At 42.7% G+C, this 57,671-nt stretch carries 55 protein-coding genes, 1 tRNA gene and 2 pseudogenes (1 of these 58 only partly in view); 46 read left to right on the top strand and 12 right to left on the bottom strand.

Features of this window, described 5'->3' with window-relative positions; genetic code table 11:
• Positions 1-111 precede the first annotated feature (111 nt).
• A pseudogene (locus M1F74_RS07760) lies at positions 112-565 on the bottom strand (transposase family protein); the annotation flags it as partial.
• Between the two features lie 218 nt (positions 566-783).
• On the opposite strand from M1F74_RS07760, the gene M1F74_RS07755 reads away from it, so the two are divergent.
• The 7 genes from M1F74_RS07755 (at position 784) to M1F74_RS07725 (ending at position 11,485) form a co-directional block, all read left to right on the top strand.
• Positions 784-5,175: a PolC-type DNA polymerase III gene (locus M1F74_RS07755; protein ID WP_247946747.1), complete on the top strand. Its 4,392-nt coding sequence runs from the start codon at positions 784-786 to the stop codon at positions 5,173-5,175.
• 23 nt (positions 5,176-5,198) lie between these two features.
• Positions 5,199-5,351 carry a hypothetical protein gene (locus M1F74_RS07750; protein WP_247946746.1) on the top strand — a complete coding sequence of 51 codons (153 nt, stop codon included), beginning with the start codon at positions 5,199-5,201 and terminating at the stop codon, positions 5,349-5,351.
• Between the two features lie 15 nt (positions 5,352-5,366).
• The gene (locus tag M1F74_RS07745; protein WP_247946745.1) at positions 5,367-6,608 is read left to right on the top strand and encodes an aminopeptidase; all 1,242 of its coding nucleotides are present in this window, start codon (positions 5,367-5,369) and stop codon (positions 6,606-6,608) included.
• 9 nt (positions 6,609-6,617) lie between these two features.
• The gene (locus tag M1F74_RS07740) at positions 6,618-6,848 is read left to right on the top strand and encodes a GlsB/YeaQ/YmgE family stress response membrane protein (protein ID WP_247946744.1); all 231 of its coding nucleotides are present in this window, start codon (positions 6,618-6,620) and stop codon (positions 6,846-6,848) included.
• A gap of 73 nt (positions 6,849-6,921) precedes the next feature.
• Positions 6,922-7,644, top strand: a complete 723-nt coding sequence (locus tag M1F74_RS07735) for a pseudouridine synthase (RefSeq protein WP_084940401.1) — start codon at positions 6,922-6,924, stop codon at positions 7,642-7,644.
• 109 nt (positions 7,645-7,753) lie between these two features.
• A complete protein-coding gene (gene pepC, locus M1F74_RS07730) occupies positions 7,754-9,088 on the top strand; it encodes a C1 family peptidase (protein ID WP_247946743.1) in 1,335 nt (444 codons plus the stop codon).
• Between the two features lie 168 nt (positions 9,089-9,256).
• Positions 9,257-11,485: an HAD-IC family P-type ATPase gene (locus M1F74_RS07725; RefSeq protein WP_247946742.1), complete on the top strand. Its 2,229-nt coding sequence runs from the start codon at positions 9,257-9,259 to the stop codon at positions 11,483-11,485.
• Between the two features lie 63 nt (positions 11,486-11,548).
• Here the strand turns inward: M1F74_RS07725 and M1F74_RS07720 are convergent, their stop codons facing one another.
• From M1F74_RS07720 to M1F74_RS07705, 4 genes are all read right to left on the bottom strand, one after another.
• Complete coding sequence (locus M1F74_RS07720) at positions 11,549-12,460, bottom strand: PTS system mannose/fructose/sorbose family transporter subunit IID (RefSeq protein WP_247946741.1); 912 nt, start codon at positions 12,458-12,460, stop codon at positions 11,549-11,551.
• 14 nt (positions 12,461-12,474) lie between these two features.
• Positions 12,475-13,287: a PTS mannose/fructose/sorbose transporter subunit IIC gene (locus M1F74_RS07715; protein WP_001280325.1), complete on the bottom strand. Its 813-nt coding sequence runs from the start codon at positions 13,285-13,287 to the stop codon at positions 12,475-12,477.
• A gap of 74 nt (positions 13,288-13,361) precedes the next feature.
• On the bottom strand, positions 13,362-14,351 hold the full coding sequence (locus M1F74_RS07710; protein ID WP_007522453.1) for a PTS sugar transporter subunit IIB: 990 nt from the start codon (positions 14,349-14,351) through the stop codon (positions 13,362-13,364).
• Between the two features lie 280 nt (positions 14,352-14,631).
• Positions 14,632-15,444 (bottom strand): Cof-type HAD-IIB family hydrolase, encoded by an 813-nt coding sequence (locus M1F74_RS07705; protein WP_007522452.1) that lies wholly within the window; start codon positions 15,442-15,444, stop codon positions 14,632-14,634.
• Positions 15,445-15,630: 186 nt separating this feature from the next.
• On the opposite strand from M1F74_RS07705, the gene M1F74_RS07700 reads away from it, so the two are divergent.
• The 7 genes from M1F74_RS07700 (at position 15,631) to M1F74_RS07670 (ending at position 22,861) form a co-directional block, all read left to right on the top strand.
• On the top strand, positions 15,631-17,049 hold the full coding sequence (locus tag M1F74_RS07700) for an NCS2 family permease (protein ID WP_007522449.1): 1,419 nt from the start codon (positions 15,631-15,633) through the stop codon (positions 17,047-17,049).
• Between the two features lie 54 nt (positions 17,050-17,103).
• Positions 17,104-17,811 (top strand): CPBP family intramembrane glutamic endopeptidase, encoded by a 708-nt coding sequence (locus M1F74_RS07695; protein ID WP_033585462.1) that lies wholly within the window; start codon positions 17,104-17,106, stop codon positions 17,809-17,811.
• Positions 17,812-17,886: 75 nt separating this feature from the next.
• Complete coding sequence (gene folP, locus M1F74_RS07690) at positions 17,887-18,861, top strand: dihydropteroate synthase (RefSeq protein WP_033585464.1); 975 nt, start codon at positions 17,887-17,889, stop codon at positions 18,859-18,861.
• A 1-nt stretch (position 18,862) separates the two neighbouring features.
• Positions 18,863-20,164 carry a bifunctional folylpolyglutamate synthase/dihydrofolate synthase gene (locus M1F74_RS07685; protein WP_096422820.1) on the top strand — a complete coding sequence of 434 codons (1,302 nt, stop codon included), beginning with the start codon at positions 18,863-18,865 and terminating at the stop codon, positions 20,162-20,164.
• A gap of 3 nt (positions 20,165-20,167) precedes the next feature.
• Positions 20,168-20,722 carry a GTP cyclohydrolase I FolE gene (gene folE / locus M1F74_RS07680; RefSeq protein WP_000380916.1) on the top strand — a complete coding sequence of 185 codons (555 nt, stop codon included), beginning with the start codon at positions 20,168-20,170 and terminating at the stop codon, positions 20,720-20,722.
• Between the two features lie 41 nt (positions 20,723-20,763).
• Positions 20,764-21,585, top strand: a complete 822-nt coding sequence (gene folK, locus M1F74_RS07675) for a 2-amino-4-hydroxy-6-hydroxymethyldihydropteridine diphosphokinase (protein ID WP_084872196.1) — start codon at positions 20,764-20,766, stop codon at positions 21,583-21,585.
• Positions 21,578-22,861 (top strand): DUF308 domain-containing protein, encoded by a 1,284-nt coding sequence (locus tag M1F74_RS07670; RefSeq protein ID WP_247946740.1) that lies wholly within the window; start codon positions 21,578-21,580, stop codon positions 22,859-22,861. Before folK ends, M1F74_RS07670 begins: the two co-directional genes overlap by 8 nt.
• Positions 22,862-22,911: 50 nt before the next feature.
• On the opposite strand, the gene M1F74_RS07665 is transcribed toward M1F74_RS07670, so the two are convergent.
• Positions 22,912-23,229 carry a DUF960 domain-containing protein gene (locus M1F74_RS07665; RefSeq protein ID WP_084938918.1) on the bottom strand — a complete coding sequence of 106 codons (318 nt, stop codon included), beginning with the start codon at positions 23,227-23,229 and terminating at the stop codon, positions 22,912-22,914.
• 204 nt (positions 23,230-23,433) lie between these two features.
• Here M1F74_RS07665 and ccpA point away from each other — a divergent pair, with 204 nt between their 5' ends.
• Entirely contained in the window at positions 23,434-24,444 is a 1,011-nt protein-coding gene (ccpA, locus tag M1F74_RS07660; protein ID WP_001090635.1) for a catabolite control protein A, read from the top strand.
• Between the two features lie 52 nt (positions 24,445-24,496).
• On the opposite strand, the gene M1F74_RS07655 is transcribed toward ccpA, so the two are convergent.
• Positions 24,497-25,459 (bottom strand): asparaginase, encoded by a 963-nt coding sequence (locus M1F74_RS07655; RefSeq protein ID WP_247946739.1) that lies wholly within the window; start codon positions 25,457-25,459, stop codon positions 24,497-24,499.
• Between the two features lie 65 nt (positions 25,460-25,524).
• On the opposite strand from M1F74_RS07655, the gene M1F74_RS07650 reads away from it, so the two are divergent.
• Positions 25,525-26,919, top strand: coding sequence for a Cof-type HAD-IIB family hydrolase (locus tag M1F74_RS07650; RefSeq protein ID WP_247946738.1), 1,395 nt, complete (start codon positions 25,525-25,527; stop codon positions 26,917-26,919).
• Positions 26,920-26,951: 32 nt separating this feature from the next.
• Here the strand turns inward: M1F74_RS07650 and M1F74_RS07645 are convergent, their stop codons facing one another.
• Positions 26,952-27,404 (bottom strand): universal stress protein, encoded by a 453-nt coding sequence (locus M1F74_RS07645; protein ID WP_000079164.1) that lies wholly within the window; start codon positions 27,402-27,404, stop codon positions 26,952-26,954.
• A 244-nt stretch (positions 27,405-27,648) separates the two neighbouring features.
• Between M1F74_RS07645 and M1F74_RS07640 the strand changes: the two genes are divergently transcribed.
• Positions 27,649-28,863, top strand: a complete 1,215-nt coding sequence (locus tag M1F74_RS07640; RefSeq protein ID WP_000657745.1) for a pyridoxal phosphate-dependent aminotransferase — start codon at positions 27,649-27,651, stop codon at positions 28,861-28,863.
• A 144-nt stretch (positions 28,864-29,007) separates the two neighbouring features.
• Positions 29,008-29,142 (top strand): 50S ribosomal protein L34, encoded by a 135-nt coding sequence (gene rpmH, locus M1F74_RS07635; RefSeq protein ID WP_000831902.1) that lies wholly within the window; start codon positions 29,008-29,010, stop codon positions 29,140-29,142.
• A gap of 199 nt (positions 29,143-29,341) precedes the next feature.
• On the opposite strand, the gene M1F74_RS07630 is transcribed toward rpmH, so the two are convergent.
• Complete coding sequence (locus tag M1F74_RS07630; protein ID WP_084853078.1) at positions 29,342-31,186, bottom strand: APC family permease; 1,845 nt, start codon at positions 31,184-31,186, stop codon at positions 29,342-29,344.
• 149 nt (positions 31,187-31,335) lie between these two features.
• On the opposite strand from M1F74_RS07630, the gene M1F74_RS07625 reads away from it, so the two are divergent.
• The 13 genes and pseudogenes from M1F74_RS07625 (at position 31,336) to pflA (ending at position 42,434) form a co-directional block, all read left to right on the top strand.
• Positions 31,336-32,109 (top strand): TatD family hydrolase, encoded by a 774-nt coding sequence (locus M1F74_RS07625; RefSeq protein WP_247946752.1) that lies wholly within the window; start codon positions 31,336-31,338, stop codon positions 32,107-32,109.
• A complete protein-coding gene (gene rnmV / locus M1F74_RS07620; protein ID WP_061587995.1) occupies positions 32,109-32,675 on the top strand; it encodes a ribonuclease M5 in 567 nt (188 codons plus the stop codon). The genes M1F74_RS07625 and rnmV overlap by 1 nt, the downstream gene beginning before the upstream one ends.
• Before the next feature lie 126 nt (positions 32,676-32,801).
• A pseudogene (locus M1F74_RS07615) lies at positions 32,802-33,105 on the top strand (hypothetical protein).
• A 191-nt stretch (positions 33,106-33,296) separates the two neighbouring features.
• Positions 33,297-34,010, top strand: coding sequence for a dimethyladenosine transferase (locus M1F74_RS07610; RefSeq protein ID WP_247946751.1), 714 nt, complete (start codon positions 33,297-33,299; stop codon positions 34,008-34,010).
• A gap of 19 nt (positions 34,011-34,029) precedes the next feature.
• A complete protein-coding gene (gene rsmA, locus M1F74_RS07605) occupies positions 34,030-34,902 on the top strand; it encodes a 16S rRNA (adenine(1518)-N(6)/adenine(1519)-N(6))-dimethyltransferase RsmA (protein ID WP_247946736.1) in 873 nt (290 codons plus the stop codon).
• Position 34,903: 1 nt separating this feature from the next.
• Positions 34,904-35,782, top strand: coding sequence for a ribosome small subunit-dependent GTPase A (gene rsgA / locus M1F74_RS07600; protein WP_001162006.1), 879 nt, complete (start codon positions 34,904-34,906; stop codon positions 35,780-35,782).
• Between the two features lie 10 nt (positions 35,783-35,792).
• The gene (rpe, locus tag M1F74_RS07595; protein ID WP_125844535.1) at positions 35,793-36,449 is read left to right on the top strand and encodes a ribulose-phosphate 3-epimerase; all 657 of its coding nucleotides are present in this window, start codon (positions 35,793-35,795) and stop codon (positions 36,447-36,449) included.
• Positions 36,412-37,074 (top strand): thiamine diphosphokinase, encoded by a 663-nt coding sequence (locus M1F74_RS07590; protein WP_247946735.1) that lies wholly within the window; start codon positions 36,412-36,414, stop codon positions 37,072-37,074. Before rpe ends, M1F74_RS07590 begins: the two co-directional genes overlap by 38 nt.
• Before the next feature lies 1 nt (position 37,075).
• Positions 37,076-38,332 (top strand): DNA recombination protein RmuC, encoded by a 1,257-nt coding sequence (rmuC, locus tag M1F74_RS07585; protein WP_247946734.1) that lies wholly within the window; start codon positions 37,076-37,078, stop codon positions 38,330-38,332.
• Positions 38,322-39,263 (top strand): 3'-5' exoribonuclease YhaM family protein, encoded by a 942-nt coding sequence (locus M1F74_RS07580; protein ID WP_000703210.1) that lies wholly within the window; start codon positions 38,322-38,324, stop codon positions 39,261-39,263. The genes rmuC and M1F74_RS07580 overlap by 11 nt, the downstream gene beginning before the upstream one ends.
• Before the next feature lie 104 nt (positions 39,264-39,367).
• Complete coding sequence (gene purR, locus M1F74_RS07575; RefSeq protein ID WP_002874197.1) at positions 39,368-40,195, top strand: pur operon repressor; 828 nt, start codon at positions 39,368-39,370, stop codon at positions 40,193-40,195.
• 66 nt (positions 40,196-40,261) lie between these two features.
• Positions 40,262-41,518, top strand: a complete 1,257-nt coding sequence (locus M1F74_RS07570; RefSeq protein WP_195217314.1) for a diaminopimelate decarboxylase — start codon at positions 40,262-40,264, stop codon at positions 41,516-41,518.
• A gap of 121 nt (positions 41,519-41,639) precedes the next feature.
• Positions 41,640-42,434 carry a pyruvate formate-lyase-activating protein gene (pflA, locus tag M1F74_RS07565; protein WP_001288279.1) on the top strand — a complete coding sequence of 265 codons (795 nt, stop codon included), beginning with the start codon at positions 41,640-41,642 and terminating at the stop codon, positions 42,432-42,434.
• Between the two features lie 72 nt (positions 42,435-42,506).
• Here pflA and yidC read toward each other — a convergent pair whose 3' ends face one another.
• Together yidC and M1F74_RS07555 are read right to left on the bottom strand one after the other, a co-directional pair.
• The gene (gene yidC / locus M1F74_RS07560; RefSeq protein WP_247946750.1) at positions 42,507-43,436 is read right to left on the bottom strand and encodes a membrane protein insertase YidC; all 930 of its coding nucleotides are present in this window, start codon (positions 43,434-43,436) and stop codon (positions 42,507-42,509) included.
• A 77-nt stretch (positions 43,437-43,513) separates the two neighbouring features.
• Complete coding sequence (locus M1F74_RS07555; protein WP_001174619.1) at positions 43,514-43,792, bottom strand: acylphosphatase; 279 nt, start codon at positions 43,790-43,792, stop codon at positions 43,514-43,516.
• Positions 43,793-43,825: 33 nt separating this feature from the next.
• On the opposite strand from M1F74_RS07555, the gene M1F74_RS07550 reads away from it, so the two are divergent.
• The 11 genes from M1F74_RS07550 (at position 43,826) to M1F74_RS07500 (ending at position 52,614) form a co-directional block, all read left to right on the top strand.
• Entirely contained in the window at positions 43,826-44,566 is a 741-nt protein-coding gene (locus M1F74_RS07550; protein ID WP_247941807.1) for a TrmH family RNA methyltransferase, read from the top strand.
• A gap of 54 nt (positions 44,567-44,620) precedes the next feature.
• Positions 44,621-45,304, top strand: a complete 684-nt coding sequence (locus M1F74_RS07545) for a Bax inhibitor-1/YccA family protein (protein WP_247946733.1) — start codon at positions 44,621-44,623, stop codon at positions 45,302-45,304.
• A gap of 109 nt (positions 45,305-45,413) precedes the next feature.
• Positions 45,414-46,406 (top strand): aspartate--ammonia ligase, encoded by a 993-nt coding sequence (gene asnA / locus M1F74_RS07540; protein WP_247946732.1) that lies wholly within the window; start codon positions 45,414-45,416, stop codon positions 46,404-46,406.
• Positions 46,407-46,470: 64 nt separating this feature from the next.
• Positions 46,471-47,010, top strand: a complete 540-nt coding sequence (gene rsmD / locus M1F74_RS07535; protein WP_247946731.1) for a 16S rRNA (guanine(966)-N(2))-methyltransferase RsmD — start codon at positions 46,471-46,473, stop codon at positions 47,008-47,010.
• The gene (gene coaD / locus M1F74_RS07530; protein ID WP_247946730.1) at positions 47,000-47,488 is read left to right on the top strand and encodes a pantetheine-phosphate adenylyltransferase; all 489 of its coding nucleotides are present in this window, start codon (positions 47,000-47,002) and stop codon (positions 47,486-47,488) included. Before rsmD ends, coaD begins: the two co-directional genes overlap by 11 nt.
• Positions 47,472-48,509 (top strand): SepM family pheromone-processing serine protease, encoded by a 1,038-nt coding sequence (locus M1F74_RS07525; RefSeq protein ID WP_247946729.1) that lies wholly within the window; start codon positions 47,472-47,474, stop codon positions 48,507-48,509. The genes coaD and M1F74_RS07525 overlap by 17 nt, the downstream gene beginning before the upstream one ends.
• A gap of 55 nt (positions 48,510-48,564) precedes the next feature.
• Positions 48,565-48,795 carry a DUF1146 family protein gene (locus M1F74_RS07520; protein ID WP_084939619.1) on the top strand — a complete coding sequence of 77 codons (231 nt, stop codon included), beginning with the start codon at positions 48,565-48,567 and terminating at the stop codon, positions 48,793-48,795.
• A 23-nt stretch (positions 48,796-48,818) separates the two neighbouring features.
• A complete protein-coding gene (gene murA / locus M1F74_RS07515) occupies positions 48,819-50,102 on the top strand; it encodes a UDP-N-acetylglucosamine 1-carboxyvinyltransferase (protein WP_247946728.1) in 1,284 nt (427 codons plus the stop codon).
• A complete protein-coding gene (locus tag M1F74_RS07510) occupies positions 50,089-50,283 on the top strand; it encodes a DNA-directed RNA polymerase subunit beta (protein ID WP_000739701.1) in 195 nt (64 codons plus the stop codon). Before murA ends, M1F74_RS07510 begins: the two co-directional genes overlap by 14 nt.
• Before the next feature lie 40 nt (positions 50,284-50,323).
• Entirely contained in the window at positions 50,324-51,157 is an 834-nt protein-coding gene (locus tag M1F74_RS07505; RefSeq protein WP_247946727.1) for a DNA/RNA non-specific endonuclease, read from the top strand.
• 125 nt (positions 51,158-51,282) lie between these two features.
• Positions 51,283-52,614, top strand: coding sequence for a hemolysin family protein (locus tag M1F74_RS07500; protein ID WP_247946726.1), 1,332 nt, complete (start codon positions 51,283-51,285; stop codon positions 52,612-52,614).
• Positions 52,615-52,747: 133 nt separating this feature from the next.
• Here the strand turns inward: M1F74_RS07500 and M1F74_RS07495 are convergent.
• Positions 52,748-52,818, bottom strand: a tRNA-Cys gene (locus M1F74_RS07495).
• Positions 52,819-53,122: 304 nt separating this feature from the next.
• Here M1F74_RS07495 and M1F74_RS07490 point away from each other — a divergent pair.
• The 4 genes from M1F74_RS07490 to M1F74_RS07475 form a co-directional block, all read left to right on the top strand.
• Complete coding sequence (locus M1F74_RS07490; RefSeq protein ID WP_247946725.1) at positions 53,123-55,099, top strand: peptide ABC transporter substrate-binding protein; 1,977 nt, start codon at positions 53,123-53,125, stop codon at positions 55,097-55,099.
• A gap of 66 nt (positions 55,100-55,165) precedes the next feature.
• Positions 55,166-56,662, top strand: a complete 1,497-nt coding sequence (locus M1F74_RS07485; protein WP_247946724.1) for an ABC transporter permease — start codon at positions 55,166-55,168, stop codon at positions 56,660-56,662.
• Positions 56,662-57,588, top strand: coding sequence for an oligopeptide ABC transporter permease OppC (gene oppC / locus M1F74_RS07480; protein ID WP_000103936.1), 927 nt, complete (start codon positions 56,662-56,664; stop codon positions 57,586-57,588). The genes M1F74_RS07485 and oppC overlap by 1 nt, the downstream gene beginning before the upstream one ends.
• 8 nt (positions 57,589-57,596) lie before the next feature.
• Positions 57,597-57,671, top strand: the 5' end (the start) of a protein-coding gene (locus tag M1F74_RS07475) for an ABC transporter ATP-binding protein (RefSeq protein WP_000159802.1). Its footprint extends 993 nt past the window's final position; 75 of the gene's 1,068 nt are visible here — the first part of the coding sequence; the start codon lies at positions 57,597-57,599; its stop codon lies beyond the right edge, outside the window.

Raw genomic sequence — 57,671 nt, 5'->3', positions numbered from 1 at the left:
GTCAACTGTAGTGGGTTGAAGTCAGCTAAGATCTAGAAAGGACGAATTTCGTCCTTTCTTTTTTGATGTTCGGAGTTATGAAAATCATTTCTTGAAGCTGTATTCATCTCAAGACATGTGGGTTGGAAGAAAAGATAAATCTGTCTTGAATTTGAATTCTTTCAATTTACGAATGACTGTCGAAGTAGAGACAGATAGACTTTCTGCAATAGCTGTCATAAGGACTTTCTCGATTAATTTTTGAGTGATTTTCTGGTTGACGATGGTCGCGATTTGGTGATTTTTCTTGACGAGAGAGGTTTCGGCGACCGCTATTTTCGAACACTGATAACACTTAAAACGTCGCTTTCTAAGGAGAATTCTAGTAGGCATACCAGTTGTTTCAAGGTAAGGAATTTTGGAAGTCATATTTCTTCATTTGATTTTCGCAATCAGGACAAGATGGGGCGTCGTAGTCCAGTTTAGTGATGATTTCCTTGTGTGTATCTCTATTAACAACATCCATAATTTGGATATTAGAGTCTTTGATATCGAGTAGTCTTGTGATAAAATGTAATGGTTCCATATGATTCTTTCTAATGATGGTTTGGTCGCTTTTCATTATAGATCATATGGGACTTTTTTCTACAACAAAATAGGCTCCATAATATCTATAGGGGATTTACCCACTACAAATATTATAGAGCCGAATTTAGGAAAACTAGCAGGGTTTAAGGAATGGTAGTGACTATATATTTTCTTTAATTATGGTAAAATAGTAAGAGAATAATGTGAGGAAATTGGATGTCAAGTAAGTTTGAAATTTTAATGAATCAAATAGGAGTCTCTGATCAATTGAGACAGGATCCTGCTCTTGTTAATGCAAGTATTGAGCGTGTTGTGGTTCATAAGATTAGTAAGATTTGGGAATTTCATTTTGTATTTTCTAATATTTTACCGATTGAAATCTTTTTAGAGTTAAAGAAAGGGCTTCGTGAAGAATTTTCTAAGACAGGGAATCAAGCTGTTTTCGAAATCAAAGCTCTCTCTCAAGAATTTTCAAATGAACTCTTGCAGGCCTACTATAAGGAGGCTTTTTCTGAAGGTCCATGTGCTAGCCAAGGGTTTAAGTCTCTTTATCAGAATTTACAAGTTCGTGCAGAGGGAAATCAGCTCTTTATTGAAGGTTCAGAGGTGATTGATAAGGAACACTTTAAGAAAAATCATCTTCCTAATTTAACAAAGCAACTTGAAAAGTTTGGTTTTCCAGCTTTTGTCTGCCAAATCGAAAAGAATGATGCTCTTACACAGGAGCAGGAGGAAGCCTTCCATACGGAGAATGAACAAATCGTTCAGGCTGCTAATGAAGAAGCTTTGCGTGCTATGGAACAACTGGAACAGATGACTCCTCCTCCAGTAGAAGAGAAGTCGGCCTTTGATTTCCAGGCTAAAAAGGCTGCTGCAAAACCAAAATTGGATAAGGCTGAAGTTACCCAGATGATTGATGTGACGACTGAGGAAAATCGTTTGGTCTTTGAAGGGGTCGTTTTTGATGTGGAGCATAAGGTGACCAGAACTGGTCGCGTTTTGATTAACTTTAAAATGACGGACTACACTTCAAGTTTTTCAATGCAAAAATGGGTTAAGAATGAAGAAGAGGCTCAGAAGTTTGACATCATTAAGAAAAATTCCTGGCTTCGTGTTCGTGGGAATGTGGAGATGAATAACTTCACACGCGATTTGACAATGAACGTGCAGGATGTGCAGGAAGTTGTTCACTATGAGCGGAAGGATTTGATGCCAGAAGGTGAGCGTCGGGTTGAGTTTCATGCTCATACTAATATGTCGACCATGGATGCTCTGCCAGAAGTAGAGGAAATCATTGCGACAGCTGCAAAGTGGGGACACAAGGCGGTTGCCATCACGGACCATGGAAACGTTCAGTCTTTCCCACATGGCTACAAGGCAGCTAAGAAAGCTGGAATTCAGCTGATCTATGGAATGGAAGCCAATATCGTTGAAGACCGTGTTCCTATCGTTTACAACGAAGTGGAGATGGATTTGTCAGAAGCAACCTACGTGGTTTTTGACGTGGAAACGACGGGACTTTCAGCCATCTATAATGACTTGATTCAGGTTGCGGCTTCTAAGATGTATAAGGGAAATGTTATTGCTGAATTTGATGAATTTATTAATCCTGGATATCCCTTGTCATCCTTTACTACCGAGTTGACTGGTATTACAGATGACCATGTCAAAAATGCCAAACCACTAGAACAAGTTTTGCAAGAATTCCAAGAATTCTGCAAGGATACGGTTCTAGTTGCCCACAATGCTACCTTTGACGTTGGCTTTATGAATGCTAACTATGAGCGTCATGGTTTGCCTAAGATTAGCCAGCCAGTTATTGATACGCTCGAGTTTGCTAGAAACCTTTATCCTGAGTATAAACGTCATGGTTTGGGGCCCTTGACCAAACGTTTTGGTGTGGCACTGGACCACCACCACATGGCCAACTACGATGCGGAAGCTACTGGTCGTTTGCTCTTTATCTTTATCAAGGATGTAGCAGAAAAACATGGTGTGACTGATCTGGCTAGACTAAATATAGATCTAATCAGTCCAGACTCTTATAAAAAAGCTCGGATCAAGCATGCGACTATCTATGTCAAGAATCAAGTAGGTCTAAAAAATATCTTTAAGCTGGTTTCTTTGTCCAATACCAAGTACTTTGAAGGGGTGCCACGGATTCCGAGAACGGTTCTAGATGCTCATCGGGAGGGATTGATTTTAGGAACAGCCTGCTCTGAAGGTGAAGTTTTTGATGCAGTCGTTTCCCAAGGTGTGGATGCGGCGGTTGAGGTGGCCAAGTATTATGACTTTATCGAGGTCATGCCGCCAGCTATCTATGCGCCATTGATTGCTAAAGAGCAGGTCAAGGATATAGAGGAACTCCAGACCATTATCAAGAGTTTGATAGAAGTGGGAGACCGTCTTGGCAAGCCCGTTTTGGCTACGGGTAATGTTCATTATATCGAACCAGAAGAAGAAATTTACCGTGAAATTATCGTTCGTAGTTTGGGACAGGGGGCTATGATTAACCGAACCATTGGTCACGGTGAACATGCCCAACCAGCTCCTTTGCCAAAGGCTCATTTTCGAACAACCAATGAGATGTTGGATGAATTTGCCTTCTTGGGAGAGGAACTAGCTCGTAAACTGGTTATTGAAAACACCAATGCCTTGGCAGAAACCTTTGAGCCTGTTGAGGTGGTTAAGAGTGACTTGTACACGCCTTTCATTGACAAGGCGGAAGAAACAGTCGCTGAGTTGACCTATAAGAAGGCCTTTGAGATTTATGGAAATCCGCTGCCAGATATTGTTGATTTGCGGATTGAAAAAGAATTAACATCCATACTGGGGAATGGATTTGCCGTGATTTACCTGGCTTCCCAAATGCTGGTACAACGTTCCAATGAACGGGGCTACTTGGTGGGTTCTCGTGGATCTGTCGGTTCCAGTTTCGTTGCGACTATGATCGGGATTACGGAGGTCAATCCTCTCTCCCCTCACTATGTCTGTGGTCAGTGTCAGTACAGTGAATTTATCACCGATGGTTCTTACGGTTCAGGTTTTGATATGCCTAATAAGGACTGTCCAAACTGCGGTCACAAACTCAGTAAGAATGGGCAGGATATTCCGTTCGAGACCTTCCTTGGTTTTGATGGAGACAAGGTTCCTGATATTGACTTGAACTTCTCAGGAGAAGATCAGCCTAGCGCCCACTTGGATGTGCGTGATATCTTTGGTGAGGAATATGCCTTCCGTGCAGGAACGGTTGGTACGGTGGCTGCCAAGACCGCTTATGGCTTTGTCAAGGGCTATGAGCGGGACTATGGCAAGTTTTATCGAGATGCGGAGGTGGAACGCCTCGCTCAGGGTGCGGCTGGTGTCAAGCGGACAACAGGACAACACCCGGGGGGAATCGTTGTTATTCCGAACTACATGGATGTCTACGATTTTACGCCTGTCCAGTATCCAGCGGATGATGTGACGGCTGAATGGCAGACCACTCATTTTAACTTCCACGATATCGATGAGAATGTCCTCAAACTTGATGTACTGGGACACGATGATCCGACCATGATTCGGAAATTGCAGGACTTGTCTGGTATTGACCCTAATGAAATTCCCATGGATGATGAAAGCGTTATGGCTCTCTTTTCTGGAACGGAAGTTTTAGGGGTGACGCCTGAGCAAATTGGAACTCCAACAGGGATGCTGGGAATTCCAGAGTTCGGAACCAACTTTGTACGTGGAATGGTAGATGAGACGCATCCGACGACTTTTGCGGAGTTGCTTCAGCTGTCTGGTCTATCCCACGGTACCGATGTGTGGCTGGGGAACGCCCAGGATCTGATCAAGCAAGGGATTGCGGACCTATCGACTGTTATCGGTTGTCGGGACGATATCATGGTTTATCTCATGCATGCTGGTCTTGAACCTAAGATGGCTTTTACTATCATGGAACGGGTACGTAAGGGCATGTGGCTAAAGATTTCCGAAGAGGAGCGAAATGGCTACATCGAGGCTATGAAGGCCAATAAGGTGCCAGAGTGGTATATCGAGTCCTGTGGGAAAATCAAGTACATGTTCCCTAAGGCCCATGCGGCCGCCTACGTTATGATGGCCTTGCGTGTGGCCTACTTCAAGGTTCACCATCCGATTTATTACTACTGTGCTTATTTCTCAATCCGAGCCAAGGCTTTTGATATCAAGACCATGGGGGCGGGTTTGGATGCCATCAAGCGCAAGATGCAAGAAATTGCTGAAAAACGGAAGAATAATGAAGCCTCTAATGTGGAAATTGACCTCTATACAACTCTTGAGATTGTCAATGAAATGTGGGAACGTGGTTTCAAGTTTGGCAAACTCGATCTCTACCGTAGTCAGGCAACAGAGTTCCTCATCGATGGGGATACCCTCATTCCGCCATTTGTAGCAATGGATGGTCTGGGAGAGAACGTTGCTAAGCAGTTGGTGCGTGCACGTGAAGAGGGTGAATTCCTCTCTAAGACAGAACTGCGCAAGCGTGGCGGACTGTCATCGACCTTGGTTGAAAAGATGGATGAAATGGGGATTCTTGGCAATATGCCAGAGGATAACCAGTTGAGTTTGTTTGATGATTTGTTTTAAGGATTAGAACGGAGAACATCTTTATGAAACTTAGAATCTTTGCGGAAGACAAACCAGCTGAAAAGGTTTTTAACTATCAGCGAGAGCTGGCAGATGAAACAATTATCCTATCTACAGTGCTTCTGTCGGGTGCCATTGCTTTAGCAGGATTGTTTTCTGCTTTAAAAGAAAAATAGAAAAGGAAAAACAAAATGGTTTTACCAAATTTTAAAGAAAATCTAGAAAAATATGCGAAATTGTTGGTTGCGAATGGAATCAACGTGCAACCTGGTCACACCTTGGCTCTCTCTATCGATGTGGAGCAACGTGAATTGGCGCATTTGATCGTTAAAGAAGCCTATGCCTTGGGTGCGCATGAGGTGATCGTTCAGTGGACAGATGATGTCATTAACCGTGAGAAATTCCTCCACGCTCCGATAGAGCGCCTGGACAATGTGTCAGAATATAAGATTGCTGAGATGAACTACCTCTTGGAGAACAAGGCTAGCCGTCTTGGGGTTCGTTCTTCTGATCCAGGTGCCTTGAACGGTGTGGACGCTGACAAACTTTCAGCTTCTGCCAAAGCTATGGGACTTGCCATGAAGCCAATGCGTATCGCAACGCAATCCAACAAGGTTAGCTGGACTGTAGCAGCAGCTGCTGGACTTGAGTGGGCTAAGAAAGTCTTCCCAAATGCTGCGAGCGATGAAGAAGCAGTCGATCTCCTTTGGGACCAAATTTTCAAAACCTGCCGTGTCTACGAAGAAGATCCTGTTAAGGCCTGGGAAGAACACGCTGCTATCCTCAAGAGCAAGGCAGATATGCTTAATAAAGAACAATTTTCAGCCCTTCACTACACAGCTCCAGGGACCGATTTGACGCTTGGATTGCCGAAGAACCATGTTTGGGAATCAGCTGGTGCTATCAATGCGCAGGGAGAAGGATTCTTACCAAATATGCCGACAGAGGAAGTATTCACAGCGCCTGACTTCCGTCGTGCAGATGGCTATGTAACCTCTACAAAACCACTTAGCTACAACGGAAATATCATCGAAGGCATTAAAGTAACCTTCAGGGATGGACAAATCGTGGATATCACTGCTGAGAAGGGTGATCAGGTCATGAAAGACCTTGTCTTTGAAAATGCGGGTGCGCGTGCCTTGGGTGAATGTGCCTTGGTACCAGATCCAAGTCCAATTTCACAGTCAGGGATTACCTTCTTTAACACTCTTTTCGATGAAAATGCTTCAAATCACTTGGCTATCGGAGCAGCCTATGCGACTAGCGTTGTTGGTGGAGCAGAGATGAGCGAAGAAGAACTTGAAGCTGCGGGCCTGAACCGTTCAGATGTTCACGTGGACTTTATGATTGGTTCGAATCAAATGGATATCGACGGTATCCGTGAGGATGGAACGCGCGTACCGCTCTTCCGTAATGGAGACTGGGCAAATTAAGGAGAAGCTATGATTGGAAGCATGTTTGTCGGCCTTTTAATTGGACTACTAGCAGGGGCTATCACCAATCGTGGAGAACGTATGGGATGCTTTGGGAAGATGTTTCTCGGTTGGATTGGTGCCTTTCTGGGGCATCTGCTCTTTGGAACTTGGGGCCCAATTTTAGCGGGAACAGCTGTTATTCCTGCTGTTTTGGGTGCTATGGTTGTCTTAGCTATTTTCTGGAGACGAGGAAGTTAGCTTTCCGACTCTGAAAAGGAAAGGAGGTTGGTCACTTGGGCTAGCCTCCTTTTGAGTATGATATAATAGTTTTATGAGATTAGATAAATTTTTAGTTGCCTGCGCTGTGGGGAGTCGAACAGAGGTCAAAAACTTGCTCAAGGCTGGGCGCGTGACGGTAAATGGTAAAAAAGAAAAGTCAGCTAAATTGCAGATTAATGAAGAAAGAGATGAGATTCGCTTTGATGGCCAAGTGCTGGAGTATGAAGAGTTTGTCTACTACATAATGAACAAGCCCAAAGGAGTCATTTCAGCGACTGAAGATTCCAAGCATAGAACGGTTCTAGACTTGCTGGATGACTTGGCGCGGACCAAGGAAGTTTTCCCAGTAGGGCGCTTGGATATCGATACACATGGTCTCCTACTCTTGACCAATGATGGTCAGCTGGCCCATGCTCTTCTTTCACCTAAGCGTCATGTGGATAAGACCTATCTGGCGCAAGTCAAGGGCATCATGAGCCAAGAAGACGTGGAAACATTTGCTAAGGGGATTCCGCTCAAGGACTTTACCTGCCAGCCGGCCAAACTGGAGATTTTGTCAGTGGATTCAGGTAAGGATGAGAGCCAGGTTCGGGTGACCATTGCAGAAGGGAAGTTCCATCAGGTCAAGCGTATGGTATCCTACTGTGGCAAGGAAGTAGTGGACCTACAACGTTTGACGATGGGAACTTTAGCTTTGGACGAGAATTTAGAACGAGGAGAATGGCGTCGTCTGACCAAGGAGGAGTTAGAGGTTCTCCTTGCGAGTATTGTTTAATTTGATTTATTTTAGAAAAGGCGAGGAGAATGTCCTTGCCTTTTTATGTTTTCAGTTGCTTCCTTTGTGAAAAGAGTTATAATAGACAGTAGAATAAAAGGAGGAATCTATGAACGCGATTCAAGAATCATTTACTGATAAACTATTTGCTAACTATGAAGCAAATATCAAATACCAAGCGATTGAAAATGCTGCCAGCCACAACGGAATTTTTGCAGCCCTAGAACGTCGCCAAAGTCATGTAGACAATGCACCTGTTTTCTCATTAGATTTGACCAAGGACAAGGTTACTAACCAGAAAGCGTCTGGTCGTTGTTGGATGTTTGCAGCTCTCAACACTTTCCGTCACAAACTCATCTCTCAATACAAATTGGAAAACTTTGAATTGTCACAAGCCCACACTTTCTTCTGGGACAAGTATGAAAAATCTAACTGGTTCTTGGAGCAAGTCATTGCGACTGCAGACCAAGAATTGACGAGCCGCAAGGTTAGCTTCCTACTCCAAACACCTCAACAAGACGGTGGACAGTGGGATATGGTCGTTGCCCTCTTTGAGAAATATGGTGTCGTTCCTAAGTCTGTTTATCCTGAGTCTGTTTCATCTAGCAGCAGCCGTGAGCTAAATGCTATTCTCAACAAATTGCTTCGCCAAGATGCTCAAATATTGCGTGACTTGATCACTTCTGGTGCAGACCAAGCGACTGTTCAAGCTAAGAAAGAAGACCTCTTGCAAGAAATCTTTAACTTCCTTGCTATGTCACTAGGGCTTCCACCACGTAAATTTGACTTTGCTTATCGTGACAAGGATGATAACTACCAAAGTGAAAAGGGCATTACACCACAAGAATTTTACAAAAAATATGTTGACCTTCCTCTAGAAGACTACGTTTCTGTTATCAATGCTCCGACTGCTGATAAACCTTATGGCAAATCTTACACAGTTGAGATGTTAGGAAATGTGGTTGGTAGCCGTGCAGTTCGCTACATCAACGTTCCAATGGAACGCTTGAAGAAATTGGCGATTGCCCAAATGCAAACAGGAGAAACTGTTTGGTTTGGTTCAGATGTAGGCCAGCTCAGCAACCGCAAAGCAGGAATCCTTGCGACAGATGTTTATGACTTCGAATCAAGCATGGACATTAAACTCACTCAAGACAAGGCTGGACGTTTGGACTATAGCGAAAGCTTGATGACCCACGCCATGGTCTTGACAGGTGTGGACTTGGACGAAAATGGCAAGTCAACCAAGTGGAAGGTTGAAAACTCATGGGGAGACAAGGTCGGTACCGATGGGTACTTTGTTGCTTCAGACGCTTGGATGGACGAATACACTTACCAAATCGTTGTTCGCAAAGAATTGCTGACAGCAGAAGAACGAGCTGCCTATGAAGCAGAACCAATCGTGCTCGCACCATGGGATCCAATGGGTGCCTTGGCAGAATAAAGCATAAAGAAAAAAGGTTAGGAGAATCCTAGCCTCTTTTTTTCAAGTAATTTCTTAAAGTAATGATAGATGATGCTTGTCAAGGGAGTTCTTCTTATTTTGAGTCTTTAAGTGACAGAGGAAAAGATATGTGTTATTATAGTAGTACAAAAGGATATCGGAGTAGAAATGAAGTATTTAAGCAGTCAAGACATCAAGGATCGTCAACGAAATATCAGCGATATTAAACCCTATAAAACGACCAAGGAAATCATTTTTTCAAATATCTTTACCTTTTTTAATGCTATGAACTTGGCTCTGGCAGTTCTGGTAGCCACAACCTTGCGATTTGAGAATATGCTCTTTTTAGGTGTGATTGCTATCAATACAGCCATCGGTATCTTCCAAGAAGTGCGCTCAAAAAATGCCTTAGAAAAGCTTAGTTTACTTGGTAAAAGTAAGTACAGGGTCAATCGAGATGGCCAAACGATTGAGATTGCTCCAGAGGACATCGTTCTGGGCGAGTATTTGCATCTCAATCTGGGAGATCAGGTGCCTGTAGATGCGGAAGTCCTTGAAGGGAATATTGAAGTGGATGAGTCCTTGCTGACTGGTGAGAGTGATTCAGTCTTTAAAACAGTTGGTGACCAGCTGATGAGCGGAAGCAATGTCGTCAGTGGCACTTGTCTCGTCAGAGCAACGGCTGTGGGTCCCGATAGCTACATCAACAAACTCGCAAAATCCAGCAAGGAATTCAAAAAATATCCTTCTCAACTACGGGACTATATGGATAAGATTTTAAAAATCGTCTCCATTTTGCTGGTGCCAGTTGCCATTCTGCTCTATGTCAGAGGTTTTAGTCTGGGACGGACTTATGTTGAGATTGTCTTGGGAAGTTCTGGTGCCTTGGTCGGCATGATTCCAGAGGGATTGATTCTCCTGGTCAGTGTGTCTCTGGCGGTAGCGGCCATGAAGCTTGCTAAAAAGAAGGTTCTGGTGCAGGAACTATACTGTGTGGAGACCTTGGCGCGTGTAGATGTTCTTTGTTTTGATAAGACAGGTACCATCACGACTGGTAATATGAAGGTCCAAGAAATGGATGATAAGCTAGCAGAGAAACTATCTTCTTATCTAGCTTATTTCGAGGATGAAAATGCAACTTCCCGAGCTCTGAAGACTTACTTAACCTGTGAGAAAAAGTGGGAAGTTCAAGAAGTCGGTGCCTTTTCAAGTAAAAACAAGTATTCCTTTGTCCAAGTAAAAGAGGGTGGGACCTATTTCTTCGGTGCTTATGAATTTCTAGGCTTTACCCAGCCGATGGATGCCTACTATGAACATCTAAAACAGCAAGGTTTTCGAATCTTAACACTTGCCCATAGCAAGGACCAGATTACGAGTCCAGCCAATCTGGAACTGCTAGGGCATGTCGTTCTGTCAGATGAGATTAAGGACAATACCAAGGAAACCTTTGACTATTTCGAATCTCAAGGTGTTGAAGTGAAGATTATCAGTGGTGATAATCATGTGGCTGTATATGGGGTGGCTCGTAAGGCAGGTTTTAAGGAAGAAGCGCGGGCGATTGATATGACCAAGGTGAGCGATGATGACTTTGAGAGAGTGGTCTTGGAACACGAAATATTTGGTCGTGTGACACCTGAACAGAAAGAAAAGATGGTATCTATTTTGCAAAATGCTGGTAAAACAGTTGCCATGAGCGGTGACGGGGTCAATGATGTTCTGGCTCTCAAGAAAGCAGATATCAGCTTTGCCATGAAGGGGGCTTCGAGTGCAGCCAAAAGTGTATCCAATATTGTTTTCCTGACAGATGACTTTGCAATATTTTATGATATTTTGATGGAAGGGCGCCGGGTTATCAATAACATCCAAAAGGTAGCCTCTCTCTTTCTGACAAAGACCTTCTTCTCCATCGTGTTTGCGATTTTGAGTGTGGTATTTGGTTTGGAATTTGCCTTTATCCCCATTCAGTTTACAATCATTTCAGCTATTACGATTGGGATTCCATCCTTCTTCCTAACTTTTGAGTCCAATAAAGAAAAGGTCAGCACACATTTTATGCGAGATATTTTGACCAATGCTGCGATTGGTGGTGGCATTCTGGTTGCTAGTGTACTCTTGACGAACTTCTTTATCACTGTCCCAGGTCAAGTCAAATTTATTTGCTTCCTCCTTGCTTTGATCAATGGTCTGTGTCTAGTTGCCAAGGTCAGCATTCCCTTTAATCGATACAAGCTGGTCTTGCTCGCATTTTTGAACCTTGCAGCCCTTGTTGGCGTACTTGCCAATACCTTTATCCTGCGAGGAGCTTTTGTGCCTCTAGAAACCACTCAAGTGCTCTATGTAGCCGTCCTAGCAGTGGTGATTGGGGGCTTGCATTATCTGACTAGAAGAAAAAGTTGATAGATAAAAAAGAATCAGGATTTGATCCTGATTCTTTTTTATCTATATTCTCGATGGCTTGGATTACATGATACCAAAGAAACGAGCTGCAATACCTACTGCAAAGAGAGCAAGGATGATTGCGATTGGTGATACTTTTTTCTTAAGCAACCACATGCAGAGGAAAGTAAGGAGAAGTCCCATCAATCCTGGAATCAATGAGTTCAACTGACCTTGAAGTGTTTGTGGTTGAACGCTATCTAAGCTCAAACCACTAAGAGCCTGACCAAGAATTCCCTTCAATTCTCCACCTGTTACAGGTCCTTCTGGGAAGTTGATGTAGGCACCTTCAGCCAATTGTTTACCAGGAAGGTTAACAGTGAAGTTGATCGATACCCAACGTTGTACAAGAACGGCAAGGATGAACATACCAAGGATAGAAGCACCTTTAGTGATGTCTTTCAAGATACCACCTGACATATCTTTAGTGATTTCAGATCCAGCTTTGTAACCGAATTCTTGTGTGTACCATAGGAAGGCCATACGGATAGCATTCCATCCGAAGAAGAAGAGAAGAGGACCAACGATGTTACCAGTTGTAGCAAGTGATGCACCAAGAGCTCCAAGGATCGGACGAACTGTAAACCAGAAGACTGGGTCACCGATACCAGCAAGAGGTCCCATCATACCGATTTTAACCCCTTGGATAGCTGCGTCATCGATTTCAACACCGTTAGCACGTTCTTCTTCAAGTGCAAGAGTAACCCCCATGATTGGAGCAGCTACGTATGGGTGAGTGTTGAAGAACTCAAGGTGACGCTCAAGAGCAGCCGCTTGGTCTTCTTTTTTAGTGTACAATTTTTTGATAGCTGGGATCAATGAGTAAGCCCAACCCAAGTTTTGCATACGCTCGTAGTTCCAAGAACCTTGAAGGAATTGTGAACGCCACCAAACTTTTTGACGATCTGATTTTGATAATTGAATTTTTTCAGCCATGATTGTTCCCCTTTCTAGTAGTCTTCTAGGATATCACCGATTGGGTCGTTAGAAGTCGCAGCTCCGCCGCCACCGTTACCACCTTGTTTTGAAAGGTTAAGGTAGATGAAGGCAAGGGCAACACCGATGACACCAAGGGCAATCAAAGTCAATTGAGAGATTGCTGCAAGAGCAAAACCGATAGCGAAGAATGGCCATACTTCACGAGTTGCCATCATATTGATAACCATAGCGTAACCAACGGCAACGACCATAGCACCACCGACAGCCATACCACCATTCAACCATTCTGGCATTAGGCCAAGAGCGTCTTGAACAGCAGAAGCAGGGATAGCGATAAGGAAGGCTGCAGGGATAGCGATACGAAGACCTTGAAGAACAAGGGCAAAGTAGTGAGCGCGTTCAACAGCCGCAATGTTTCCTTCTTTTGCAGCTGCGTCAGCTGAGTGAACTAAGGCAACTGAGATTGTACGAACAATCATTGTCAAGAAAAGTCCGGCTACGGCAAGAGGGATAGCTGTGGCTGTTGCGACGGCGATACCTTCGGTAGTAAAGTTACCACCTTTGATCAAGATGATCGCTGCGGCAACAGATGCAAGAGCAGCGTCAGGAGCTACGGCAGCTCCGATGTTAGCCCAACCAAGGGCGATCATTTGAAGAGATCCACCAAGCATAACACCTGCTTCGAGGTTACCTGTTACAAGTCCGATAAGGGTACATGCGACGATTGGTTGATGGAATTGGAATTGGTCGAGGATACCTTCAAGACCTGCAAGGAAGGCAACAACTACAACCAAGATAGCAGAAATGATTGAAATATCTGACATGGTTTTATTCCTTTTCTATTTAATTATATAAAGTGTAAAATCTTTCTTCTAAGAGTTCGAGAGAAGATTCTAAATTATTGAACGTTCGCTTTGTTAATCAAGTCAAACAAATCTTTTTTCGTGTCATTTGGTACTTTACGTACGTCAAATTCAACACCGAGGTCACGCATTTTTTCAAATGTTGCAACATCATCTTTGTCCATAGACAAGACGTTATTGATCATTGTTTTACCTGTTGAGTGGGCCATAGAACCAACGTTAAGGGTCTTGATTGGCACGCCACCTTCGATGGCACGAAGGGCATCTTGAGGTGTTTCAAACAAGATAAGAGCATGTGTGTTACCAAAACGAGGGTCTTTTGCAACCTCAATCAATTTTTTGATTGGGACAACGTTGGCTTTTACTCCGTTAGGAGCTGCTTGTTTGATCAATTCTTTACGCAATTCGTCGTTTGCAACGTTATCTGATGCAACGATGATACGGTCTGCTTTTGAATCTGGTGTCCAAGCAGTTGCGACTTGTCCGTGAAGAAGACGTGTGTCAAGACGGGCAAGATTGATTTTCAATTTACCGTCTCCGATAACAGTTCCTTCTGGGATAGCAGCTTGGGTAACTGGAGCAGCTGCAGCAGTTGCAACTTCCTCAACTGGGTTAAGCTCTTCTGGAAGAGCCTTGATGCCATCTTTGGCTTCTGTAATGATATTCGCAGCGACTTTATCCACACCTGCATTCGCGTCCATAAGGCGCTCTGTGTAGGCTTGGATCAACATCGGCAAGTTAAGCCCTGTGATGATGGCAAATTTACGCTCAGGGTTTTCTCCCATCACGCGGCTAGCTTGGTTGAACGGAGATCCACTCCAAAGGTCAGCCAATACTAGAACCTCATCTTCTGCGTCAAATGCAGCCACAGCGTTGTTGAATTTAGCGTAAAGATCATCTGGACCTTCATTTGGCATAAAGGTTACAACTTGAACCTTTTCTTGTTCACCAAAGATCATAGATCCTGACTGATGAATACCCGCAGCAAATTCGCCGTGGCTCGCAATAATGATTCCGATACTCATTATTGTCATTCCTCCTTTTAAAATGTTTGACTTATAGGTTTCCTAAAAACCTCAGACGTACCTAGTATAAATCGTTTTCATATAAAAATCAACTACTTTTTCGAAAATTGTAAAAGTTTTCAATGAAAACAGGCTTACAAAATGTTAATATATAAATAAGTTCAAGAAATATATGAAAATAGCAATAGAAAATTTAATATAAAAATACTGAAAATGAGTGACCTTTATGAAAATAGAATGAAAATAAAAAGGAAAGATTGCAGGATAGCAATCTTCCTTTTTATAGGAATAAATTTTGTAAAGCGTGGGCTACCCCGTCTTCTTCATTGGTTAGAGGAAGTTGTTCGTCTGCATATGGAATGAGAGAAGGATTGGCGTTTTTCATAGCATATCCCTTGCCTGCAAATGCCAACATTTCCGTATCATTATGTTCATCACCAAAGGCGATTAAGTCTTTTTTATCACGATTCATAACATTGAGCAAGTACTCTAGAGCAAAGGCTTTGTTTACACCCTTGGGAGTACACTCGAGGATGTTGAGTGGCCCACCCCAGGTGTTGATAGCTAGTTGGTGCTGATAAAAACGATTCATCTCGTCCGCTAGAGCGTATTTGTCCTCAACCCTTGTTTGCAAGAGAATGCAGTTAGGATTCTTGGTTACTCGTTCGGGTTTGAATTGATTTTCCGGTTGGAAGTTCTCTACGCCAAATAGTTTAGGGTCCGCAATTTCTTCATTCGGAGCTGTAATGTAAAATTTCTTACGGTATTCTCCTGCAATAAAGTCGGCCTGGATATCCTCTTTACGTTTGACCATATCTAGGAGATATTTTTTGTCCAAGGTTAAGCATCTTTCGTGCTCCCAAGCCTGTCCTGGTAGATGGGTAAGGGAACCATTAAAGTTAATCATAGGAGTATGTAGCTCTAGTTCGCGGTAGAAGTCTTTTGCCATGCGATACGGACGCCCCGTCGTGATGATAACATGGTGCCCTTTTTCTGAAATTTTTTTGATTGTCTCTTTGGTAAAATCGGAGAGCTTGCTTTCGCTATTGAGCAAGGTTCCGTCCAAATCGACTGCAATAATTTTTTTTGTCATATAAACCTTCCTAGTAGATTCCAGATAAGATGTCTACTATTATATCAAAAAGAAAGAAGAAAAACAGACTCAAAACAAAAAATAAAAATTTCATTTTGTTAAATAATTCAAACAAACATATTGAAAAGGTGAATGATAAATGATATAATACTCATATTGTTCGTAAAAAACAAAAGGAGATTTATGATGGACAAACTATTTAAACTAAAAGAGAACGGAACAGACGTTCGTACGGAGGTTCTCGCTGGTTTAACAACTTTCTTTGCAATGAGTTACATTCTCTTTGTAAACCCACAAATGCTTGCGCAGACAGGGATGCCTGCTCAAGGTGTCTTCCTAGCAACGATTATTGGTGCGGTAGCTGGTACTCTGATGATGGCCTTCTATGCGAACCTGCCATACGCTCAAGCACCAGGTATGGGACTCAATGCCTTCTTTACCTTTACAGTCGTATTTGGACTTGGTTATTCATGGCAAGAGGCCTTGGCTATGGTCTTTATCTGTGGGATTATTTCACTAATCATTACCTTAACAAATGTTCGGAAAATGATCATTGAGTCAATTCCAAACGCTCTTCGTTCTGCGATTTCAGCAGGTATCGGTGTCTTTCTTGCTTATGTAGGGATTAAGAATGCTGGCCTTTTGAAATTCTCTATCGATCCAGGAAATTATACAGTTGCCGGTGAAGGTGCTGATAAGGCGCAAGCAGCCATTACAGCAAATTCTTCAGCAGTTCCAGGCTTGGTTAGCTTTAATAATCCGGCTGTTTTAGTGGCTATTGCAGGTTTGGCGATTACGATTTTCTTTGTTATTAAGGGTATCAAGGGAGGAATCATCCTTTCTATTCTAACAACGACAGTTCTTGCTATCGCTGTTGGTTTGGTTGATGTATCAAGCATTGATTTTTCTAATAACCATGTAGGTGCAGCCTTTGAAGATTTGAAGACAATCTTTGGTGCAGCACTTGGCTCACAAGGATTGGGTGCTTTAATCTCAGACACTGCTCGTCTACCGGAAACACTTATGGCTATTCTGGCCTTCTCGTTGACAGATATTTTTGACACAATTGGTACTTTGATCGGTACAGGTGAAAAAGTCGGTATCGTAGCAACAAATGGTGAAAATCACCAATCAGATAAGTTAGATAAGGCTCTTTACTCTGACTTGATTGGTACTTCAATTGGTGCCATCGCAGGTACTTCAAACGTAACGACTTATGTCGAGTCTGCTGCTGGTATTGGTGCAGGTGGACGTACTGGATTAACTGCCTTAGTGGTTGCGATTTGTTTTGCAATTTCAAGTTTCTTTAGTCCACTTTTGGCAATTGTTCCATCAGCTGCGACGGCTCCAATTTTGATTATCGTTGGGATTATGATGCTTGGTAGTTTGAAAAACATCCATTGGGATGATATGGCTGAAGCTGTCCCTGCCTTCTTTACATCTATCTTCATGGGATTCAGCTACTCTATCACACAAGGGATTGCAGTTGGTTTCTTGACTTATACGTTAACAAAAGTTGTCAAAGGTCAAGCAAAGGACGTGCACGCGATGATTTGGATTTTGGATGCCTTGTTTATCCTTAACTATATCAGTATGGCGCTATAAATGATATAATAGAAAAAGGGGAGTCTCCCCTTTTTAATTATAAGGAGGTACATCATGAAAGATAAGACGATTTGGCAAGAGGTTTTAAACAGAGGGAAATGGGTGATCATCCTTTTGGTAGCTTTTGTTCTATCTCAATTTCCCATAGGACTTGCTTTATTTTTAGCAAACAAACAGTTTCCGATTTTACAGTCAGGGCTCTTAGTAGGTGCTCTATCCATAGTCGTTTTGATTGTATTCATTATTGGTGCACGAAAAACACAACTTGCTACTTTTAATCTATCCTTTTTTAAGGCAAAAGACTTGGCTCGCTTGGTACTGAGTTATCTGGTGATTTTTGCGACAAATCTCTTGGGTTCACTCCTGCTTCGACTAACAAATGAGGCAACAACCAATAACCAATCAATACTGAATGGTTTGGTTCAGAATAGTTCCTTGATTTCAACTTTCTTCCTACTAGTCTTGATTGCGCCGATTTGTGAAGAAATTTTGTGTCGTGGAATTATTCCAAAAAAGATCTTCCGTGGAAAAGAAAAACTTGGCTTTGTTGTTGGTGCAATCGTCTTTGCCTTACTCCATATGCCAACCAATTTACCTTCTGTGATTATTTATGGAGGAATGTCAACGGTTTTGACTTGGACAGCCTATAAGACTGAGCGCTTGGAGATGTCCATTTTGCTTCATATGATTCTCAATGGTATTGCATTTTGTTTGTTGGCCTTATTGGTATTGATTAGTAGAAATCTAGGTCTATCATTCTAAACCATTGACCTACTTGGAAAAGATGAATACTAGCGTGTCCATCTTTTTCTTTTTATGGTAAAATAGAGAGATAATATGGTAAAGAATCTTAAGGAAGTGACCGTTATGTCCAATAAAGTCAACCACGTAAAAACAGCCATTTGCGGCATTATCAATGTAACCCCAGATTCCTTTTCGGATGGTGGGCAGTTTTTTGCTCTTGAGCAGGCGCTCCAGCAAGCCCGTAAATTGATAGCAGAAGGAGCGTGCATGCTCGATATCGGTGGAGAATCGACTCGGCCGGGCAGTAGCTATGTTGAGATAGAAGAGGAAATCCAGCGTGTTGTTCCAGTGATTAAAGCTATCCGTGAGGAAAGTGATGTCCTCATTTCTATCGATACATGGAAAAGTCAGGTGGCAGAGGCTGCTTTGGCTGCTGGTGCCAATCTGGTAAATGACATCACGGGTCTTATGGGTGATGAAAAAATGGCGGATGTGGTTGCTAAGGCTGGAGCAAAAGTGGTTATCATGTTTAATCCAGTTATGGCTCGACCTCAGCACCCTAGTTCACTCATATTTCCTCATTTTGGTTTTGGGCAAGCTTTTACAGAAGAAGAGTTAGCTGACTTTGAAAAAGTGCCAATCGAAGACTTGATGGAGGCTTTCTTTGAACGTGCTCTAGCGAGAGCGGAGGAAGCTGGAATTGCAAGAGAAAACATTTTGCTGGATCCAGGGATTGGCTTTGGTCTCACCAAGAAGGAAAATCTACTCCTTCTACGGGACCTTGATAAATTACACCAGCAAGGATATCCGATCTTTCTTGGAGTTTCGCGTAAGCGGTTTGTCATTAATATCCTGGAGGAAAATGGCTTTGAAGTCAATCCTGAAACGGAAGTCGGTTTCCGCAATCGGGACACAGCTTCGGCTCATGTAACCAGTATCGCTGCGAGACAGGGTGTAGAAGTGGTGCGCGTGCACGATGTAGCCAGTCACAGGATGGCGGTTGAAATTGCGTCAGCTATTCGATTGGCAGATGATGCAGAAAATCTAGATTTAAAACAATATAAATAAGATGAACGAAATTCAAAACAATCAATGGATTGCCCACTACCGGACGGACCAACCGCATTTTGGCTTGGAACGCATGGTAGAACTCCTAGCTCTGCGAGGCAATCCCCATCTCAAACTCAAGGTCATCCATATCGGAGGGACCAACGGCAAGGGGTCTACCATTGCTTTTTTGAAAAAGATGCTGGAAAAGCTAGGACTGAGAGTTGGGGTGTTCAGCTCGCCCTATCTCATTCATTATACGGATCAGATTAGCATTAATGGGGAATCCATTCCCGAGGCTAGGCTAGAAGCCCTCATGGCAGACTATCAGTCTTTGCTTGAGGGAGAATCTGCTGACAATTTGCAGGGAACAACTGAGTTTGAGATTATCACAGCTTTAGCTTATGATTACTTTGCCTCAGAGCTAGTAGATGTGGCTATCATGGAAGTCGGCATGGGTGGCCTTCTGGATAGTACCAATGTTTGCCAGCCCATTTTAACAGGCATCACAACCATTGGACTGGATCATGTAGCCCTACTTGGTGACACCTTGGAAGCCATAGCAGAGCAGAAAGCTGGTATTATCAAACAAGATATTCCTTTGGTGACAGGTCGCATTGCTCCAGAAGCCTTGGCTGTTATCGACCATATGGCAGAAGTTAAACATGCACCGAGACTTGTCTATGGGAGTGATTATCAAGTCAGTCATCAAGAAAGTGTGGTGACAGGCGAAATCTTTGACTATACTAGTTCTGTCAGACAAGGTTGCTTTCAAACAGGTCTGATTGGTTTACATCAGATCGAGAATGCGGGGATGGCGCTTGCCCTCCTAGACACTTATTGCCAGGAGACTGGGCGAGAATTTGCAAGTAATGCCTTGGTTGCTCAAGCTCTTGAGGAAACCAGTTGGCCGGGGCGTTTGGAGGTCGTGTCTAGAGACCCATTGTTGCTTTTGGATGGAGCCCACAATCCCCATGCTATCAAGGCTTTATTGGCAACCTTGCAAGAACGCTTTGCGGATTATCATAAGGAAATCCTCTTTACGTGTATTAAAACCAAGGCCTTGAATGATATGCTGGATTTACTAGAGACGATGCCAGATAGTCAATTGACTTTAACCCATTTTGACGATAGTCGGGCGACGGATGAAAGCGTGCTGAAAGAGACAGCCAAGTCTAGAAATCTTAATTACCAAAGTTGGCAGGATGTTCTAGAGCAGAAATTGACAGATAAAAATGAAGAGAAAAAAACAGTTAGGATTGTCACGGGTTCCTTGTATTTCTTGAGCCAAGTGAGAGCCTACCTAATGGAGAGGAATAACTAGAGAATGGATACACAAAAAATTGAAGCAGCTGTAAAAATGATTATCGAGGCTGTAGGAGAGGACGCTAATCGTGAGGGCTTGCAGGAAACGCCTGCTCGTGTAGCTCGTATGTACCAAGAAATTTTTTCAGGTCTTGGCCAAACTGCGGAGGAACATTTGTCAAAATCCTTTGAGATTATCGACGATAATATGGTGGTGGAGAAGGATATCTTTTTCCACACCATGTGTGAACACCACTTCTTGCCCTTCTATGGGAGAGCGCACATTGCCTATATTCCAGATGGACGTGTGGCAGGTTTGTCCAAGCTAGCCCGCACAGTTGAAGTTTATTCTAAAAAACCACAGATTCAAGAACGGTTGAATATTGAAGTAGCTGATGCCTTGATGGACTATCTAGGGGCTAAGGGAGCCTTTGTTGTCATTGAGGCTGAGCATATGTGTATGAGTATGCGTGGTGTCAGAAAACCAGGCACTGCAACTTTGACGACCGTAGCCCGTGGCCTATTTGAAACAGATAAGGATCTCCGAGATCAGGCTTATCGTCTTATGGGACTATAAAAGAATCCGCTGCGTGCGGATTTTTCTAGAAAGGACTAGTTATGGATCAACTGCAGATTAAAGATTTGGAAATTTTTGCCTATCATGGTCTTTTTCCTAGTGAGAAGGAATTGGGACAAAAGTTTGTTATTTCCGCAAGCTTATCCTATGATATGACCAAGGCGGCGACTGAGTTAGATTTGGCTTCTTCTGTCCACTATGGAGAACTTTGCCAACAGTGGACGACTTGGTTTCAGGAAAGCGCTGAGGATTTGATTGAAACGGTAGCCTACAAACTAGTAGAGCGTACCTTTGAGGCTTATCCTCTTGTTCAAGAAATTAAGCTGGAACTCAAAAAACCTTGGGCTCCAGTCCACTTACCACTTGATACCTGCTCAGTAACCATCCACCGTCGCAAGCAACGGGCCTTTATCGGCCTAGGAAGCAATATGGGCGATAAGCAAGCAAACTTGGAACAAGCTATTGACAAACTGCGAGCTCGCGGCATCCATATTCTCAAAGAATCCAGTGTTTTGACGACGGAACCTTGGGGCGGTGTGGAGCAAGATAGTTTTGCTAATCAGGTGATTGAAGTAGAAACCTGGCTACCAGCACCAGTCTTGTTAGAGACCCTATTAAGCATTGAGTCAGAGATGGGACGGGTTCGAGAAGTGCATTGGGGCCCTCGTTTGATTGATTTGGACTTGCTCTTTGTGGAGGACCAGGTCATTTATACAGACGACCTCATCTTACCTCACCCTTATGTAGCAGAACGTCTCTTTGTCCTTGAGTCTCTGCAAGAAATAGCTCCCCATTTTATCCATCCAATCTTAAAACAACCAATTCGATACTTAGTTGACCAGTTGGAGCAAGGAAATGCCTAAACTTTCCGATACCTATAGCAAGTGGAAGAGCATTGGGGAGGGACTGCTTGCTATTGTTTTAGGGCTTCTCCTGATTTGTTTTGGACAAGTTATTCCGCGGGTGGGGTACCAGTTGCTGATGGGCTACTTTTCCTTGTCAGCAGTTTGGCACTTGTTGACTCGCTGGTTTCAGGATAAAAAACGTCGGGAAAACATCTTTGTAACCTTGGCCAAGCTGGTGGTTGCGGCTCTCGTGTTTGACTCTATCATTTTGCAAGACCTTGCCCTCTATCTCCTAGTCTTTGTCATTGCGAGCTACCAGCTGTTTACGGGCGGCATTAGTCTTGTGACCTGGTCTCTCTATCGAAAAAATGCCATTCATCCTCGGCTCCATCATCTCGTCGATGCTGTATGGATGATAGGATTCGGTCTTTATAGCATCTCTCCTTTTCACGATGCAGCGAATTTTGAATTGCTCTTGCTTGGGTTTTACTTGCTCATGCTAGGGGCTAGTAGCCTTCGGGACGGTTTCTTTTTTGAAAAGATAGAAAACAATCCCAAGCTGAAGCGGCATATGCGAATGACCCTGCCTATCTTTGTGACGGCTCTGATTCCTATCAGCACCTTGCGAAAACTAAATGAGTGGCTGGCAAATCATGAAAGCCAAGAAGGGGAAGTTCATTCGGAAAGAAAAAACGACCAGACGGTTGATCTGGAAATTTTTATCCATACCTCAGAAACCTCTTTCTTCCTCGCCATGGGACATGTGGATATTTGTTATCAAGGGCAGGTTATTTCCTATGGTTCGTATGATCCTCACTCGGAGCGTTTATTCGGCATGGTTGGAGACGGTGTTTTGTTTAAGGCCAATCGGGAAAAATACATCGAGCTCTGTAAGAGAGAAAGTCAGAAGACCTTGTTTGCTTATGGTCTGAGTTTGACGGACCAACAGAAAACAGCTATCCAAGCTCGCCTAGCGGAGATAGAAGACCTGTTAATTCCTTGGGAACCAAGTTCGCAGTTGATGAAAAGAAGAGAGGGAGAGGTCAAGCATACCTACTCCTACCAACTAAAAGAGGAAGCAGATGCGACCCTCTATAAATTCAGCTCATCCGAGTTTAAGACCTACTTCGTTCTCAGTACCAATTGTGTCTTGCTGGCAGACTCTATCGTAGGAAAAGCTGGGACTGATATATTGAGTCCCCAAGGTTTCATTGTACCAGGGACTTATCAGGATTATCTTGACTTAGAGTATACAAAACCCAACGGTCTAGTTGTCAGTCGATCCATTTATTAGAAAAAGAAAACTCTAGTTCCTCAGCAATTTACGCCGAGAAGCTAGAGTTTTTAAAATAGGTCATTTTCTTCTGGAAGGAGGATGGTTTCTCTACCGTCCATGTCTACAACAAGGACCCTAGGAGGGTAAAGCGGATCAAAAGGATGATTGAAATCAAAATCAATGCTAGTCGGAAGGTTCTGACTAGAGAAATGGAAGGTAATTGTCCCCTCGTTGTTGAGAAGCTGAAATTCAAGTTCTTCTTCTAATTCAAAGACGTTTTTCAAAAAATGATCAATAATGAACCATAAAGAGTCAATAACATCATCAGGTAAGCTGGTCACAACACCAAAACTGGCCGAACGTCTCTGGGTATTTGTAAAAGCCATGTTTCCTTCCTCCTTTTATTTTTCTTATCATACAGTAAAAAAGCTGAAAAATCAAGGAAACCTACTCGCTTTTTCAAAATGAGAATGAAGAATGAAATTTTTTCAAAGTTTCTCCTAAAAATACTTGAAAGTGTTTACAATAAGTGATAAAATGGAGTAAGTAGATGCGTGAAAGCGAAATTTTCATTATAGAAAGGAAACGGAATGAACACAGATGATACAGTAACGATTTATGACGTCGCCCGTGAAGCAGGAGTTTCGATGGCAACAGTTAGCCGTGTCGTTAATGGCAACAAGAATGTTAAAGAGAACACTCGAAAAAAAGTCCTAGAAGTGATTGATCGCTTGGACTATCGACCAAATGCGGTAGCCCGTGGTTTAGCTAGCAAGAAAACAACGACAGTCGGAGTTGTGATTCCGAACATTACCAATGGTTATTTCTCAACACTTGCTAAGGGGATTGACGACATTGCTGAAATGTACAAGTATAACATTGTCCTAGCAAATAGTGATGAGGATGATGAAAAGGAAGTTTCAGTGGTCAACACTCTCTTTTCAAAACAAGTCGATGGGATTATCTTTATGGGCTATCACTTGACTGAAAAGATTCGTTCAGAGTTTTCTCGTTCACGGACACCGGTTGTTCTTGCTGGTACTGTGGATGTAGAACACCAACTTCCAAGTGTCAATATCGACTACAAACAAGCAACGATTGATGCTGTAAGCTACCTTCTCAAAGAAAACGAAAAGATTGCTTTTGTGAGTGGACCACTTGTCGATGATATCAATGGCAAGGTTCGTTTGATCGGTTACAAGGAAGCCTTGAAAAAAGCTGGACATTCTTATAGCGAGGGCTTGGTCTTCGAATCAAAATACAGCTATGACGATGGCTATGCCTTGGCAGAACGCTTGATTTCATCACAAGCTACAGCCGCAGTTGTAACAGGTGATGAATTGGCTGCGGGTGTGTTGAATGGTTTGGCTGACCACGGTGTGTCTGTGCCAGAAGAGTTTGAAATCATTACGACAGATGACTCTCAGATTGCACGATTCACTCGTCCAAACTTGACAACTATTGCCCAACCTCTTTATGACTTAGGTGCTATCAGCATGCGTATGTTGACGAAGATTATGCATAAGGAAGAGTTGGAAGAACGTGAAGTTCTCTTGCCTCATGGTTTGACAGAACGTCGCTCTACACGAAAACGTAAATAGAAAAAATCAGGGAATCGTGAGATTTCCTGATTTTGTGTTCTAGAGAAGAGGATTAGCCTTCCATATAGTCTTTCAAAGCTTGTCCTTTTAGTCCAGCATTAAGGGCAATTAATAATTTGAGGCGCGCTTTTTGAGCGTTGAGTTCTTTGACAAAGAAAACACCAGCTCGTTGCAACTGTACCCCTCCACCTTGGTAGGCGTAGACAGGTTCAGCAATACCATTAAAACAACGTGAGACCAAGGCGACTGGGATTCCTTTTTGCAGGAGATTTTCCAACTTTTGAGCTGTTTCTTTGGGAACATTGCCTGCTCCAAAGGCCTGAATGACTAAGCCATCCAGCTGTTCTAAGTCTAACATATCGATCAGCTCGTCTGTCATACCTGCATAGGCTGAGATGATGGGAACTAGACCTTGAATATGCTCAAGATCAAACCGGACACGAGGTTCAGCCGTTTTAAAGTAGAGGATTTCTTGTTTCATGATGAGACCAAGAGGTCCATGTGTTGGGGTTTGAAAGGTGCTGACATTGGTCGTATGAGTTTTGGTAACATACTTGGCTGCGTGAATCTCGTCGTTCATGACGACCAGTACACCCTTGTCGGCTGCTTTATCATCACTGGCAACTCGCAGAGCACTCAGATAGTTATATACACCGTCGCTACCAAGTTCATTAGAACTACGCATGGCCCCTGTTAGAACGATGGGGATGAGCGGAATTTTCATGGTATCAAGGAAGTAAGCTGTTTCTTCTAAGGTATCTGTACCATGTGTGATGACAACTCCGTCGTAATTATCAGCTTCCTCTTTGATTTTATGATAGAGTGCAAGCATATGCTTGGGTTTGATATGGGGGCTTGGCAGGTTAAAAAAGTCTAGGGCATGAACCTCAATCCCTTCAAGCGGATTGGAAACATGGTTCATGGGATTTTCCTGGCTAGTTACAACGGCACCAGTGGCGTCTGCTTGCATGGAAATAGTCCCACCTGTATGTAAAACAAGGATTTTCTTAGGCATGATTTAGTCACTCTTTCTGAAATGTGGTATAATCATTGTAACACAAAAGGGGAGAATGGGACAGGATGGAAGTCAAGGCTGTTTTTTTTGATATCGATGGAACGCTAGTCAACGATCGTAAGAGTGTTTTGAAATCCACTAAGGACGCGATTAAGATTGTCAAAGAGCAAGGAGTGCTTGTTGGAGTAGCGACAGGACGAGGGCCGTTTTTTGTCAAGAAATTGATGGAAGACTTGGACTTGGATTTTGCGGTGACCTACAATGGCCAATATATTTTTAATAAAGAAAAGGTACTCTTTGCAAGTCCGATTGCTAAGTCAAGCCTGCGTCAACTGATTGCTTATGCTAAAAAGGAGCGTAAAGAAATCGCTCTTGGAACCGAGCATGCCGTTGTTGGTTCGAAAATTATGTCATTTGGTCTCGGATCCTTTTCTCAACTGGTTAGTCGTTTTATCCCGACTGTGCTGACAAGAACCGTTAGCCGATCCTTTAATCGAATGGTCAGCAAGGCAGTTCCTCAAAAGGAAGACGACCTGCTTAACTTGATTAATCAGCCCATTTACCAAGTTTTGATGCTGATGACGCCAGAGGAATCTGAGAAAGCTGCAAGTGATTTTGAAGATTTGAAATTAACTCGAAGCAATCCTTTTGCAGCAGATATCATTAACCAAGGAAATTCCAAATTAGAAGGCATTCGCCGAGTCGGGAAAGAATATGGCTTTGATCTCAACCAAGTCATGGCCTTTGGTGATTCAGACAACGATCTGGAAATGTTGGCGGGTGTTGGTATGTCGGTCGCTATGGGGAATGGCAGTAGCAGTGTCAAAGAAGTTGCCAAGCATATTACGGCAAGTAATCAACAAGATGGTATCCACAAGGCGCTCGAGCACTTTGGTGTTTTGGCTTCAGAAAAAGTGTTTGTCAGTCGAGACTACCACTTTAATAAGGTCAAGACCTTCCACCACATGATGGATGAACGAACTCAAGAAGAGCCACAGGCATGGGATGCTGAAGGTGCAACCCACCGCGCAGACTTTAAAATTGAAGAATTAGTGGAGTTTGTTCGTGCAGCAAGTTCTTCGGAGGAAGAATTTCAAAACTCCCTTGCAAGCATGCATGAGGCACTTGATAATGCGGCAGAGAAAGTGGCGAAAAAGACACCTGCTAAGCAAAATCTGGTCGGTCAAGTGGATGCTTTGATTGACACACTGTATTTCACATACGGTAGTTTTGTTTTGATGGGAGTGGATCCAGAACGTATTTTTGATATTGTCCATGAAGCGAATATGGGGAAGGTCTTCCCTGATGGAAAAGCTCATTTTGATCCAGTTACACACAAGATTTTAAAACCAGATGACTGGGAAGAAAAATATGCTCCAGAACCTGCTATTAAACAGGAGCTACAACGTCAGCTTAAGGCTTATGAGCGACATAAGGAAAGAAATAGAAATAATAAGTAACAAAAAGGAGCTCTAGGCTCCTTTTTTAATAATTATAATGTTTTTTCACTTTCTCTCACGACCAGCAAATCGACTTTTGCATGGCGGAGAATATATTCAGATGAAGAACCGACTAAGAGGCGTTCAAAGGCATTGAGACCTGTAGCACCAACTAAAATCAAGTCAACATTTTCTGCGTCCGGAATCGTCCGAGCGAGGAGAGTTTTTGGATTTCCCATTTCGATGACGATGTGGATATCCGTTAAACCAGCGTCTTTTGCACGCTTTTCATACTCTTTCATCATACTTTCAGCATCGGCTTGGAGTTCTTCGTAAACTTCAGCATCAAAGGTAGATACGCTTTGAAGAGCGCGTGTGTCAATAACATGGACAATGGTGAGCTTGGATTCATTGCGTAGAGCAGTATAAACACCTTTGACGAAAGCCAAGTCCGCTTCTTTAGAACCATCAATTGCGACCATAACATTTTGGTAACGTTGTGCCATAATGAAACCTCCTGAAATTTTCTTACTTTTATTGTAACCCTTTTCACTAAAGAAGTAAAGTAAAAATCATATTTTAAACCATATTGTTGGTCATAGACTTAGTGCGTATATAGAAATAAAAGAAAAGAGAATTGATGAGAATTCCCATTGTCCATTTTTTCTTTTACTTCCTTGTTTATGGAAGCTTGTCGCAGCGACTTTCTAGTGGTATAATGTTACTATCCTGACGAATTGAGGAAAAAAGATGAAAGAATTTAACAAATCTAGCAAGCTAGAGCATGTTGCTTATGATATCCGTGGTCCTGTTTTAGAAGAAGCCATGCGTATGCGAGCAAATGGAGAAAAGATTTTACGCCTGAATACAGGGAATCCAGCAGAATTTGGCTTTACAGCGCCAGATGAGGTCATTCATGATTTGATTATGAATGCGCGTGATAGCGAAGGTTACTCTGATTCTAAAGGGATTTTCTCAGCCCGTAAGGCTATCATGCAGTATTGCCAACTGAAGAAATTCCCAAATGTGGATATTGATGATATTTACCTTGGAAATGGTGTCAGTGAACTGATTGTCATGTCCATGCAGGGGCTTTTGGACAATGGAGATGAGGTCTTGGTGCCCATGCCGGACTATCCTCTCTGGACAGCAGCTGTCAGCCTAGCTGGAGGAAATGCCGTTCACTATATCTGTGATGAGGCTGCAGAATGGTACCCTGATATTGACGATATCAAGTCAAAAATCACTTCAAATACCAAGGCTATTATTCTCATCAATCCAAATAATCCGACAGGAGCCCTCTATCCCAAGGAACTTTTGTTGGAGATTATCGAAATTGCACGTCAAAACGACTTGATCATCTTTGCGGATGAAATCTACGACCGTATGGTCATGGACGGTCATGAGCATGTCTCAGTAGCTAGTCTGGCTCCAGATGTCTTCTGTGTCAGCATGAATGGTCTTTCAAAATCTCACCGTATCGCTGGTTTCCGTATAGGATGGATGGTCTTATCAGGACCTAAGACACATGTCAAGGGCTATATTGAAGGTCTTAATATGCTATCTAACATGCGCCTTTGCTCTAACGTTTTGGCCCAGCAAGTCGTACAAACCTCGCTAGGTGGGCACCAGTCGGTGGACGAATTGCTCCTTCCTGGTGGACGGATCTACGAGCAAAGAAACTTCATTTACAATGCCATCCAAGATATTCCAGGCTTGTCTGCGGTCAAACCCAAAGCCGGACTTTATATTTTCCCTAAAATTGATCGCAATATGTACCGCATCGATGATGATGAACAGTTTGTTCTTGATTTCTTGAAGCAAGAGAAGGTTCTCTTGGTTCATGGTCGCGGTTTTAACTGGCAAGAACCAGACCATTTCCGTATTGTTTACCTCCCTCGTGTAGATGAATTAGCACAAATCCAAGAAAAGATGACTCGTTTCTTGAAACAGTATCGTAGATAGGGCTTACATGAGAAAAAGCTGGAAACATTTGCCTAGAGCTATTGACAAAAGTATCAGAATCAGATAGAATAGTAAAGTATGTTTAGTAACTGATCACTTTATAGCCGGCTAAACGAATACAAAATCTATGAGGAGGTATTCATCGTGAAACGTACTTATCAACCAAGTAAAATTCGTCGTGCGCGCAAACACGGATTCCGTAACCGTATGTCAACTAAAAACGGTCGTCGCGTATTGGCAGCTCGTCGTCGTAAAGGACGCAAAGTTTTGGCTGCATAATCCAAACAAATTCAGCAAAGAAGCCAGTAGGAACTCGAGTCTACTGGCTTTTGTTTTGCTCAACAAATATAGATAGTGAAAGATTCATACATTTCAGTATGAGTTTTGTATCATGGAATAAGTCTCTGATCTATAAGAAAATTTGAGAAGTTTAGATAAAAAAGCTCAAAATCAAAAACAAATGATTTTGAGCTTTTGTTTATTCTTTTAAGTGATAAGAGTAGCTAGCGACAACGACGTCTTCGTGCCATCTGAGAGCGTATTTTAGTTTGAGGCTCATTTGATTGTGCAGGATATTTTGCCAAGGCTTGTTAGGGATGAACTGTGGTACGAGGACTGTAACGGTGTAGTTTTTTTGCTTAGCTTCTTGGGCGATTCGTTTGACATACTTGACGCTAGGGGTGATGATGTCGCGGTAGCTAGTGTTGATATTCTTCAGAGTGATATTTGGGAAGTAATCGGCAAATTCCTGAAGAATTTCTTGGTCTTTTTCTGCCGTTTCTTTAGTAGAAATGTGCATGGCCAACACTTCGTCACCGATACTTTGAGCGTAGTTGATGGCTCCGATACTTACTCGAGTGACATTTCCTACTAGGACAAGGACAAGGTTGCCATCATAAGTGCGTTTTTCAATTCCTTCGTAGAGTCGTAGTTGTTTTGCCACTTTTTGGTAATGGTTGTGAATGGACAAAAAGAGGAAGGTTAAAACTAGGATAATTGGGAAGAATGGCCAGATATCACCCAGTCTGAAGAGGAGTAAAATGAGGACAATGGCATAACAAATGATGGCCCCAAGGATATTAGCGAAGGCAGATTTTAAGAAGTTTGCTCCTTTTTCCTTTTTCCAATGGCGAATCATCCCAGTCTGAGAAAGGGCAAAGGGAACGAAGACTCCGATAGTATAAAGAGGAATCAAGCGCTCAGTATTCCCATTAAAAATGAGAAGAAGGATCATAGCTCCAAAAGCCAGAGTTAAGATACCGTTGGAGTAGCCAAGGCGATCCCCTTTTTCCATAAAGAGATGGGGCATGTACTTGTTTTTGGCCATATTGTAGGACAGCATAGGGAAGGCTGAAAAGCCAGTATTTGCAGCTACGGCTAGAATCAAGGCTGTCGAGAACTGGAAGAGATAGTAGCTAGCATGACCAAAGAATGAATCACCAAGAATGCCCTTGGCCATTTGCGAGAGGATGGTTTCTCCGTGTTGAGGCGTGATACCCATCCAGTAGTTTAGGAAGGTAATGCCTGCAAAAAGAAAACCTAGAATGAGTGACATGATGGTCAAAGTCTGAGCAGCATTCTTTTCTTTCGGAGTTTTGAAAAATGGTACCGCATTTGAAATAGCTTCAACCCCTGTCAGAGAGGCAGAGCCACTGGTAAAGGCTCTTAGTAGGAGAACGATGGAAAGACTCGGAACAGTTTGTCCAATGGTTGAAGTCGCCTGATAGTTTAGGGAACCTGTAAATAGTTGAAAGAACCCATAAAGCAAGAGAAAGACGGTACTGAAGATAAAGAGGTAGACGGGAATCATCAGAGAGCTGGCAGATTCTTTTAATCCTCTTAAATTCAAGAGCATGAGCAGGCAGACTAGGAAAATAGAGATATGAAGATTATAGGGATGGAGGGCAGGGATGGCTGCAGTAATAGCATCAGCTCCAGAAGCAACGGATACGGCTACTGTCAGCATATAGTCAACAAGGAGGCTGCCCCCTGCAATCAAGCCTAGTTCAGGGGAGAGATTTTCCCGAGTGACCATATAAGCCCCACCACCTTGAGGATAGGCGTGAATAATTTGACGATAGGAAATGGTCAAGCTAGCGAGGAGTAAGAGGACAAAAATACCGATAGGGAGGCTCCACCAAATAGCGAGAGGAGAGAGACTAACTAAAACGAGAATGACTTGTTCGGGTCCATAGGCAATAGAAGACAGGGCATCACTGGATAACATTGCAAGTGCCTGCATTTTTCCAAGTAATCCCCCTTCGCCGTCTGTGAGAGACTTGAGTGGTCGACCGATAAAGGTATATTTTAATTTTCTAAACATTTTCTTTTCCTTTGATGAAAATTTCAATAAGTGTTATTATACTGCTTTGAAAAAGGGCAGTCAAGGGAGAATGACTGATTTTTGGATATTTTTCCAAGCCGAGGGATGCTATTTTTGGTATAATAGATGGAAGAATGAGGTTAGAAGAGATGATTTTTGATACGCATACACATTTAAATGTAGAGGAATTTGCAGGACGTGAGGTAGAAGAAATCGCCTTGGCTGCTGAGATGGGTGTGACACAGATGAATATTGTTGGTTTTGATAAACCGACTATTGAACGTGCCCTAGAGTTGGTAGATGAGTATGAGCAACTCTACGCAACTATTGGCTGGCATCCAACGGAAGCAGGGACATACACAGACGAGGTCGAAGCTTACTTGCTTAAAAAGCTAAAGCATCCCAAGGTTGTCGCTTTAGGTGAGATTGGTCTGGACTACCATTGGATGACAGCACCTAAGGAAGTGCAGGAGAAGGTTTTTCGTCGTCAGATTCAGCTGTCTAAGGATTTGAACTTGCCTTTTGTGGTCCACACTCGTGATGCGCTAGAAGATACTTATGAGATTATCAAGAGCGAGGGCGTTGGTCCTCGTGGTGGGATTATGCATTCATTTTCAGGCTCTCTCGAGTGGGCTGAGAAGTTTGTCAAGCTTGGTATGACCATTTCTTTCTCAGGAGTGGTGACCTTTAAAAAAGCTACGGATGTCCAAGAAGCTGCTAGAGAGCTTCCTTTAGATAAGATTCTGGTAGAGACGGATGCGCCTTACCTGGCTCCTGTTCCTAAACGTGGCCGTGAAAACAAAACAGCCTACACACGCTATGTGGTGGACTTTATCGCCGACTTGCGTGGGATGACGACTGAGGAGTTAGCCGCAGTAACGACTGCAAATGCAGAGTGTATCTTTGGATTGGACAGCAAGTGATGAAAGAAAAAATTTCCCAAGTCATCGTAGTCGAAGGACGGGATGATACAGCTAATCTCAAACGTTATTTTGACGTAGAGACCTATGAGACACGAGGATCGGCAATCAATAATCAAGATATAGAGCGAATTCAACGCCTGCATGAACTGCATGGAGTCATTGTCTTTACAGATCCAGATTTTAATGGGGAGCGGATTCGGCGTATGATTATGACGGCCATTCCAACAGTGCAGCATGCCTTTCTCAAGCGAGATGAGGCTGTTCCCAAATCTAAGTCCAAGGGACGTTCTCTGGGAATCGAACACGCCAGCTACGAAGATCTAAAAACAGCGCTGGCTCAAGTGACAGAGAAATTTGAAAACGAGAACGAGTTTGACATCAGTCGTGGTGACTTGATTCGCCTAGGTTTCTTGGCGGGAGCAGACAGTCGTAGGCGCAGAGAGTATCTAGGTGAACAGCTCCGCATCGGCTATTCCAACGGCAAGCAACTCCTCAAGCGTTTAGAGTTGTTTGGCGTAACCTTGGCAGAAGTGGAAGAAGCTATGGAAAGTTATGATAATAGCTAGATAGCCCAAAAATACAAAGGGAATGTGTTACAATAGAGGTACTTAGATTTATTTTGATAGCGTTCAAATAGAAACTTATAAGGACAGATCGAAATGAAAATACAAGTTGACAGAGAGTCTGTGTGTATGGGGGATGATGTACTGCCCCATGAGACAGAATTTGAGATTCCTGAAGATATGACGGTGAAAGAATTTTTTGACTTTCTAGAAAAGAAAGGTTATTTGCCGTCTGTTCAAGGAAATAATGTGGCCTGGGAACTCCGTAATCGGAATGGTGAACAAGGTGTTTATTTCACTAAAACAGGAGAGATTATCCATTCAGATGGAGTATTAAAAGAGATGTTGGAAGGAATTACGGAGACCCCCCTTATTTGTTTTGCTCTATCATTATACCCCGGAAGCATACTATATTAGAAAAGAGAATAAATGAGAATTGCAGATGATGTCCTGACCGAGGTTGAACTGGTCATGTATTGTTATCGTCCCTTGGTGCTTTTATGAAACATCTTTTTAAATGAAGTCTAGGTTTTCGATTGGGCATGAAAAATTGGAAACTTTATAGTTTTATCTACATCCTACTTGAACCACTAACCTTTTTCAAAGATTGTGAAAGGAAATGATATGGCAAATAGAAGTTATATTTACTTAAAAAACGGGGATGAAGCTCGTATCCTAACAGCAGGCATCTACACTATACCATATTTTTGGCAATTATTTTGGGATGAAGAAGATTTAAGAACTCCCATTTCTCTCTGGGAAACAGCAGAAAAACTCGAAGAAGATGAAGAGGAAGCAGAAACATTTTATCAAGAGCAGAATGTAGATATCTTGCTTCCTATTGAAAAATTCCAGCAGAATGCCCTCCAAAACCGCTCTTTTTTAGAAGAAAATGTCCCGCAAGCCGTGCAACTATATGATGCCTTTGTTCGTTATATTCTTGCAAACGTAAAAGACGGTGATGTGCTTGGATTTGATCTTTTAGATGTTGTTTTTATGGACCAAGTGTCTGTTGTTTCTGATAAACTGTTAAAAAACATACGAGCTATTCGGGAAAATCAACCCAAAGATTTAGATTTTTCTTTGACAGAAAAGAACTTAATTGGTCTTGCTATGGGCTTTCCTGATTATTATGCTTCAGAATTATTGCCAGAAGACAATATTCTAGATTCGGTTGCCTATCAGGATGAATTGAAGAAAATGAACCCCCAAGAAGATAAGAAAGTGCTAGATACGACTGGAGCTGATTCAAAAGGGAACAAGTCTCGTGTTCTTTTTGTATTTTGGATTTTGCTGGCACTAGGAATTGTGTGGCTTCTATATATTATTTTTAGCTAATAATTAGAAAAGAGAATAAATGAGAATTGCAGATTATAGTGTGACTAAGGCAGTGCTGGAGCGTCACGGTTTTACCTTTAAAAAGTCCTTCGGGCAAAATTTCCTGACGGATACCAATATCCTTCAAAAAATCGTGGATACGGCTGAGATTGATGACCAGGTCAATGTCATCGAAATTGGCCCAGGAATTGGTGCCTTGACGGAGTTTTTGGCTGAGCGTGCGGCTCAAGTCATGGCATTTGAGATTGACCACCGTTTGGTGCCAATTTTAGCAGATACTTTACGTGATTTTGACAATGTTACTGTAGTAAACGAGGACATTCTTAAGGTTGACTTGGCGCAGTATATCCAGAATTTCAAAAATCCTGAACTACCAATCAAGGTAGTAGCCAACTTGCCATACTACATTACGACACCTATTCTCATGCACTTGATTGAAAGTGGCATTCCTTTTAGTGAGTTTGTCGTTATGATGCAAAAAGAAGTGGCAGATCGTATCTCCGCACAGCCAAATACTAAGGCTTACGGCAGTTTGTCGATTGCTGTCCAGTATTACATGACAGCCAAGGTTGCCTTTATCGTGCCTCGTACGGTCTTTGTACCAGCACCAAACGTGGACTCAGCTATCCTGAAAATGGTGCGTCGTCCAGAGCCAGCCGTAGCAGTGAAAGATGAGAATTTCTTTTTTAAGGTTTCCAAGGCTAGTTTCACTCATCGTCGCAAGACCTTGTGGAACAACTTAACAGGCTACTTTGGCAAGACCGAAGAAGTCAAGGATAAGCTGACCAAGGCTTTGGACCAAGCAGGCTTGTCACCAAGTGTGCGTGGGGAAGCACTAAGCTTGGAAGAATTTGCTAGCCTTTCAGATGCGCTTAAAGGACAAGGACTCTAAGATGCAGGGACAAATCATTAAAGCCTTGGCGGGATTCTATTATGTAGAGAGTGGTGGTCAAGTTTACCAGACACGTGCGCGTGGGAATTTTCGTAAAAAAGGCCACACACCCTATGTTGGGGATTGGGTAGACTTTTCTGCCGAGGAAAACTCAGAAGGCTATATTCTCAAAATCCACGAACGGAAAAATAGCCTGGTCCGTCCGCCTATTGTCAATATTGACCAAGCTGTGGTAATCATGTCGGCTAAGGAGCCGGATTTTAACAGCAATTTGCTGGATCGCTTCTTGGTTCTCTTGGAACACAAGGGCATCCATCCTATCGTCTATATTTCTAAAATGGACTTGCTGGAAGATAGAGGAGAACTGGATTTTTACCAGCAGACTTACGGTGATATTGGCTATGACTTTGTGACCCGTAAGGAAGAACTCCTGCCCTTGTTAACAGGCAAGGTTACAGTCTTTATGGGGCAGACAGGTGTTGGGAAGTCAACCCTTCTCAACAAAATCGCACCGGACCTCAATCTTGAAACAGGAGAAATCTCAGATAGTCTAGGTCGTGGTCGCCACACCACTCGTGCTGTTAGTTTTTACAATCTTAATGGTGGTAAAATCGCAGATACGCCAGGCTTTTCATCACTGGATTATGAAGTGTCAACAGCAGAAGACCTCAATCAGGCCTTTCCAGAGATTGCTAGTGTCAGTCGAGACTGTAAATTCCGTACTTGTACCCATACCCATGAGCCGTCCTGTGCCGTCAAACCAGCTGTAGAAGAGGGCATCATTGCCAGCTTCCGTTTTGACAACTACCTACAATTCCTCAGCGAAATTGAAAATCGCAGAGAAACCTATAAAAAAGTCAGCAAAAAAATTCCAAAATAAGGAGAAACCCATGTCTCAATACAAGATTGCTCCGTCAATTCTGGCAGCAGATTATGCCAACTTTGAACGTGAAATCAAACGTCTAGAAGCAACTGGTGCAGAATATGCCCATATCGATATCATGGATGGTCACTTTGTACCACAAATCAGTTTTGGTGCAGGTGTGGTTGAAGCTCTTCGCCCCCATAGCAAGATGGTCTTTGACTGCCACTTGATGGTAGCAAATCCTGAACATCATTTAGAAGACTTTGTGCGTGCAGGAGCTGATATCATCAGTATCCATGTGGAAGCGACGCCTCATATCCATGGAGCCCTCCAAAAAATTCGTTCGCTTGGTGTTAAACCTTCGGTTGTTATCAATCCCGGGACACCTGTTGAAGCCATTAAGCACGTCCTTCATCTAGTTAATCAAGTCTTGGTCATGACGGTTAACCCTGGCTTTGGTGGTCAAGCTTTTCTGCCTGAAACCATGGACAAGGTTCGTGAGTTGGTTGCCCTTCGTGAGAAAAAAGGATTAAACTTTGAAATTGAAGTCGATGGCGGTATTGATGACCAGACCATTGCTCAGGCCAAAGAAGCTGGTGCGACCGTTTTTGTAGCAGGTTCCTATGTCTTTAAGGGAGATGTCAATGAGCGAGTACAAACTCTCAGAAAACAACTGGACTAGGGTCGCCGTTTTTGCTGGCGGAGACCGCGGTCATTATCGGACGGATTTTGATTGCTTTGTCGGTGTGGATCGCGGTTCGCTCTGGGTCTTGGAAGAAGACCTTCCTCTCACTCTAGCAGTTGGGGATTTTGATTCTGTCACTGCAGACGAACGTCAGTTGATTCAAAAACGTGCCCAACATTTTGTTCAAGCCCAGCCAGAAAAAGATGATACCGATCTGGAACTAGCTCTATTAACCATCTTTGAACAAAATCCTCAGGCTCAGGTGACTATTTTTGGGGCTTTGGGTGGTCGAATTGACCATATGCTGGCTAATGTCTTTCTGCCTAGCAATCCAAAGTTGGCCCCCTATATGCGCCAGATAGCGATTGAGGATGGGCAAAACTTGCTTGCTTATTGTCCAGAAGGGACCAGTCAGCTTCAACCCCGTTCAGACTATGATTATCTAGCCTTTATGCCAGTTCGGGATAGCCAGCTGACCATTCTTGGTGCCAAGTACGAATTGACAGAGGAAAATTTTTTCTTTAAAAAAGTGTACGCTTCTAACGAATATATAGATAGGGAAGTTTCGGTAACTTGCCCAGATGGCTATGTGGTTGTCTTACATAGCAAGGACAGGAGGTAGGATGGAAAGTTTACTGGTTCTATTATTAATTGCTAATCTAGCTGGGCTTTTTCTCATTTGGCAAAGGCAGGATAAGCAGGACAAATACCTAGCCAAGAGCTTGGAGGATCAAGCAGACAATCTTTCAGACCAACTGGATTATCGCTTTGACCAAGCTAGACAAGCCAGTCAGTTAGACCAAAAAGACTTGGAAGTGGCTGTCAGCGACCGTTTGCAGGAGGTGCGAATGGAGTTGCACCAAGGCTTGACTCAAGTTAGACAGGAGATGAACGAGAATCTCCTTCAAACTAGAGATAAGACCGACCAACGTCTCCAAGCCTTGCAGGAGTCCAATGAGCAACGCTTGGAACAAATGCGCCAGACAGTCGAGGAAAAGTTGGAAAAGACCTTGCAAACGCGCTTGCAGGCTTCCTTCGAGACAGTTTCTAAGCAACTGGAGTCGGTCAACCGTGGTCTTGGAGAGATGCAGACAGTTGCCCGCGATGTTGGCGCTCTTAACAAGGTTCTCTCTGGGACCAAGACGCGAGGGATTCTGGGAGAATTGCAACTGGGGCAAATCATCGAAGACATCATGACGCCTGCCCAGTACGAACGAGAATTTGCAACGGTTGAAAACTCCAGCGAGCGAGTAGAGTATGCCATCAAACTGCCCGGACAGGGTGGCCAGGAATATGTCTATTTGCCGATTGACTCCAAGTTTCCACTGGCGGATTATTACCGCTTAGAAGAAGCTTATGAAGCAGGCGATAAGGACGAGATTGAACGTTGTCGCAAGTCACTCCTAGCTAGCGTCAAGCGCTTTGCCAAGGATATCAAGAGCAAGTACATAGCGCCACCTCGGACGACTAATTTTGGGGTTTTGTTTGTTCCGACAGAAGGACTTTACTCAGAGATTGTTCGCAATCCGGTCTTCTTTGATGATTTGAGACGGGAGGAGCAGATTATTGTTGCTGGTCCAAGTACCCTATCAGCCCTGCTTAACTCTCTATCAGTTGGCTTCAAGACTCTCAATATCCAAAAGAGTGCTGACCATATCAGCAAGACTCTTGCCAGCGTCAAGACTGAGTTTGGCAAGTTCGGAGGCATTCTGGTCAAGGCGCAAAAGCATCTCCAACATGCCTCTGGCAATATTGATGAATTATTAAACCGTCGTACCACAGCTATCGAGCGGACGCTCCGTCACATTGAATTATCAGAAGGTGAGCCTGCGCTTGATCTACTCCATTTCCAAGAAGATGAGGAAGAATATGAAGATTAGTCACATGAAAAAAGATGAGCTGTTTGAAGGTTTTTACCTGATCAAATCAGCTGACCTGAGACAGACGCGTGCTGGGAAAAACTACCTAGCCTTTACCTTCCAAGACGATAGTGGCGAGATTGAAGGGAAACTTTGGGATGCCCAACCTCATAACGTTGAGGCCTTTACCGCTGGGAAAGTAGTCCACATGCAGGGACGTCGAGAAGTTTATAACAACACTCCTCAAGTTAATCAAATCACGCTTCGCTTGCCTCAGCCTGGGGAACCCAATGATCCAGCTGACTTCAAGGTCAAGTCACCAGTCGATGTCAAGGAAATCCGTGACTACATGTCGCAAATGATTTTCAAGATTGAAAATCCTGTCTGGCAGCGTATCGTTCGCAGTCTCTACACCAAGTATGATAAGGAATTCTACTCCTATCCAGCTGCCAAGACCAACCACCATGCCTTTGAAACAGGTTTAGCCTATCATACAGCAACCATGGTGCGCTTGGCAGATGCCATTAGTGAGATCTATCCTCAGCTCAACAAGAGCCTGCTCTATGCTGGGATTATGCTGCATGATTTGGCCAAAGTCATTGAGTTGACGGGACCAGACCAGACGGAGTACACAGTTCGAGGCAATCTCCTTGGGCATATCGCCCTGATCGATAGTGAAATTACCAAGACAGTCATGGAACTCGGCATTGATGATACTAGGGAAGAAGTGGTGCTACTGCGCCATGTCATCCTCAGTCATCATGGCTTACTGGAGTATGGAAGCCCGGTTCGTCCACGTATCATGGAGGCAGAGATTATCCATATGATTGACAATCTAGATGCCAGCATGATGATGATGTCAACAGCTCTAGCTTTGGTGGACAAAGGAGAGATGACCAATAAAATCTTCGCTATGGACAATCGTTCCTTCTATAAACCAGATTTAGATTAATAATTTAAGAAAAACGAGCATTTTTTACGCAATAATGTTCGTTTTTTTATGTGAATGTGGTATAATGGATAAAATATCAAAATTAAATGGAATGGTAAATAAAAATGAAATTAAGAAGAAGTGATCGGATGGTTGTCATTTCCAACTATTTGATTAATAATCCATACAAACTAACAAGTCTCAACACCTTTGCAGAAAAGTACGAATCTGCTAAATCATCGATTTCAGAGGACATCGTGATTATCAAGCGTGCCTTTGAGGAAATCGAAATCGGTCATATTCAGACTGTGACTGGAGCAGGTGGTGGCGTTATCTTTACACCATCAATTTCGAGTCATGAAGCCAAAGAAATGATCGCAGATTTGCGTGACAAACTTTCAGAAAGCGACCGTATCTTGCCAGGTGGCTACATCTATCTGTCTGATCTGCTCAGTACGCCTGCCATTTTGAAAAATATTGGGCGTATCATTGCCAAGAGCTTTATGGACCAAAAAATCGATGCCGTTATGACAGTAGCAACAAAAGGGGTGCCACTCGCAAATGCAGTTGCCAATGTCCTCAATGTTCCATTTGTCATTGTGCGCCGTGACTTGAAAATTACCGAAGGTTCAACGGTCAGCGTCAACTATGTTTCAGGTTCAAGCGGTGACCGCATAGAGAAAATGTTCCTTTCAAAACGTAGCCTCAAGGCAGGCAGTCGTGTCTTGATCGTGGATGACTTCTTGAAAGGTGGGGGAACTGTCAATGGGATGATCAGTCTCTTGCGTGAGTTTGATTCGGAACTAGCTGGTGTCGCAGTTTTTGCAGACAATGCCCAAGAAGAACGTGAAAAGCAGTTTGATTACAAGTCACTCTTGAAAGTAACCAATATTGATGTTAAGAACCAATCCATCGATGTTGAGATTGGAAATATCTTTGACGAAGACAAATAAGAAATAGAACTAAAGGTTGGAACGATTGTCCCAGCCTTTCTTTGCAAACAGAATAGAAGGATGCTTATGAAAACACCATTTATCAGCCGAGAAGATTTAGAAACGATTGTTGCAGAGTTTCCGACTCCCTTTCACTTGTATGACGAGAAGGGAATCCGCGAGAAAGCGCGAGCAGTCAACAAGGCCTTTTCCTGGAACAAGGGCTTTAAGGAATATTTTGCAGTCAAGGCCACTCCAACCCCAGCCATCTTGAAAATCCTCAAAGAGGAAGGTTGTGGTGTGGACTGCTCTAGTTATGTGGAGCTCTTGATGAGCCATAAACTGGATTTCCCTGGTTCTGAGATCATGTTCTCATCAAACAACACGCCAGACCAAGAGTATGCTTATGCGCGAGAATTGGGGGCGACCATTAACTTGGATGCCTTTGAAGACATTGAGCATCTGGAGCGAGCGGCAGGCATTCCAGAAATCATCTCTTGTCGTTACAATCCAGGCGGAGTCTTTGAATTAGGAACAGACATTATGGACAATCCTGGGGAAGCCAAGTTTGGTATGACCAAGGATCAACTCTTTGAAGCCTTTGCTATCTTGAAGGAAAAAGGAGCCAAGACTTTTGGGATTCACTCTTTCCTAGCATCCAATACCGTGACCCATTTCTACTATCCAGAGTTGGCCCGTCAGCTCTTTGAATTAGCTGTGGAAATTAAAGAAAAATTGGGCATTTCACTAGACTTTATCAATCTTTCAGGTGGGATCGGAGTCAACTACCGCCCAGACCAGGAGCCAAATGATATTGCAATGATTGGTGAGGGTGTGCGTAAGGTTTATGAAGAAGTCCTCACGCCGGCAGGGCTTGGTCAGGTCAAGATTTTTACTGAATTAGGCCGCTTTATGCTGGCACCTCACGGGGTTCTCGTTACCAAAGTCACCCATAAAAAGAAAACCTACCGTACCTATCTGGGTGTGGATGCCTCAGCAGTCAATCTCATGCGCCCAGCCATGTACGGTGCCTACCACCATATCACCAACCTCACTCATCCAGACGGCCCTGTTGAGGTCGTAGATGTGGTTGGATCGCTCTGTGAGAACAATGATAAATTTGCCATCAATCGCGAACTACCTCATACAGAAATAGGTGATTTGCTGGTGATTCATGATACAGGTGCACATGGATTCTCCATGGGTTACCAGTACAATGCCAAACTGCGTTCTGCAGAAATCCTCTATACCGAGGAAAGGAAAGCTCGCCAAATCCGCCGTGCAGAGCGTCCTGAGGACTATTTCGCAACCTTGTATGGTTTTGATTTTGAATCGGATTATTAAAAGAAATTGAAAATGAAAGTGAAAAACAGATTGCTTTCTAAAAAATAGACAAAAAAATCTTGTTTTTCATCTTACTCGTGATATAATAAAACTATAAAACGGTTTCAAGGAAGGTGACGGTATGTCTGAAGAAACAATTGACTATGGACAAGTGACAGGAATGGTGCATTCGACAGAGAGTTTTGGGGCGGTAGATGGCCCCGGGATTCGTTTCATTGTCTTTTTACAGGGTTGTCACATGCGTTGCCAGTACTGCCATAACCCTGATACATGGGCTATGGAGACCAATAAATCACGCGAACGGACAGTAGACGATGTCTTGACAGAAGCCCTTCGCTACCGTGGTTTCTGGGGAGACAAGGGGGGAATCACTGTTAGTGGAGGAGAAGCCCTCTTACAGATTGATTTCCTAATTGCCCTCTTTACCAAGGCCAAGGAAAAAGGAATCCACTGTACCTTGGATACCTGTGCCCTTCCGTTCCGTAATAAACCACGTTATCTCGAAAAGTTTAATAAACTCATGGCGGTGACAGATTTGGTTCTCTTGGATATCAAGGAAATCAACGATGAACAACACAGAATTGTTACCAGCCAAACCAATAAAAACATCTTGGCTTGTGCAAAATATCTATCAGATATTGGGAAGCCTGTGTGGATTCGCCATGTGCTGGTTCCAGGCTTGACAGATAGAGATGAGGACTTGATCGAACTTGGTAAATTCGTCAAAACCCTCAAAAACGTTGATAAGTTTGAAATTCTACCTTATCACACTATGGGAGAATTCAAGTGGCGTGAACTTGGAATTCCATACTCACTTGAAGGGGTAAAACCACCAACAGCAGACCGTGTCAAGAATGCCAAAAAACTCATGGATACAGAAAGCTATCAAGACTATATGAAACGTGTACATGGATAAAAAAGAAGCCTGATGGAAACATCAGGCTTTTGTGATGCAAAAAAGGCCTAGCCTTTCAGCTAAGCCGTTACTTTATTTTCTAGAATGTTGTTTACCAGCATTACGTTTTTTATGTTTCTTAGTAGTCGTAATTGCAGTTACTTGGTTAGGAGTGATATCTTTTCGCCCGCCTGTAGTTGATGCTGAACTTGCTTTTGGTGGATTTTTGGCAAATTCTTCACGTACTTTTTGACGAAGTTTTGGACGAACAACATAGTTAACGATGAACTGTTGGAGAATCATCATGAAACCACCGACAACCCAGTAAAGTGTCACACTGGCTGGTGCGAAGAGGGAGAAGACGACAATCATGAGTGGGCTCATGTAAATCATTTTCTTGAGTTGATCTCTTTGCATCTCGTCTTCTACTCCGTGAAGTGAAAGGAGTGATTGGAGATAGTAGAGGATACCAGCGAAGGCGACAAGGATCATACTTGGAGAACCGAGATTGATACCCAAGAATGTAGAGCTAGATACTCCATCAGTATACTGGGCTGCAAAGTAGATAGCAGAGAAGAAAGGCATCTGAATGAGGATAGGGAAGCATCCTACACCACCGAACATGCTGATGCCGTTTTCTTTTTGTGCAGCAAAGAGAGCCTGTTGTGCTTCTAGTTTTTCTTCCTGAGTTGTTGCCTCTTTAAGGCGTGTTTGATGTGGTTCGAGCACATGTTTGAGAGCATTCATCTTTTCAGAGTGAAGCGTTGCCTTCCATGATTGGTAGATACCAAGTGGCAAAATAATCAAACGTACGATAATGGTTACGATAATGATAGCCACACCAAAGCCTAGACCTTTATCAGTAGCGAAGTATTTGATAGCCTCTGCCATAGGCGATCCGATAGTGTTCCAGATAAAACCAGTAGGTTGTCCTGTTGCTTTGTCTACTTGGACACAGCCTGTCAAGACGAGTAGCATAGCCACTCCAATAGCAGAGAGGGCAAAACGTTTAATAGATTTCAATGTTTTCATTCCTTCTTTAAAAATTATACCTTTCTATTCTACTGTTTTTTTGTAAAATATACAATAGTTCTAGAGACCTAATTTGCGACTTTGAAGTCTGGATAGGATGAAAAGTTGCTCATTTGTACATCTAGATAGGTAACTTTTGAAAAGGGTGTCGGACCTTTTCGGATTTCTTGTATAAATTTTGCCATGGTGGCAGAAGAGTCTGCCTGAGCGAGAATTTCCACTGTGCCATCGTCATTATTCCAGACACGACCGGTGATGCCACCAATTTCAAGCGCTAAAGTATAAACGCCCCAGCGAAAACCAACACCCTGCACCCTACCTTGGGCAATCATTCTAACCTTTTGCATACCAAACCCCTTTGATTGTGTTATAATACTTCTATGACTATTATAACCTCAAAAGCCAATTCTGTGGTAAAAAATGCCAAGAAATTGCATCAAAAAAAATATCGAAAGTCTACCTATTTGATTGAAGGCTGGCACTTGTTTGAAGAAGCTGTTCAAGCAGGAGTGACGATTGAGAAGATTTTTGCCTTAGAAAGTTACCGAGATCAGCTAGCCGCTTTTCCGCAAACGGTTTGGGTGTCTGAAGAAGTTTTGCTAGATTTAGCAGATACGCAAACCCCTCAAGGGATTGTTGCGGTGATTCAAAAAGAGGAAGTAGGACTGCCTGATTTCCGTCAGGGTAAGTTTCTGTTTTTAGAAGATGTCCAAGATCCTGGTAATGTTGGCACCATGATTCGAACTGCGGATGCGGCAGGTTTTACAGGGGTTATTGTTTCTGATAAGTCAGCAGATATCTACAGTCTCAAGACCCTGCGTTCCATGCAAGGAAGTCATTTTCACTTGCCCATCTATCGGATGTCTCTTGCTTCCTTTGTAGAAGAGGCAAAGAAGAGCAACTTGCCCATTCTGGCAACGACCTTATCTAAAGATTCCAAGGATTATCATGAGCTTTCTCCCTTAGAAAACTTTGCTTTAGTCATGGGAAATGAAGGACAGGGGATTAGTTCTGTCATGGCTGAGAGTGCTGATCAGCTGGTTCATATTGGCATGAAAGGTCGAGCAGAAAGTCTCAACGTGGCAGTTGCAGCAGGTATATTGATGTTTTATTTTAGCTAATTTATAAAATCTTTGTTATAATCAAGACATATTTATAGAAAAAGGAGAATCAGAATGAATCAAACGATTATTCAAGAACGTTCAGGTCTCAATCAATTTTACGCTAAGGTTTATGCCTTTGTAGGACTTGGGATTGGTCTTTCAGCTCTCGTGTCAGCTTTGATGTTGACAGTTTTGCAGTCCCAGTTGATTTACTTTTTAATGCATGGTCGTCTTTGGTTGATGATTGCAACTTTTGCAGAACTTGCTCTAGTCTTTGTTGCAAGTAGCATGGCTGCGAAGAACAGCCCAGCAGCTCTCCCAGTATTTTTAGTTTATTCTGTTTTAAATGGATTTACGCTCAGTTTTGTCGTAGCCTTTTATACACCTGGGACCGTCTTATCAGCCTTTATATCCAGTGCCCTTCTCTTTTTTGTCATGGCGGCAATCGGAATTTTCACCAAGAAAGATTTGAGTGGAATGGGCCGAGCTCTGATGGCGGCGCTTGTTGGTCTCATCATTGCTATGGTTGTGAATCTATTTTTAGCCAATAGTTTCTTTGACTACATGATTAGTATTGCCATGGTCTTGGTTTTCTCAGGTTTGATTGCTTGGGACAACCAAAAGATTCGCTATGTTTATGAGCAGTCACGAGGACAAGTAGCGACAGGTTGGATCATCTCAATGGCACTCAGCATCTACCTAGACTTTATCAACCTCTTCCTTAGCATCTTACGAATCTTTGGTCGAAACGATTAATGAATGACGGAGTCAGTGTTCCAAAGAGCTCTGACTTTTTCTTATTTACTCTTTTCTTTTCTTGGAAATAGGTGTATAATGCTTTTAACTAATTTTTGAGGAGCCGTTTATGAAGAAAAGTTTTATTCATCAGCAAGAAGAGATTTCCTTTGTGAAGAACACTTTTACCCAGTATTTGAAAGATAAGTTAGAAGTTGTTGAAGTTCAAGGTCCTATCTTGAGCAAGGTTGGGGATGGGATGCAGGATAACCTGTCCGGTGTCGAACATCCAGTATCCGTAAAGGTCTTGCAGATTCCAGATGAAACCTATGAAGTCGTTCACTCACTTGCCAAATGGAAACGCCACACTTTGGCTCGTTTTGGTTTCGGTGAGGGTGAAGGTTTGTTTGTCCACATGAAGGCTCTTCGCCCAGATGAAGATTCGCTTGATGTGACCCACTCGGTTTATGTGGACCAGTGGGACTGGGAAAAAGTGATTCCAAACGGTCAACGCAATATCGCTTATCTCAAAGAAACCGTTGAGAAGATTTACAAGGCTATTCGTCTGACAGAGCTAGCCGTAGAAGCGCGCTACGATATCGAATCTATCTTGCCAAAACAAATCACCTTTATTCATACAGAAGAGTTGGTGGAACGCTATCCAGACCTAACACCGAAAGAGCGTGAAAATGCAATCTGTAAAGAGTTTGGTGCTGTCTTCTTGATTGGTATTGGTGGCGAATTGCCTGACGGGAAACCGCATGACGGACGTGCGCCTGACTACGATGACTGGACAACAGAGTCTGAAAATGGCTACAAAGGGTTGAATGGCGATATTCTAGTTTGGAACGAATCTCTTGGTTGTGCCTTTGAACTTTCCTCAATGGGGATTCGGGTAGATGAGGATACACTTCGTCGCCAGGTGGCTCTTACAGGAGACGAAGATCGGCTTGAGCTGGAATGGCATAAAGCCCTGCTTAACGGTCTTTTCCCACTGACAATCGGTGGGGGTATCGGACAGTCTCGGATGGCCATGTTCTTACTTCGCAAGAAACACATTGGAGAAGTTCAGACTAGTGTTTGGCCTCAAGAAGTCCGCGATACTTACGAAAATATCTTGTAGAGAATCGAACCGCAAGGTTCGGTTTTCTTTCTCTTTTTGCCTATAATTTGGTATAATAAACGGTATGAAAATCGTATCAGGAATCTACGGAGGGCGTCCTCTCAAGACGCTAGAAGGAAAGACGACGAGGCCGACATCGGATAAGGTGCGTGGAGCTATCTTTAACATGATAGGTCCCTATTTTGATGGTGGTCGTGTATTGGATCTCTATGCTGGCAGTGGCGGCTTATCTATTGAGGCAGTCTCGCGTGGGATGTCCCATGCTGTCCTAGTGGAACGGGATAGAAGAGCCCAAGCTATCATCGCTGCAAATATCCAGATGACCAAGGAAGTTGGAAAATTTCAATTCCTCAAGATGGAGGCTGAACGGGCCTTGGAGCAAGTGAAAGGTCCCTTTGACCTGGTCTTTTTAGACCCTCCCTATGCCAAGGAACAAATCGTTGCAGATATCGAAAAAATGGCAGAAAGAAACCTTTTCTCCCAAGAGGTCATGGTTGTCTGCGAAACCGATAAGTCTGTAGAACTACCAGAAGAAATTGCCTGTTTAGGCATCTGGAAGGAAAAAATATATGGGATTAGTAAGGTGACAGTCTATGTCAGATAAAATTGGATTATTTACAGGTTCATTTGATCCGATGACAAATGGACATCTAGATATCATTGAACGTGCTAGCAAACTCTTTTATAAGCTTTATGTTGGGGTGTTCTACAATCCCCACAAACAAGGTTTTCTCCCTGTTGAAAATCGCAAACGAGCAGTCGAAAAAGCGGTGGCGCATTTAGATAATGTAGAGGTCATGGCTTCTCATGACCAACTAGTCGTCGATGTTGCAAGAAGACTGGGGGCTAAGACCCTTGTCCGTGGCTTGCGAAATGCCACCGACTTGCAATACGAGTCTAGTTTTGATTACTACAATCATCAACTGGCTCCAGAAATCGAAACCATTTACCTATATAGTCGCCCAGAGCATCTTTATATTAGCTCTTCAGCCATGAGAGAACTTCTGAAGTTTGGTCAGGAGATTCAGCAATATGTCCCAAACAGTGTTGTGGAGGAATTAGAACATGAAGAAAAAAACTAGATGGCCCTTATATGTCATCCTAGCACTAGTATTGACTTTTTTAGCCTTTGTAGTACCTTTACCCTACTACATAGAAGTTCCAGGTGGAGCGGAAGATATTCGTCGAGTTTTGAAAGTCAATGAAACAGAGGATACGGAAGCAGGAGCTTACCAGTTTGTGACAGTTGGGATTCGACACGCAACCCTGTCGCATCTTGTTTATGCTTGGTTAACACCTTTCACGGATATTAGAAGTGCCAAGGAGACTACGGGTGGCTCTACGGATGCAGAGTTTATGCGGATCAATCAGTTCTATATGCAAACGTCCCAAAACATGGCCAAGTATCAAGGACTGAAGACGGCTGGTAAGGATATCGAACTCAAGTACCTGGGAGTTTATGTCTTGACCGTGATGGACAATTCAACTTTTAAGGGCATTCTGAACATCGCAGATACCGTGACGGCTGTTAATGACAAAACATTTGACAGTTCAAAAGACTTGGTCGACTATGTCAACTCTCAACAATTAGGGGACACGGTCAAGGTAACCTATGAAGAAGACGGAAAAGTCAAGTCTGCAGAAGGTAAAATTATCACTCTCGAAAACGGGAAAAACGGGATTGGGATTGGTTTGATTGACCGTACAGAAGTGACCAGTGACGTTCCCATTCGCTTTTCAACAGCTGGTATCGGCGGGCCAAGTGCTGGTCTTATGTTTAGTCTAGCTATTTACACCCAGATAGCAGATCCAGGACTTCGTAATGGTCGCGTCGTTGCGGGAACGGGAACCATTGATCGCGATGGAAATGTTGGCGACATCGGTGGAATTGACAAAAAAGTGGTGGCAGCCTCTCGTCAGGGAGCCAACATCTTTTTTGCTCCTGACAATCCAGTCACCGAGGAAGCAAAAAAAGCAGATCCCAATGCGAAAAGCAACTATGAAACAGCCCTAGAAGCTGCTAAAACGATCAAAACAGAGATGAAAATCGTTCCGGTTAAGACTTTGCAGGATGCAATTGATTACCTTAAAAACAATCCCTAATTTGTAGAAAAATTGAAAACTAGCGCGCAAGCGGATAAGATGGTATAATAGTCAAATGGTTCAATTATTATTCACTCTAAGTAGTCATCTACTCTTTATTTATTTGAGTTTTTACCTTTTGAAGGATCTTGTTAGATGGGAAAAGGTTTTAAAAGTGAACGCTACTAACACAAAAAAGGTTCGTTTGTTGGTCGGCTTCTTTAGTATTGTGATGGGCTACATCTTGAGTTCATTCTTTATCAGTTTGTACCAACTGTGGCAAGAAGCGCTTAGAGGACTATTATAAAATTAAAAGTAAAGGAAATAACTATGGAAAAAATTGTGGTTCAAGGCGGAGATAATCGTCTGGTCGGGAGTGTGACGATCGAGGGAGCAAAGAATGCAGTCTTGCCCTTGTTGGCAGCGACTATTCTAGCAAGCAAGGGTAAGACAGTCTTGCAGAATGTCCCAATCTTGTCAGATGTGTTCACCATGAATCAAGTAGTTCGGGGGTTGAATGCCAAGGTGGACTTTGATGAGGAAGCTCATGTTGTCGAGGTTGATGCGACTGGTGATATCACGGAGGAAGCTCCTTATAAATATGTCAGCAAGATGCGAGCATCCATCGTTGTCTTGGGACCAATCCTTGCTCGTGTAGGCCATGCCAAGGTATCCATGCCAGGGGGATGCACTATCGGAAGTCGTCCCATCGACCTCCACCTCAAAGGTTTGGAAGCTATGGGGGCAAAGATTACCCAGGCAGCTGGTTACATTGAAGCCAAGGCAGACCATTTGCATGGCGCTCATATCTACATGGACTTCCCTAGCGTCGGCGCAACACAAAACTTGATGATGGCAGCAACTCTAGCTGATGGTGTGACAGTGATTGAAAATGCTGCGCGTGAGCCAGAAATTGTTGATCTCGCTATCTTCCTTAATGAAATGGGAGCCAAGGTCAAGGGAGCTGGTACCGAAACAATCACAGTGACTGGTGTCGAGGACCTCCATGGTACGACTCATACTGTAGTACAGGACCGTATTGAAGCTGGGACCTTTATGGTAGCAGCAGCTATGACAGGTGGGGATGTTCTCGTTCGTGATGCAGTCTGGGAACACAATCGTCCCTTGATTTCAAAACTACTTGAGATGGGTGTTGAAGTGACAGAGGAGTCAGAAGGTATCCGTGTTCGTTCTCAACTTGAAAATCTCAAGGCTGTTCATGTAAAAACCTTACCACACCCAGGATTCCCAACAGATATGCAGGCGCAATTTACAGCTCTGATGACAGTCGCAAAAGGGGAATCCACCATGGTGGAAACGGTGTTTGAGAATCGTTTCCAACACTTAGAGGAAATGCGCCGTATGGGCTTGCATTCAGAGATTATCCGTGATACGGCTCGTATTGTTGGGGGACAGGCTTTACAAGGGGCAGAAGTTTTATCAACGGACCTTCGCGCTAGTGCGGCTTTAATTTTGACAGGTCTGGTGGCGCAAGGGGAGACAGTTGTTGGTAAATTAGTCCACCTTGATAGAGGTTACTACCGCTTCCATGAGAAGTTGGCTCAGCTAGGAGCGAAGATTCAGCGAATCGAGGCAAATGATGAAGAAGAATAAAAACTTACGCTATGTACTCCGTCGTTTACTGTTGATTTTTATCGTACTATTGCTAGGCTTTCTGGCTTTAGGAATCGGCTTGATGGTTGGCTATGGCATCCTAGGAAAGGGACAGGATCCATGGGCTATATTGTCTCCGGCAAAGTGGCAGGAATTGATTAGCAAATTTACAGGAAATTAGACTGGGAGACCAGTCTTTTTCTAAAGAAATAAGGAGAAAAATGGACAAAAAAACAAGACAAGCTCTGATAGGGTTACTTCTATTCTTACTCTTGGCTGCTGGAAGCTACTACATCAAGCAGATGCAGTCGGCACCAAATAGCCCTAGAACCAAGGTTAGTCAGAAAAAACAAGCTTCAGAAGCTCCCAGTCAGGAGCTGGCTGAAAGTGTCTTAACTGAGTCAATCAAAAACCAAATTAAGGGGGGGATCGAGTGGAATGGAGCAGGGGCCTTCATTGTCAATGGCAATAAAACCAATCTAGATGCCAAGGTTTCAAGCAAACCCTATGCGGATAATAAGACAAAGACAGTGGGAAAAGAAACAGTTCCAACTGTTGCCAATGCCATCTTATCCAAAGCGACTCGGCAGTATAAAAATCGTGAAGAGACTGGAAATGGATCCACCTCTTGGACGCCACCAGGATGGCATCAGGTTAAGAATCTAAAGGGAGCCTACACACATGCAGTTGATAGAGGACACCTGCTGGGCTATGCCTTGATAGGTGGTTTGGATGGTTTTGATGCCTCTACCAGCAACCCCAAGAACATTGCAGTCCAGACAGCTTGGGCTAACCAAGCGCAGGCTGAGGATTCGACAGGTCAGAACTACTATGAGAGTTTGGTCAGAAAAGACTTGGACCAAAATAAGAGGGTCCGTTATCGGGTGACACTCCACTATGCGACAAATGAGGATCTAGTTCCATCTGCTTCACAAATCGAAGCCAAGTCTTCAGATGGCGAATTGGAATTCAACGTGCTAATCCCCAATGTTCAAAAGGGAATCCAGCTTGATTACCGAACAGGGCAAGTAACAGTGACAGATCAGAAACAATAGATACAATAAAACAGTTCCTTTGTCTTCTAGAGGCAGGGGAGTTGTTGTTTAAATGAAAAATAATGTGAATCCTGAAGAATTTTATGATATAATGAAACACAAGATACTATTTTAGGAGAAGGACTATGGAAGACCCGAGCAGTCAGAATTTGTTGCTACAGTTTGTATTATTATTTATCTTGACCTTGTTAAATGCTTTTTTCTCAGCCACTGAGATGGCAATGGTGTCACTAAACCGTTCCCGAGTAGAACAAAAGGCAGAAGAGGGAGACAAACGTTACATCCGTTTGTTAAAGGTACTTGAAAATCCTAACCACTTTTTATCAACAATTCAAGTCGGTATCACCTTGATCACGATCTTGTCAGGGGCAAAATTGGCAGATACACTTGGACAAGTAATTGCCTCTTGGATAGGGAATAGTGAAACAGCTTCCGCTATTGCAAGTTTTCTATCTCTGGCATTTTTGACCTATATTTCCATTGTTTTTGGGGAACTCTATCCCAAGAGAATTGCTCTAAATCTGAAAGATACCTTGGCTATCCGAACAGCGCCAGTCATTATTGGTTTGGGGAAAATTGTCAGTCCCTTTGTTTGGCTCCTATCAGCCTCAACTAATCTATTGAGCCGTGTGACGCCAATGACCTTTGATGATGCTGATGAAAAGATGACACGTGATGAAATTGAGTATATGCTCACCAATAGTGAAGAAACACTGGATGCAGATGAGATTGAAATGCTACAGGGAGTCTTTTCTTTAGATGAACTAATGGCTCGTGAGGTAATGGTGCCCCGAACAGATGCCTTTATGGTAGATATTCAGGATGACAGTCAAACGATTATCGAGAGTATTTTAAAGCAAAATTTCTCACGTATCCCTGTTTATGATGGGGATAAGGACAATGTGATTGGTTTGATTCACACCAAGCGCTTGTTGAATGCTGCTTTTGTGGATGGCTTTGACAATATTGTCTGGAAACGAATTCTCCAAACGCCACTGTTTGTTCCTGAGACTATCTTTGTGGACGATCTTCTTAAAGAACTTCGAAATACCCAAAATCAAATGGCCATCTTACTAGATGAATATGGTGGAATGGCTGGTTTGGTAACTCTGGAGGACCTCTTAGAAGAAATTGTTGGTGAGATTGATGATGAGACTGACAAGGCTGAAATTGAAGTCCATCAAATAGGAGAAGATACCTATATCGTTCAAGGTACCATGAATCTTAATGATTTTAATGACTACTTTGATGTAGAACTGGAAAGTGATGATGTTGATACCATCGCCGGTTATTATTTGACGGGTGTGGGAATGATTCCAACGACTGAAAAACTCAGTTATGAATTGGTCAGCCAAAACAAACAAATCATCCTAACCAATGACAAGGTGAAAAACGGACGTGTTACCAAGGTAAAAGTCCAAATCACTGAAATAGAGACTGAAGAAGAAACAGAATAAAGCAGTGACTTGAGTCGCTGCTTTTTGTAAATCTATATGGTAGATACAGTTATCCCTATCTATTTGGAATAACAAAAAAGCCCGATTTTACGGGCTTTTCATTTGGTTAATTCCTGTTAATTCAGGTACTGAAAGGCGGTAGACGGATTTGAACCGACGATCAAGCTTTTGCAGAGCCGTGCCTTACCACTTGGCTATACCGCCTCAACGTTTATTATTATACCTTGAAAATCATTTCCCGTCAATAGTTTCTTAATCGAAAATCCAATTTAGAAGATTGCCCTTTCTGATTGGATAGAAAAATGGGGAGAGAAAACCTGAAAATCAGGCTTTATGGGCATTAAGTTTGCCTTATGACTTGATAGATAGCAAACAAAGAATAAAGAAATTTGATAAATGAAAGTTTTTTGTGGTTACACGCCTAAATATTCTGAAAATTCGTTTACTTTTTGAGAAATCTATGGTATAATTGGCAATAAGCCTAAATTTTTTAAGAGGAGTTACATACATGAAAAAAAGTAGAGTATTGGTTGTAGCAGGGGTTGCCTTATTAGCGACTGGCGTACTAGCTGCCTGCAGTTCTAAATCATCTGATTCAACGGCGCCAAAAAATTATGGTTATATCTATTCAGCTGACCCAGAAACGTTGGATTACCTCATTTCAGGTAAACAAAGTACTAAGATTGCCACTTCAAATGGTATTGATGGTCTCTTCACAAATGACAAATATGGGAATTTGACTCCCGCAGTGGCAGAAGATTGGTCAGTCTCAAAAGATGGTTTGACTTATACCTACAAAATCCGTAAAGGTGTTAAATGGATGACATCTGATGGAGAAGAGTACGCTGAAGTAACAGCTAAAGATTTCGTAAATGGTTTGAAACACGCAGCAGATAAGAAATCCGAAGCTCTATATCTAGCAGAAACTTCTGTTAAAGGATTGTCTGATTATTTGTCTGGAAATTCAAAAGACTTTTCTACGGTAGGTGTGAAGGCAGTTGATGATTATACTCTTGAGTATACCTTGAACCAACCAGAACCATATTGGAACTCTAAGATGGCTTATTCAATCTTCTGGCCATTGAACGAAGATTTTGAAAAATCAAAAGGATCAGATTTTGCCAAAGCAACAGATCCTACGTCCTTGCTTTATAATGGTCCGTTCTTGCTAAAAGGTTTGACTACTAAATCTTCTATCGAATTTGCTAAGAATGAGCAGTACTGGGATAAGGATAACGTTCACCTTGATAAAGTTACCCTTGCTTTCTATGATGGGTCAGACCAAGAGTCCATTGAACGTAACTTTACAAGTGGAGCATACAGCTATGCTCGCCTTTTCCCAACAAGTTCAAACTATTCTAAAGTAGCAGAAAGCTATAAGGATAACATCTTCTACACTCCATCAGGACCAGGGATTGCTGGTTTGGGTGTGAATATTGACCGTCAAGGTTACAAATACACTTCTAAGACAACTGATGAAGAGAAGACTTCTACTAAAAAAGCTCTTCTTAACAAGGATTTCCGTCAGGCTTTGAACTTTGCCTTTGACCGTACTTCTTACTCAGCACAAATCAATGGTAAGGAAGGGGGCCCCCTTGCAGTTCGCAATCTCTTTGTGAAACCAGGGTTTGTCTCTGCAGGTGAAAAAACTTTCGGTGACTTGGTAACTGATAAGATGGCTGCTTATGGTGATGAGTGGAAGAACGTAAACTTTGCTGATGGTCAAGATGGACTCTTCAACTCCGACAAAGCCAAAGCTGAATTTGCGAAAGCCAAAACTGCATTGGAAGCAGAAGGTGCGAAATTCCCTATCCACTTGGATATTCCAGTAGACCAAACTGCTAAGAGCTATATCGCTCGTATTCAATCCTTTAAACAATCAGTTGAAACAGTACTTGGTGAAGATAATGTAGTTATTGATATCCAACAAGTTTCTAAAGATGAGTTGAACAATATCACCTACTATGCAGCAAGCGCTGCGGCAGAAGATTGGGATCTCTCAGGAGCAGTTGCATGGAGTCCAGACTACGAAGATCCATCAACTTACCTTGATATCTTGAAGACAACGAATGCTGAACAAACAAAAACATACATGGGTTACGAAGGTGCAGATAATGCTGCAGCAGCTCAAGTTGGTTTGAAAGAATACGATAAGCTAGTTGATGAAGCTGCTAAAGAAACAAGCGATTTGAATGTTCGTTATGAAAAATACGCGGCTGCTCAAGCTTGGTTGACAGATAGCTCACTCTTCTTGCCAGCTATGTCATCAACTGGTGCTGCACCATTCATTTCTCGTGTTGTACCATTCACAGCATCTTATAGCCAGTCTGGAGATAAGGGCTCAGATGTATACTTCAAGTATATTCAGTTACAAGACAAGGTTGTAACCAAGGCTGACTATGAGCAAGCTCGTGAGAAATGGCTCAAAGAGAAAAAAGAATCAAACGAAAAAGTTCAAAAAGAATTGACGAATCACGTTAAATAAATAACTCTCAAGAGAACTTTCTCTCCATGAGGAGAAGGTTCTTTTGGGATTTTAAAAGGAAACGATATGAAAAAATATATTTTTATGCGTGTCTTGCGCTCATTGTTGTCTATTTTCTTGGTGACAACCTTGACCTACACGATTATCTATACGATGGTTCCTCGGAAACTGATTTTCAAGCAGGATACCAACTACAACAAGATTGCAACGACTCCAGATAAGCGGGATAATTATGAGAATACCGTTTATGAACGTATGGGCTATATCGAGTACTACGATACTAAGGAGTTGCAAGAAAAAGCTAGCTCAATGGACTCATCTGTAACAGTAGATGCCAATGATACCAATAAGGCAATCTACGAAAAATACATCAACCAACTCGGTAATGGTTGGACGTTAGGTGTCTTTTCAGAGAGTGGTCAGTTCTATGCTACGCGTGAAATTCCAATTTTTGAACGTGTTTTCAAATTCTATGCGAACTTACTTGATATTGATCATACAAACAAGATTCAAGACCCTGAAAATCCAAACTTGGAACGTTATCTTCGTTTTGAAAATGACCCTGCTATCGGTTGGTCATTGGTTGGTTCAGGTACCAAACATAAATACCTTTTGTATTTCAACAATCAATTCCCGTTTGTACACCAAAACTTTGTGAACATTAACTTGGGTGACTCTTACCCAACTTATGCGAACACGCCAGTGCTTCAAGTTATCACACAAGGCCAAGGACAAACCAAAACATCAGAAGTTCAATTCCCTACTGGTAAAAAGACTTCGTCTGTAGATATTTACTCTCGTACCTACAAATCTCCAAGTCAAGCAGATGCGCGTGAAATAGCTAACTATGGTAAGGACGATCCATATACAGCTACAGAAAGTAACTACCAATATCCATCTATGATTGCAAGCTCAGCTGTTGCTGGTTTGATTGGTTTGATTATTTCTTATGCTATTGCGATTCCTCTTGGATCTGCTATGGCTCGCCACAAGAATACTTGGATTGATAGCTTCTCAACAGGTGCTCTAACCTTCTTGCTTGCACTTCCAACGATTGCTTTGGTTTATATCGTTCGCTTGATTGGATCATCTATTGGTCTTCCAGACTCATTCCCTATCCTAGGTGCTGGAGATTGGCGTTCCTATGTCTTGCCAGCAGTCATTCTAGGTTTGCTGGGAGCACCAAGTACAGCAATCTGGATTCGTCGTTATATGATTGATTTGCAATCTCAAGACTTCGTCCGTTTTGCTCGTGCAAAAGGTTTATCTGAAAAAGAAATTTCAAATAAACACGTCTTTAAAAATGCCATGGTTCCTTTGGTTTCAGGTATTCCAGGCGCCGTAATCGGGGTTATTGGTGGTGCAACATTGACAGAAACAGTCTTCGCCTTCCCAGGTATGGGTAAAATGTTGATTGACTCGGTTAAGGCATCAAACAACTCAATGGTAGTTGGTCTCGTCTTCATCTTTACATGTATTTCTATCTTCTCACTTTTTGTAGGAGATATCTGGATGACTATGCTTGACCCACGTATTAAATTGACAGAGAAAGGAGGCAAATAATGTCAACAATCGGTAAAGAAAAATTTCAGTTCGTAAAACGTGACGATTTTGCCTCTGAAACAATTGATGCTCCTGCCTACTCTTACTGGGGCTCTGTATTTAGACAGTTTTTAAAGAAAAAATCAACAGTTATTATGTTGGGAATATTGGTAGCTATTATTTTGATGAGTTTTATCTATCCGATGTTTTCAGACTTTGATTTTAACGATGTAAGTAAGGTTAATGACTTTAGCGCTCGTTTTATTAAGCCCAATGCCGAACACTGGTTTGGTACTGATAGCAATGGTAAATCCTTGTTTGATGGAGTTTGGTTTGGTGCGCGTAATTCTATTCTCATTTCTGTAATTGCTACTTTTATCAACCTTGTGATCGGGGTTATTGTTGGTGGAATTTGGGGAATTTCAAAATCTGTTGACCGCGTCATGATGGAAGTTTATAACATTATTTCAAACATTCCATCTCTCTTGATTGTTATCGTCTTGACTTACTCAATTGGTGCTGGTTTCTGGAATTTGATCTTCGCTATGAGTGTGACGACTTGGATTGGTATTGCTTATTCAATTCGTATTCAAATCATGCGTTACCGTGACTTGGAATACAACCTTGCTTCTCAAACACTTGGAACACCAACCTTTAAAATCATCGTGAAAAATATCATGCCACAATTGGTATCTGTTATTGTTTCTACGATGACCTTGATGTTGCCAAGCTTTATCTCTTATGAGGCTTTCCTTTCCTTCTTTGGATTGGGGTTACCTGTAACAGTGCCAAGTTTGGGACGTTTGATCTCAGATTACTCACAAAACGTTACGACCAATGCGTACTTGTTCTGGATTCCATTGACAACCTTGATTTTGGTATCCCTATCTCTATTCGTTGTTGGTCAGAACTTAGCGGATGCTAGTGATCCACGTACACATAGATAGGAGTAGACATGACAAAAGAAAGTAATGTAATTTTGACTGCTCGCGATATCGTCGTGGAATTTGACGTTCGTGACAAAGTTCTA

Origin of the sequence: Streptococcus oralis, assembly GCF_023109315.1 — a bacterium.
Classification (GTDB): Bacteria; Bacillota; Bacilli; order Lactobacillales; family Streptococcaceae; genus Streptococcus; species Streptococcus oralis_BS.
This window is presented reverse-complemented; position numbering and strand designations above follow the sequence as displayed.

Bases quoted from the DNA above. Each gene is read 5' to 3' on its own strand.
- M1F74_RS07755 (WP_247946747.1), top strand. From the start codon at position 784: ATGTCAAGTAAGTTTGAAATTTTAATGAATCAAATAGGAGTCTCTGAT.
- M1F74_RS07750 (WP_247946746.1), top strand. From the start codon at position 5,199: ATGAAACTTAGAATCTTTGCGGAAGACAAACCAGCTGAAAAGGTTTTT.
- M1F74_RS07745 (WP_247946745.1), top strand. From the start codon at position 5,367: ATGGTTTTACCAAATTTTAAAGAAAATCTAGAAAAATATGCGAAATTG.
- M1F74_RS07740 (WP_247946744.1), top strand. From the start codon at position 6,618: ATGATTGGAAGCATGTTTGTCGGCCTTTTAATTGGACTACTAGCAGGG.
- M1F74_RS07735 (WP_084940401.1), top strand. From the start codon at position 6,922: ATGAGATTAGATAAATTTTTAGTTGCCTGCGCTGTGGGGAGTCGAACA.
- pepC (WP_247946743.1), top strand. From the start codon at position 7,754: ATGAACGCGATTCAAGAATCATTTACTGATAAACTATTTGCTAACTAT.
- M1F74_RS07725 (WP_247946742.1), top strand. From the start codon at position 9,257: ATGAAGTATTTAAGCAGTCAAGACATCAAGGATCGTCAACGAAATATC.
- M1F74_RS07720 (WP_247946741.1), bottom strand. From the start codon at position 12,460: ATGGCTGAAAAAATTCAATTATCAAAATCAGATCGTCAAAAAGTTTGG.
- M1F74_RS07715 (WP_001280325.1), bottom strand. From the start codon at position 13,287: ATGTCAGATATTTCAATCATTTCTGCTATCTTGGTTGTAGTTGTTGCC.
- M1F74_RS07710 (WP_007522453.1), bottom strand. From the start codon at position 14,351: ATGAGTATCGGAATCATTATTGCGAGCCACGGCGAATTTGCTGCGGGT.
- M1F74_RS07705 (WP_007522452.1), bottom strand. From the start codon at position 15,444: ATGACAAAAAAAATTATTGCAGTCGATTTGGACGGAACCTTGCTCAAT.
- M1F74_RS07700 (WP_007522449.1), top strand. From the start codon at position 15,631: ATGGACAAACTATTTAAACTAAAAGAGAACGGAACAGACGTTCGTACG.
- M1F74_RS07695 (WP_033585462.1), top strand. From the start codon at position 17,104: ATGAAAGATAAGACGATTTGGCAAGAGGTTTTAAACAGAGGGAAATGG.
- folP (WP_033585464.1), top strand. From the start codon at position 17,887: ATGGTAAAGAATCTTAAGGAAGTGACCGTTATGTCCAATAAAGTCAAC.
- M1F74_RS07685 (WP_096422820.1), top strand. From the start codon at position 18,863: ATGAACGAAATTCAAAACAATCAATGGATTGCCCACTACCGGACGGAC.
- folE (WP_000380916.1), top strand. From the start codon at position 20,168: ATGGATACACAAAAAATTGAAGCAGCTGTAAAAATGATTATCGAGGCT.
- folK (WP_084872196.1), top strand. From the start codon at position 20,764: ATGGATCAACTGCAGATTAAAGATTTGGAAATTTTTGCCTATCATGGT.
- M1F74_RS07670 (WP_247946740.1), top strand. From the start codon at position 21,578: ATGCCTAAACTTTCCGATACCTATAGCAAGTGGAAGAGCATTGGGGAG.
- M1F74_RS07665 (WP_084938918.1), bottom strand. From the start codon at position 23,229: ATGGCTTTTACAAATACCCAGAGACGTTCGGCCAGTTTTGGTGTTGTG.
- ccpA (WP_001090635.1), top strand. From the start codon at position 23,434: ATGAACACAGATGATACAGTAACGATTTATGACGTCGCCCGTGAAGCA.
- M1F74_RS07655 (WP_247946739.1), bottom strand. From the start codon at position 25,459: ATGCCTAAGAAAATCCTTGTTTTACATACAGGTGGGACTATTTCCATG.
- M1F74_RS07650 (WP_247946738.1), top strand. From the start codon at position 25,525: ATGGAAGTCAAGGCTGTTTTTTTTGATATCGATGGAACGCTAGTCAAC.
- M1F74_RS07645 (WP_000079164.1), bottom strand. From the start codon at position 27,404: ATGGCACAACGTTACCAAAATGTTATGGTCGCAATTGATGGTTCTAAA.
- M1F74_RS07640 (WP_000657745.1), top strand. From the start codon at position 27,649: ATGAAAGAATTTAACAAATCTAGCAAGCTAGAGCATGTTGCTTATGAT.
- M1F74_RS07630 (WP_084853078.1), bottom strand. From the start codon at position 31,186: ATGTTTAGAAAATTAAAATATACCTTTATCGGTCGACCACTCAAGTCT.
- M1F74_RS07625 (WP_247946752.1), top strand. From the start codon at position 31,336: ATGATTTTTGATACGCATACACATTTAAATGTAGAGGAATTTGCAGGA.
- rnmV (WP_061587995.1), top strand. From the start codon at position 32,109: ATGAAAGAAAAAATTTCCCAAGTCATCGTAGTCGAAGGACGGGATGAT.
- M1F74_RS07610 (WP_247946751.1), top strand. From the start codon at position 33,297: ATGGCAAATAGAAGTTATATTTACTTAAAAAACGGGGATGAAGCTCGT.
- rsmA (WP_247946736.1), top strand. From the start codon at position 34,030: ATGAGAATTGCAGATTATAGTGTGACTAAGGCAGTGCTGGAGCGTCAC.
- rsgA (WP_001162006.1), top strand. From the start codon at position 34,904: ATGCAGGGACAAATCATTAAAGCCTTGGCGGGATTCTATTATGTAGAG.
- rpe (WP_125844535.1), top strand. From the start codon at position 35,793: ATGTCTCAATACAAGATTGCTCCGTCAATTCTGGCAGCAGATTATGCC.
- M1F74_RS07590 (WP_247946735.1), top strand. From the start codon at position 36,412: ATGAGCGAGTACAAACTCTCAGAAAACAACTGGACTAGGGTCGCCGTT.
- rmuC (WP_247946734.1), top strand. From the start codon at position 37,076: ATGGAAAGTTTACTGGTTCTATTATTAATTGCTAATCTAGCTGGGCTT.
- M1F74_RS07580 (WP_000703210.1), top strand. From the start codon at position 38,322: ATGAAGATTAGTCACATGAAAAAAGATGAGCTGTTTGAAGGTTTTTAC.
- purR (WP_002874197.1), top strand. From the start codon at position 39,368: ATGAAATTAAGAAGAAGTGATCGGATGGTTGTCATTTCCAACTATTTG.
- M1F74_RS07570 (WP_195217314.1), top strand. From the start codon at position 40,262: ATGAAAACACCATTTATCAGCCGAGAAGATTTAGAAACGATTGTTGCA.
- pflA (WP_001288279.1), top strand. From the start codon at position 41,640: ATGTCTGAAGAAACAATTGACTATGGACAAGTGACAGGAATGGTGCAT.
- M1F74_RS07555 (WP_001174619.1), bottom strand. From the start codon at position 43,792: ATGCAAAAGGTTAGAATGATTGCCCAAGGTAGGGTGCAGGGTGTTGGT.
- M1F74_RS07550 (WP_247941807.1), top strand. From the start codon at position 43,826: ATGACTATTATAACCTCAAAAGCCAATTCTGTGGTAAAAAATGCCAAG.
- M1F74_RS07545 (WP_247946733.1), top strand. From the start codon at position 44,621: ATGAATCAAACGATTATTCAAGAACGTTCAGGTCTCAATCAATTTTAC.
- asnA (WP_247946732.1), top strand. From the start codon at position 45,414: ATGAAGAAAAGTTTTATTCATCAGCAAGAAGAGATTTCCTTTGTGAAG.
- rsmD (WP_247946731.1), top strand. From the start codon at position 46,471: ATGAAAATCGTATCAGGAATCTACGGAGGGCGTCCTCTCAAGACGCTA.
- coaD (WP_247946730.1), top strand. From the start codon at position 47,000: ATGTCAGATAAAATTGGATTATTTACAGGTTCATTTGATCCGATGACA.
- M1F74_RS07525 (WP_247946729.1), top strand. From the start codon at position 47,472: ATGAAGAAAAAAACTAGATGGCCCTTATATGTCATCCTAGCACTAGTA.
- M1F74_RS07520 (WP_084939619.1), top strand. From the start codon at position 48,565: ATGGTTCAATTATTATTCACTCTAAGTAGTCATCTACTCTTTATTTAT.
- murA (WP_247946728.1), top strand. From the start codon at position 48,819: ATGGAAAAAATTGTGGTTCAAGGCGGAGATAATCGTCTGGTCGGGAGT.
- M1F74_RS07510 (WP_000739701.1), top strand. From the start codon at position 50,089: ATGAAGAAGAATAAAAACTTACGCTATGTACTCCGTCGTTTACTGTTG.
- M1F74_RS07505 (WP_247946727.1), top strand. From the start codon at position 50,324: ATGGACAAAAAAACAAGACAAGCTCTGATAGGGTTACTTCTATTCTTA.
- M1F74_RS07500 (WP_247946726.1), top strand. From the start codon at position 51,283: ATGGAAGACCCGAGCAGTCAGAATTTGTTGCTACAGTTTGTATTATTA.
- M1F74_RS07490 (WP_247946725.1), top strand. From the start codon at position 53,123: ATGAAAAAAAGTAGAGTATTGGTTGTAGCAGGGGTTGCCTTATTAGCG.
- M1F74_RS07485 (WP_247946724.1), top strand. From the start codon at position 55,166: ATGAAAAAATATATTTTTATGCGTGTCTTGCGCTCATTGTTGTCTATT.
- oppC (WP_000103936.1), top strand. From the start codon at position 56,662: ATGTCAACAATCGGTAAAGAAAAATTTCAGTTCGTAAAACGTGACGAT.